This is a genomic window from Cupriavidus sp. SW-Y-13 (assembly GCF_009793345.1).
In the GTDB taxonomy this organism is placed as follows: domain Bacteria; phylum Pseudomonadota; class Gammaproteobacteria; order Burkholderiales; family Burkholderiaceae; genus Cupriavidus.
Genome location: NZ_WHLX01000002.1, coordinates 402,314 through 459,984 on the forward strand (window position 1 = coordinate 402,314; position 57,671 = coordinate 459,984).

50 protein-coding genes (2 of these 50 running past the window's edge) are annotated in these 57,671 nt (G+C 63.7%); 31 read left to right on the forward strand and 19 right to left on the reverse strand.

Going from position 1 to position 57,671, the window contains the following annotated elements; genetic code table 11:
- Together GA566_RS17660 and GA566_RS33250 are read left to right on the forward strand one after the other, a co-directional pair.
- A protein-coding gene (locus GA566_RS17660; RefSeq protein ID WP_160473529.1) for a hypothetical protein crosses the window boundary here: on the forward strand, positions 1-506 show its 3' portion. It extends 91 nt beyond the left edge of the window; only the last 506 of its 597 coding nucleotides appear in the window; its start codon lies off the left edge, out of view; its stop codon occupies positions 504-506.
- A gap of 892 nt (positions 507-1,398) precedes the next feature.
- Entirely contained in the window at positions 1,399-5,724 is a 4,326-nt protein-coding gene (locus GA566_RS33250) for a calcium-binding protein (RefSeq protein WP_160473530.1), read from the forward strand.
- 106 nt (positions 5,725-5,830) lie between these two features.
- Here GA566_RS33250 and GA566_RS17670 read toward each other — a convergent pair whose 3' ends face one another.
- The 5 genes from GA566_RS17670 to GA566_RS17690 all read right to left on the reverse strand — a co-directional run bounded on the left by GA566_RS17670 (position 5,831) and on the right by GA566_RS17690 (position 11,218).
- On the reverse strand, positions 5,831-6,547 hold the full coding sequence (locus GA566_RS17670) for an SOS response-associated peptidase (RefSeq protein WP_137927312.1): 717 nt from the start codon (positions 6,545-6,547) through the stop codon (positions 5,831-5,833).
- A 102-nt stretch (positions 6,548-6,649) separates the two neighbouring features.
- Entirely contained in the window at positions 6,650-7,612 is a 963-nt protein-coding gene (locus tag GA566_RS17675; protein ID WP_237380455.1) for a spore coat U domain-containing protein, read from the reverse strand.
- Positions 7,609-9,951 carry a fimbria/pilus outer membrane usher protein gene (locus GA566_RS17680; RefSeq protein WP_160473531.1) on the reverse strand — a complete coding sequence of 781 codons (2,343 nt, stop codon included), beginning with the start codon at positions 9,949-9,951 and terminating at the stop codon, positions 7,609-7,611. The genes GA566_RS17675 and GA566_RS17680 overlap by 4 nt, the downstream gene beginning before the upstream one ends.
- Positions 9,948-10,712 carry a molecular chaperone gene (locus GA566_RS17685; protein ID WP_160473532.1) on the reverse strand — a complete coding sequence of 255 codons (765 nt, stop codon included), beginning with the start codon at positions 10,710-10,712 and terminating at the stop codon, positions 9,948-9,950. Before GA566_RS17685 ends, GA566_RS17680 begins: the two co-directional genes overlap by 4 nt.
- Positions 10,712-11,218 (reverse strand): spore coat U domain-containing protein, encoded by a 507-nt coding sequence (locus GA566_RS17690; RefSeq protein ID WP_137927309.1) that lies wholly within the window; start codon positions 11,216-11,218, stop codon positions 10,712-10,714. The genes GA566_RS17685 and GA566_RS17690 overlap by 1 nt, the downstream gene beginning before the upstream one ends.
- A gap of 416 nt (positions 11,219-11,634) precedes the next feature.
- On the opposite strand from GA566_RS17690, the gene GA566_RS17695 reads away from it, so the two are divergent.
- Together GA566_RS17695 and GA566_RS17700 are read left to right on the forward strand one after the other, a co-directional pair.
- The gene (locus tag GA566_RS17695; protein WP_137927308.1) at positions 11,635-12,366 is read left to right on the forward strand and encodes a BON domain-containing protein; all 732 of its coding nucleotides are present in this window, start codon (positions 11,635-11,637) and stop codon (positions 12,364-12,366) included.
- A gap of 116 nt (positions 12,367-12,482) precedes the next feature.
- A complete protein-coding gene (locus tag GA566_RS17700; protein ID WP_160473534.1) occupies positions 12,483-13,733 on the forward strand; it encodes a M20/M25/M40 family metallo-hydrolase in 1,251 nt (416 codons plus the stop codon).
- Between the two features lie 101 nt (positions 13,734-13,834).
- Here GA566_RS17700 and GA566_RS17705 read toward each other — a convergent pair whose 3' ends face one another.
- A complete protein-coding gene (locus tag GA566_RS17705) occupies positions 13,835-14,764 on the reverse strand; it encodes a LysR family transcriptional regulator (protein WP_160473535.1) in 930 nt (309 codons plus the stop codon).
- Between the two features lie 366 nt (positions 14,765-15,130).
- Between GA566_RS17705 and GA566_RS17710 the strand changes: the two genes are divergently transcribed.
- The 8 genes from GA566_RS17710 (at position 15,131) to GA566_RS17745 (ending at position 24,509) form a co-directional block, all read left to right on the forward strand.
- Complete coding sequence (locus GA566_RS17710; protein ID WP_137927305.1) at positions 15,131-16,006, forward strand: alpha/beta hydrolase; 876 nt, start codon at positions 15,131-15,133, stop codon at positions 16,004-16,006.
- A 225-nt stretch (positions 16,007-16,231) separates the two neighbouring features.
- A complete protein-coding gene (locus GA566_RS17715; RefSeq protein WP_160473536.1) occupies positions 16,232-17,470 on the forward strand; it encodes an efflux RND transporter periplasmic adaptor subunit in 1,239 nt (412 codons plus the stop codon).
- Between the two features lie 109 nt (positions 17,471-17,579).
- Positions 17,580-20,771: an efflux RND transporter permease subunit gene (locus GA566_RS17720; RefSeq protein WP_160473537.1), complete on the forward strand. Its 3,192-nt coding sequence runs from the start codon at positions 17,580-17,582 to the stop codon at positions 20,769-20,771.
- An 11-nt stretch (positions 20,772-20,782) separates the two neighbouring features.
- Complete coding sequence (locus GA566_RS17725; RefSeq protein WP_304523634.1) at positions 20,783-22,273, forward strand: efflux transporter outer membrane subunit; 1,491 nt, start codon at positions 20,783-20,785, stop codon at positions 22,271-22,273.
- A 275-nt stretch (positions 22,274-22,548) separates the two neighbouring features.
- Positions 22,549-22,932, forward strand: coding sequence for a hypothetical protein (locus tag GA566_RS17730; RefSeq protein ID WP_160473538.1), 384 nt, complete (start codon positions 22,549-22,551; stop codon positions 22,930-22,932).
- 41 nt (positions 22,933-22,973) lie between these two features.
- Positions 22,974-23,435 carry a DUF2127 domain-containing protein gene (locus GA566_RS17735; protein WP_137928571.1) on the forward strand — a complete coding sequence of 154 codons (462 nt, stop codon included), beginning with the start codon at positions 22,974-22,976 and terminating at the stop codon, positions 23,433-23,435.
- A 95-nt stretch (positions 23,436-23,530) separates the two neighbouring features.
- Positions 23,531-23,821, forward strand: coding sequence for an antibiotic biosynthesis monooxygenase (locus GA566_RS17740; RefSeq protein WP_137928570.1), 291 nt, complete (start codon positions 23,531-23,533; stop codon positions 23,819-23,821).
- A 49-nt stretch (positions 23,822-23,870) separates the two neighbouring features.
- Positions 23,871-24,509, forward strand: a complete 639-nt coding sequence (locus tag GA566_RS17745; protein ID WP_160473539.1) for a phosphatidylcholine/phosphatidylserine synthase — start codon at positions 23,871-23,873, stop codon at positions 24,507-24,509.
- A gap of 55 nt (positions 24,510-24,564) precedes the next feature.
- Here the strand turns inward: GA566_RS17745 and GA566_RS17750 are convergent, their stop codons facing one another.
- A complete protein-coding gene (locus GA566_RS17750) occupies positions 24,565-25,032 on the reverse strand; it encodes a hypothetical protein (RefSeq protein ID WP_160473540.1) in 468 nt (155 codons plus the stop codon).
- 10 nt (positions 25,033-25,042) lie between these two features.
- Complete coding sequence (locus tag GA566_RS17755; protein WP_137928567.1) at positions 25,043-26,161, reverse strand: hypothetical protein; 1,119 nt, start codon at positions 26,159-26,161, stop codon at positions 25,043-25,045.
- A 242-nt stretch (positions 26,162-26,403) separates the two neighbouring features.
- Here GA566_RS17755 and GA566_RS17760 point away from each other — a divergent pair, with 242 nt between their 5' ends.
- The 3 genes from GA566_RS17760 (at position 26,404) to GA566_RS32960 (ending at position 29,692) form a co-directional block, all read left to right on the forward strand.
- The gene (locus GA566_RS17760; protein ID WP_346811302.1) at positions 26,404-27,924 is read left to right on the forward strand and encodes a DUF1254 domain-containing protein; all 1,521 of its coding nucleotides are present in this window, start codon (positions 26,404-26,406) and stop codon (positions 27,922-27,924) included.
- A gap of 128 nt (positions 27,925-28,052) precedes the next feature.
- A complete protein-coding gene (locus GA566_RS17765; RefSeq protein WP_137928565.1) occupies positions 28,053-29,168 on the forward strand; it encodes an NADH:flavin oxidoreductase/NADH oxidase in 1,116 nt (371 codons plus the stop codon).
- A gap of 356 nt (positions 29,169-29,524) precedes the next feature.
- Positions 29,525-29,692, forward strand: coding sequence for a hypothetical protein (locus GA566_RS32960; RefSeq protein WP_171020470.1), 168 nt, complete (start codon positions 29,525-29,527; stop codon positions 29,690-29,692).
- 27 nt (positions 29,693-29,719) lie between these two features.
- On the opposite strand, the gene GA566_RS17770 is transcribed toward GA566_RS32960, so the two are convergent.
- Both GA566_RS17770 and GA566_RS17775 read right to left on the reverse strand, forming a co-directional pair.
- Positions 29,720-31,507: a hybrid sensor histidine kinase/response regulator gene (locus GA566_RS17770; protein ID WP_160473542.1), complete on the reverse strand. Its 1,788-nt coding sequence runs from the start codon at positions 31,505-31,507 to the stop codon at positions 29,720-29,722.
- Positions 31,508-31,519: 12 nt separating this feature from the next.
- Positions 31,520-32,149, reverse strand: a complete 630-nt coding sequence (locus tag GA566_RS17775; RefSeq protein ID WP_137926909.1) for a response regulator transcription factor — start codon at positions 32,147-32,149, stop codon at positions 31,520-31,522.
- 458 nt (positions 32,150-32,607) lie between these two features.
- On the opposite strand from GA566_RS17775, the gene GA566_RS17780 reads away from it, so the two are divergent.
- A complete protein-coding gene (locus tag GA566_RS17780; RefSeq protein ID WP_137926908.1) occupies positions 32,608-33,207 on the forward strand; it encodes a tetratricopeptide repeat protein in 600 nt (199 codons plus the stop codon).
- Positions 33,208-33,335: 128 nt separating this feature from the next.
- Positions 33,336-34,169 (forward strand): hypothetical protein, encoded by an 834-nt coding sequence (locus tag GA566_RS17785; RefSeq protein WP_160473543.1) that lies wholly within the window; start codon positions 33,336-33,338, stop codon positions 34,167-34,169.
- 101 nt (positions 34,170-34,270) lie between these two features.
- On the opposite strand, the gene GA566_RS17790 is transcribed toward GA566_RS17785, so the two are convergent.
- The 7 genes from GA566_RS17790 to GA566_RS17820 form a co-directional block, all read right to left on the reverse strand.
- Complete coding sequence (locus GA566_RS17790; RefSeq protein ID WP_160473544.1) at positions 34,271-35,155, reverse strand: phosphodiesterase; 885 nt, start codon at positions 35,153-35,155, stop codon at positions 34,271-34,273.
- Positions 35,152-36,210, reverse strand: a complete 1,059-nt coding sequence (locus GA566_RS17795) for an ABC transporter ATP-binding protein (RefSeq protein WP_137926905.1) — start codon at positions 36,208-36,210, stop codon at positions 35,152-35,154. The genes GA566_RS17790 and GA566_RS17795 overlap by 4 nt, the downstream gene beginning before the upstream one ends.
- On the reverse strand, positions 36,203-37,105 hold the full coding sequence (locus tag GA566_RS17800) for an ABC transporter permease (RefSeq protein WP_160473545.1): 903 nt from the start codon (positions 37,103-37,105) through the stop codon (positions 36,203-36,205). The genes GA566_RS17795 and GA566_RS17800 overlap by 8 nt, the downstream gene beginning before the upstream one ends.
- A gap of 12 nt (positions 37,106-37,117) precedes the next feature.
- Positions 37,118-37,936 carry an ABC transporter permease gene (locus GA566_RS17805; RefSeq protein ID WP_160473546.1) on the reverse strand — a complete coding sequence of 273 codons (819 nt, stop codon included), beginning with the start codon at positions 37,934-37,936 and terminating at the stop codon, positions 37,118-37,120.
- 23 nt (positions 37,937-37,959) lie between these two features.
- A complete protein-coding gene (locus GA566_RS17810; protein ID WP_137926902.1) occupies positions 37,960-38,994 on the reverse strand; it encodes an ABC transporter substrate-binding protein in 1,035 nt (344 codons plus the stop codon).
- A 77-nt stretch (positions 38,995-39,071) separates the two neighbouring features.
- The gene (locus GA566_RS17815; protein WP_137926901.1) at positions 39,072-40,193 is read right to left on the reverse strand and encodes a substrate-binding domain-containing protein; all 1,122 of its coding nucleotides are present in this window, start codon (positions 40,191-40,193) and stop codon (positions 39,072-39,074) included.
- Positions 40,194-40,387: 194 nt separating this feature from the next.
- The gene (locus tag GA566_RS17820; RefSeq protein ID WP_160473547.1) at positions 40,388-40,771 is read right to left on the reverse strand and encodes a nuclear transport factor 2 family protein; all 384 of its coding nucleotides are present in this window, start codon (positions 40,769-40,771) and stop codon (positions 40,388-40,390) included.
- Between the two features lie 225 nt (positions 40,772-40,996).
- On the opposite strand from GA566_RS17820, the gene GA566_RS17825 reads away from it, so the two are divergent.
- Positions 40,997-41,788, forward strand: coding sequence for an EAL domain-containing protein (locus GA566_RS17825; RefSeq protein ID WP_237380457.1), 792 nt, complete (start codon positions 40,997-40,999; stop codon positions 41,786-41,788).
- A 42-nt stretch (positions 41,789-41,830) separates the two neighbouring features.
- On the opposite strand, the gene GA566_RS17830 is transcribed toward GA566_RS17825, so the two are convergent.
- Positions 41,831-44,221 (reverse strand): penicillin-binding protein 1A, encoded by a 2,391-nt coding sequence (locus GA566_RS17830; RefSeq protein ID WP_160474644.1) that lies wholly within the window; start codon positions 44,219-44,221, stop codon positions 41,831-41,833.
- A gap of 311 nt (positions 44,222-44,532) precedes the next feature.
- Between GA566_RS17830 and GA566_RS17835 the strand changes: the two genes are divergently transcribed.
- A complete protein-coding gene (locus GA566_RS17835) occupies positions 44,533-45,615 on the forward strand; it encodes a porin (RefSeq protein WP_160473548.1) in 1,083 nt (360 codons plus the stop codon).
- Positions 45,616-45,729: 114 nt separating this feature from the next.
- Here GA566_RS17835 and GA566_RS17840 read toward each other — a convergent pair whose 3' ends face one another.
- Positions 45,730-46,035: a hypothetical protein gene (locus GA566_RS17840; RefSeq protein ID WP_137926898.1), complete on the reverse strand. Its 306-nt coding sequence runs from the start codon at positions 46,033-46,035 to the stop codon at positions 45,730-45,732.
- Between the two features lie 807 nt (positions 46,036-46,842).
- Between GA566_RS17840 and GA566_RS17845 the strand changes: the two genes are divergently transcribed.
- From GA566_RS17845 to GA566_RS17900, 12 genes are all read left to right on the forward strand, one after another.
- The gene (locus tag GA566_RS17845; RefSeq protein ID WP_160473549.1) at positions 46,843-47,685 is read left to right on the forward strand and encodes a CPBP family intramembrane glutamic endopeptidase; all 843 of its coding nucleotides are present in this window, start codon (positions 46,843-46,845) and stop codon (positions 47,683-47,685) included.
- A gap of 97 nt (positions 47,686-47,782) precedes the next feature.
- Positions 47,783-48,406, forward strand: coding sequence for a DUF4255 domain-containing protein (locus GA566_RS17850; RefSeq protein WP_255459407.1), 624 nt, complete (start codon positions 47,783-47,785; stop codon positions 48,404-48,406).
- Between the two features lie 12 nt (positions 48,407-48,418).
- Positions 48,419-49,126, forward strand: coding sequence for a hypothetical protein (locus GA566_RS17855; RefSeq protein ID WP_160473551.1), 708 nt, complete (start codon positions 48,419-48,421; stop codon positions 49,124-49,126).
- Positions 49,127-49,147: 21 nt separating this feature from the next.
- On the forward strand, positions 49,148-50,704 hold the full coding sequence (locus tag GA566_RS17860) for a phage tail sheath C-terminal domain-containing protein (RefSeq protein WP_160473552.1): 1,557 nt from the start codon (positions 49,148-49,150) through the stop codon (positions 50,702-50,704).
- 41 nt (positions 50,705-50,745) lie between these two features.
- Positions 50,746-51,204 carry a phage tail protein gene (locus tag GA566_RS17865; RefSeq protein WP_160473553.1) on the forward strand — a complete coding sequence of 153 codons (459 nt, stop codon included), beginning with the start codon at positions 50,746-50,748 and terminating at the stop codon, positions 51,202-51,204.
- A 1-nt stretch (position 51,205) separates the two neighbouring features.
- Positions 51,206-51,682 (forward strand): phage tail protein, encoded by a 477-nt coding sequence (locus GA566_RS17870; RefSeq protein ID WP_160473554.1) that lies wholly within the window; start codon positions 51,206-51,208, stop codon positions 51,680-51,682.
- Positions 51,683-51,685: 3 nt separating this feature from the next.
- Positions 51,686-51,913: a hypothetical protein gene (locus GA566_RS17875; RefSeq protein ID WP_160473555.1), complete on the forward strand. Its 228-nt coding sequence runs from the start codon at positions 51,686-51,688 to the stop codon at positions 51,911-51,913.
- The gene (locus GA566_RS17880; protein ID WP_160473556.1) at positions 51,914-52,615 is read left to right on the forward strand and encodes a peptidoglycan-binding protein; all 702 of its coding nucleotides are present in this window, start codon (positions 51,914-51,916) and stop codon (positions 52,613-52,615) included. It begins immediately after the preceding gene.
- A 2-nt stretch (positions 52,616-52,617) separates the two neighbouring features.
- Entirely contained in the window at positions 52,618-54,405 is a 1,788-nt protein-coding gene (gene vgrG, locus GA566_RS17885) for a type VI secretion system tip protein VgrG (protein WP_160473557.1), read from the forward strand.
- 9 nt (positions 54,406-54,414) lie between these two features.
- Positions 54,415-54,714 carry a PAAR domain-containing protein gene (locus GA566_RS17890; RefSeq protein ID WP_160473558.1) on the forward strand — a complete coding sequence of 100 codons (300 nt, stop codon included), beginning with the start codon at positions 54,415-54,417 and terminating at the stop codon, positions 54,712-54,714.
- 2 nt (positions 54,715-54,716) lie between these two features.
- On the forward strand, positions 54,717-55,127 hold the full coding sequence (locus tag GA566_RS17895) for a GPW/gp25 family protein (RefSeq protein ID WP_160473559.1): 411 nt from the start codon (positions 54,717-54,719) through the stop codon (positions 55,125-55,127).
- Between the two features lie 6 nt (positions 55,128-55,133).
- On the forward strand, positions 55,134-57,671 hold the 5' portion of the coding sequence (locus GA566_RS17900; protein ID WP_160473560.1) for a hypothetical protein. The gene runs 1,581 nt beyond the window's last position; only the first 2,538 of its 4,119 coding nucleotides appear in the window; it begins with the start codon at positions 55,134-55,136; its stop codon lies beyond the right edge, outside the window.

A 57,671-nucleotide genomic window follows, 5' to 3' on the forward strand; every position in this document is an offset into this window, starting at 1 on the left:
CATATCTGATTTTGGCAGCTATTGCCATCTTCTGGCCTGCTGACTCCGCATTTCTCGGCGTTGATTTCAGAGATGGCTGGGTTACCAACGCGGTGCCATCTATTTCGGGTTATGTCGCTCAATCAGCGTTCCCTGCGGCAACCGCGGCCTATTTTGTGTTGTCCGGATTATTGTCCTTGCCCTATCTAGTTATGGGGTTACGTGATCCTGTTGCTGTGATGAGTTTCGGTTCATATCAGAAAGTCGAAGAAGGGAAGAGAAAATATAACTCGCGGATTATGCCGGTGCGTCTGCTTTCCTTTGTTTTCTGCATCTTCGCAATCTGGGTTATGTGGGCGCAGCCTGGATATCAGTTTGATTCTATTCCGGTTCATGAAAACCGGTGGGCCTTGGCATTGGGCGGAGTGTTGCTCAGTTTTTTCCCCGTGGCCTGCATATTTATAAACTCTGCTGGACTTTGCGTGCGGTACCTGATGAACCTAACTCTTTCGGATGAGTGTCGGTAATTGAATATGCATAGTGCGATCCTAATGAGTTTCTCAATTGTCTTGGCGATATCAGCTCATTCAACTCTAATGCATTTTTACGCAGATGATGAGGTGGTTATTCCTCTTTGGAGATTAATTTTTCCTTCTCCTTCAAGAGGGAAAATTGTTTCGATACTGTGCGCAGTATTGAGTGGGTTTTTCCTGTATGGGGCGATTATTTTATTGGATAACCCTATGAGTTGGAAGTGGCAGGCTTGGAGAATGTTTCTTGTCATGGGGGGCGCGCCACTTGCGTTATATGCAACGTATTTGATTCGACGAGTCAAGCGGGATCCGCTGGGAAATCTCGTTTTTGTTCCATCCTATGCCACGAGTTCCGAGTGGAAGGGACCAATTCTGTTTTCTGCAGTAGTTTCCATCATTTCTATGATTGTTTAAGGAGATTGTTATGTCAATTGCGGTTGCAATCGGTTCAAATTGGTCGAGACTTGCATCGAAAGGATTTGACGCGTTCGGAAATTTTCAAACGGGATGGGAACTAGGAAGTTCGAAAAATGCTCATGAGGCATTTACCAATCTGCTGAACTTTGCAGGACAGGTTGCGCCAACGTTGGGTCCTTTAGGGGCAGCGCTGGGGGTCGGTCTCAATAAGGCTGCGACGGTAAACAACACCGTATTAGCTATTGACAAATTCAATAAGGGTAAGCTTGAAACATCTGATTTGCTTCAAGTAACGGGATCCATCCTCGGAGGCCTGGCTGCAGTTGCGGTCGTTCTTGGGGGATCAGTCCCTCTCAGTGTAGTAGCAACTATCGCTTTGATTGGCCTGGCGGCTGGCCCGTCAGCTAGGGACGCTGTCAATGATGCGGTAAATGAACTCGGCAGGCGCGTACTAGGCGGTGGCACGGACATGCCTATCGACGACATCCGCGATATCGTCGGGCGAGCGGCAGTAACGCGCAGCCCAATCATTCTCGATCTTGATGGTGATGGCGTGGAAACGCTTGGCATGGGCTCGGGCGTTTACTTTGATCACGACGGCAACCGTTTCGCCGAAAGATCCGGCTGGGTCGGCAAGGATGATGGCCTCCTTGTCTGGGACCGCAATGCCAATGGTGCGATCGATGATGGCTCGGAGCTGTTTGGCAATTACAGCGGGCTGTCGAATGGTCAAAAAGCGGCCAACGGATTCCGTGCGCTGGCAGACCTCGATGGCAACAAGGACGGAAAGATCAACGCGTCTGATGCAGACTTCGCGAATCTGCGTGTCTGGCGCGACGGCAACAGTGATGGCGTGGTGCAGGATGGTGAACTCCTGACGCTCACCGAGGCAGGGGTAAAGAGCCTTAACGTCGGCTATAGGGAATCCGGTTCAGGCGCAGGCGGGATGGACGCCAATGGTAATGACCACCGCCAGGTGGGTAGCTACGAACGCACCGACGGCACAGACTCGACGATGTCCGATGTCTGGTTCAAGGTTGACAACGCCAAAACTCGAGAACGCGATGTTCTCAAGGTAGATAGCAGCATTGCAGCGTTGCCGGAACTGAAGGCAGCCGGCAACGTCCGCAGCTTGCATCAGGCAATGATGCGTGATGAATCGCGGCGTCTGAAAGAACTGGTCGTGCAATTTGGTGCTGAGGCGGATCGCACAACGCGCCAGTCGTTGATGAACGAGCTGATCTACCGCTGGGCGGGTGTGCAGGATGTCGACCCAAATAGTCGTGCGGCCACGCAGATATACGGCAATGCCATCGGCGATGCGCGGAAGCTGGCGTCGCTGGAAGCGTTCCTTGGCGACCCTTATTTGGGCACTTGGTGTTGGGGTACTCGTGATCCGAACCCCCACGGTTCCGCTGCCCCGATCCTACTGCAGGCGTATGACAAGCTTGTTGATTATGTGTACGGGCAGCTAATGCTCCAAACGCATTTCCGAGAAGTGATCGATGCAGTTCGCGTCTCGATCAGCGAGGAAGGCGTGGCTTCATTCGATGTTTCAGGAGCCGTTGCATTGCTGCGCAGCGCCTTCGACAAAGACGAAAAAACCGGGGTGGCGCTGATGAGCGAGTTCGGAGCCGCGATGAAGACTTCAGGTACGTATGGCTCCCAGTTGCTCGCCGCGGTGAGAGGCGCGGGAGACAGTTCCGCTTCGGGAGGTTTCGCGTTTCATCTCTCGAATCTGGGTTTCGCAGGTATCGTCGGCGATGCTGGGAGCAACACGCTCACTGGCACGGATGAGAAGGATGAGCGGCTGTTGGGAATGGGTGGAAACGATTATCTCTACGGCAAAGGTGGCGACGATCTGCTGGACGGAGGCACTGGCAACGACTCCCTCGATGGAGGCCAGGGCAATGACGTCCTGCTGGGCGGAGACGGCAACGATTCGCTCAGCGGCGGTGATGGGAATGACATCCTGGACGGTGGTGCTGGCAATGACCGGCTGTACGGAGGTGATGGAGCGGATGTATTCCGTTTCGGAGCGGGGCACGGATGGGACAGGATTGAAAGCGGCACCTCATATCCAGGCGTCCAGCGTGTCGATACGGCGGAGTTCACGGCCTATGCCAGTGCGGATGTGAGGTTCCGTCGGTATGGTGATTCGTTGGTGATGCGGCATGTCAATGGGAAGGAGGGGCTGGTAATCGACTACTTCTTTGCCGAGACTGGGACGGTCAGTACGGTGAAGGAGTTGGTGTTTGCCGACGGCGAGCGGCTGTCACTGAATGCTTTGCGGGATATGGTGCTGGTGGGTACGGACTGGCACGACACGATCTATGGTCACGACCGTGCGGATGTCATCCGGAGCCTGGCTGGCGACGACGTGGTCTACGCGTTGGGCGGCGACGATGATGTGGAAGGGGGTGCTGGCAACGACCGTCTGGACGGTGGTGACGGGAACGACAGGCTGGACGGAGGCACGGGCAACGACTCCCTCAATGGAGGCCGGGGCAATGACGTCCTGCTGGGCGGAGACGGCAACGATTCGCTCAGCGGCGGTGATGGGAATGACATCCTGGACGGTGGTGCTGGCAATGACCGGCTGTACGGAGGTGATGGAGCGGACGTATTCCGTTTCGGAGCGGGGCACGGATGGGACAGGATTGAAAGCGGCACCTCATATCCGGGCGTTCAGCGTGTCGATACGGCGGAGTTCACGGCCTATACCAGTGCAGATGTGAGGTTCCGCCGGTATGGTGATTCGTTGGTGATGCGGCATGTCAATGGGAAGGAGGGGCTGGTAATCGACTACTTCTTTGCCGAGACTGGGACGGTCAGTACGGTGAAGGAGTTGGTGTTTGCCGACGGCGAGCGGCTGTCACTGAATGCTTTGCGGGATATGGTGCTGGTGGGTACGGACTGGCACGACACGATCTATGGTCACGACCGTGCGGATGTCATCCGGAGCCTGGTTGGCGACGACGTGGTCTACGCGTTGGGCGGCGACGATGATGTGGAAGGGGGTGCTGGCAACGACCGTCTGGACGGTGGTGACGGGAACGACAGGCTGGACGGAGGCACGGGCAACGACTCCCTCAATGGAGGCCGGGGCAATGACGTCCTGCTGGGCGGAGACGGCAACGATTCGCTCAGCGGCGGTGATGGGAATGACATCCTGGACGGTGGTGCTGGCAATGACCGGCTGTACGGAGGTGATGGAGCGGATGTATTCCGTTTCGGAGCGGGGCACGGATGGGACAGGATTGAAAGCGGCACCTCATATCCAGGCGTCCAGCGTGTCGATACGGCGGAGTTCACGGCCTATGCCAGTGCGGATGTGAGGTTCCGTCGGTATGGTGATTCGTTGGTGATGCGGCATGTCAATGGGAAGGAGGGGCTGGTAATCGACTACTTCTTTGCCGAGACTGGGACGGTCAGTACGGTGAAGGAGTTGGTGTTTGCCGACGGCGAGCGGCTGTCACTGAATGCTTTGCGGGATATGGTGCTGGTGGGTACGGACTGGCACGACACGATCTATGGTCACGACCGTGCGGATGTCATCCGGAGCCTGGCTGGCGACGACGTGGTCTACGCGTTGGGCGGCGACGATGATGTGGAAGGGGGTGCTGGCAACGACCGTCTGGACGGTGGTGACGGGAACGACAGGCTGGACGGAGGCACGGGCAACGACTCCCTCAATGGAGGCCGGGGCAATGACGTCCTGCTGGGCGGAGACGGCAACGATTCGCTCAGCGGCGGTGATGGGAATGACATCCTGGACGGTGGTGCTGGCAATGACCGGCTGTACGGAGGTGATGGAGCGGACGTATTCCGTTTCGGAGCGGGGCACGGATGGGACAGGATTGAAAGCGGCACCTCATATCCGGGCGTTCAGCGTGTCGATACGGCGGAGTTCACGGCCTATACCAGTGCAGATGTGAGGTTCCGCCGGTATGGTGATTCGTTGGTGATGCGGCATGTCAATGGGAAGGAGGGGCTGGTAATCGACTACTTCTTTGCCGAGACTGGGACGGTCAGTACGGTGAAGGAGTTGGTGTTTGCCGACGGCGAGCGGCTGTCACTGAATGCTTTGCGGGATATGGTGCTGGTGGGTACGGACTGGCACGACACGATCTATGGTCACGACCGTGCGGATGTCATCCGGAGCCTGGTTGGCGACGACGTGGTCTACGCGTTGGGCGGCGACGACGATGTGGAAGGGGGCGCCGGTAACGACAGTGTGTACGGTGGTGACGGGAACGACAGGCTGGACGGGGGCACGGGCAACGACTGGCTCGAGGGTGGTTATGGCAATGATGTGCTGCTGGGCGGAGATGGCAGTGATTCGCTCATTGGCGGTGATGGCAACGACACCCTAACTGGAGGCAAAGGCAACGACCGGCTATACGGCGGTCAAGGCGCCGACACCTATCACTTCTCCCGCGGAGACGGTATCGACACCATTAGCGACTACGACACCACCGCCGGCGTGTCAGACACCCTTCAGTTCGGGAAAGGCATTTCCAGCAACCAACTCTGGTTCTCTCGTTCTGGTAACGATCTCGCTGTAAGCATCCTTGGTACGACCGACAAGGTGATAATTGACAGTTGGTTCTCGAGCAAGAGCTACCAGATCGAGAAGTTTGTTGCTGGGGATGGCAAAGCTGTGGAGAGCGGTGCCCTTTTGAATCTGGTCAATGCCATGGCTCAGTTTTCACCACCGGGTGCAGCTCAAACATCGATGCCTCTAAGTTTTGGGGAGCCGATGCAAGCTGCCATGATCGCTGCATGGAAGTAGTGAGGTAGAAAAGAGGGCGCCGGAGTGGGCGCCCTTTCCCATTTGACGCATCGGGAAGCCGTGGGGTGATGATCGAACGGCTTGCGATTGGCTTCGAACCTGCCGGTCAAAACAGGGAAGGCGTGCCCCTATCGTCGCCTTTCCTGTCATCGACCTTCGGCGCAGCCCCCTTCGCCCCTCTCACCACCGGCGCCGCCTCCGCCCGCATCCCTTCCGCCGGAAACAACTTCAAAAAACTCCGCGCCACCTCCGGATCACGCGTTTGCAGCCATGCATCCCATTCGGCGGGCGGGACGATGACGACCGAGCGTTTTTCGTCGCCGGGGCGATGCATGCGGTTCAGTACGGGATGCGATGCCGCGTTGACCGTGAGCATCGTGAACGAGAGCGACTGGTCGGGCCATGCGCGCCAGAGTCCAGCGATGCCGAAGGCGGGGGTATCGGGCAGCCAGATCTTCCAGCGCTCGGCTTTGCCCGGTCGCTCGGGCGTACCGTCTTCGGGATAGGCATATTCGTAGAACGCGCTCGCCGGTATCAGGCAGAGCTGGCCCTGCCGCCATGCCGGGGCAAAGGTGGGTTTCTGCCCGACGGTCTCGCTGCGTGCGTTGGTGGTGTCGTAGCGTTTGGCGCCGGGTGGGATGCGTGAGCGGGGCACCATGCCGAAGGTGGCGAGCGCCGCCTCGCGCGAACCCTCGACCCCGGCTCGCACTATGGGGGCGGTGTAGTCCGGCCACGTTTCCTCGGGATACACGCCCGGGGGCGGTTCCACGCCGAAGATCTCGCGCAGGATGCGCAACTGCACGGGGGCATAGTTGGTACACATGACGGGGCATCCCAAGGGCCTGCGATGCTTCCATGGTCGGTGTGCGGGCGGGGCGGGTCAAGCGGGATCACCACCAACTGCCGGGTGTTTCACGCTTGGCGCTCAGTACGTCACCGTGACCGTCACGGTATCGGTATAGCTGCCCGGCTGGGGTGTGATTTGCGGTGGCACGCGGCCATAGACGGTGATCGTTGCCGCCGCGCCGGTGCCCGTGCCGCCGACAGTGGTGGTGCCGCCCGTGCCGTCGCCCCATGGAATCGTGTGGTTGCTATCGGTGAACAGTTGATAGCCGACGGTCTGCGTGCCTCCGGTGCGTGTCATGCGACGCGCCGCCACACTTGCGCCGCTGCCTCCTCCGGCATTGAGCGCGATGGAGTAAGGCGCGTTCTTCGTGCACTGAACGGTCAACTGGCTTGTGGCATCGTGGTTGGCGGTGAGCAGGCCCATCGAGCCGAAGTCGAGCGTGGTGGCCGAGATATTGCAATCGGCCACCACGGTTGCGGTGGCCGTGAATGTGATAGGAATGCTGTTGCCGGTGATCTGGCTGCAGTCGGGTGGCAGCAGCAGGTATTCGATATACGTGACCTGGGCATTCAATCCAGTGAACAGCGAGGAATAGGGACCGATGCCAGCGCCGGTCTGGTTGGCCAATATCCGGCCGTAGTAGTTGGCGGTACCCGAGCCATTGCCGAGCAGCGCGCCGAAATCGAGCATCACGGGTGGCGCCGAGGCGCCCGTGGTGCGCGATCCCCAGACCTGGCTGCGATCGCTGTTCGAGTAGATGTTGAAGTTCAGCGTCTGCGTGCCGTTGGCCATCACGCGCGGCACGACTGAAGTCCCGGCTGCGCCCGTGCCGATGTTGATGCACGCCCGCACGCGCACCGACACTGCCAGCCCCGTGCATGACACCGTGATTGTGCCCTGCACATCGGCCACGTTGCCGCTGACGGGGCTGTAGTTGCCAAACGCCATCGATGGCGCCGTGGCCGTGCAGACGGCCCACGCGCCCGGTGCGCACAGCAGCAGCGCCACGGCGAGCACGGCACGAACGAGCGCGCGCATCATGGGGTGCCTGCCTCGCAGGGCACCGGGCCGAGACGCGGCAGGGCATCGTCAGTGGCTGTGTAATGCAGCCGTGCCGTGCAGATGCCGTCCGGTGTTTCCGCGTGGAAGGTGTTGTCATCGTTGAGCGACTCAAAGAACGCGAGTCCGTCATAGCCCACCATCGTGCGCACGCCGCTTTCCAGATGGATGACAGGCGTGCCTGCCGGCAGGGGTTGCCCCAGCGCATCCGTCAGCACCACCTGACCGCCGCGATACGACTCGATCGAGAACGTGGCCAGCGCGCCGGACTGCAGCGCGGGTGCGATCGATAGCCGCGTGGAACTGAGCCGCGTGTTGACGGGCAAGGCCAGCGCATCGATCTCGATGCGGTTGGCGTCGTATGGCAGCAGGTTCGGCACGAGGATGTGGCCACTGCCGTTGGTGTTGCCGATGCGGCGGTTCTCCACCAGCACGGGCAGGTCAGCCACGCCACCGGTGGACACCAGTGCGAAGCTCTGGTCGATGCGGCGCCCGGCCAGCACGGTCCCGTCCATCGCCACCAGCGATCCGCTGGCCCCGAACTGCGTGCTCACACGGCCCTGCAAGTCCTGCACCGCGCCGTAGGCATCGCCATAGCGGCCCCGGAAGTTCGCCTGGGCGAAGCCGCGATACGTTCCCGCACCCTTCTGCCCGCCCACTTGCCAGCCCCATCCGCCCTCGTAGGGCGTGGCGTGGCTGACGGTGCCGATCATGGTCGGCTTGCCATCGTCGCGTCCCACGGTGGCGGATGCCGTGGTGCTGTTGTCGATCAGGAACGTGAGCGTAACCGATGCGCCGTACGAAGACCCTGCCGCGAAATCGCGATAGGCGCTCGCCGTGAACGAGAGGCGCCGGCTCCATTGCGCCGTCCACGCCAGCGATCCGATGCGCGCCGCACCGTAGACGGGGTCGGAGAGATCGATGTAGCTCGCGGCGATATTGCCGTTGCGTCGCACGGGCATCGAGACCGTGGCGCGATAGAGTGCATTGGGCATCGGCGCGCCGGAGCGCGCGGCTAGGTCTGTGTAGTGGCCGAATGTGCGCGTACCCTGCAGGTCGATGCTGAAGCGCGGCGTGCGCCACTGGTAGCCGAGCCCGAGCTGGTTGCCGCCCGCCGCACTGACACTACCAGACAGGTTCAGTACGCCCGTGGCCGGCAGCTTGAACAGCACGCCGCCGCCTGCGATGCCCACGCCGCGCGAGGCCTCGGCATGGCCCTCGACGGTCAGCGTATCGTTCACGCCGTAGCGCATGGACCCATTTGCAGCGGGTGCCGAGTCATAGCGAAACGAATCGACACCGTACTGGTCGCGCAGGAAGCCGACCTCGACCGAATAGTCGAACAGGCCGGTGGCGAGCAGCCGGGAATCGACGTAGAGCGGCACCGTGGTGCTGACGTCACGGCCCAATGCATCGCGCACGACAATGGTCGCCTGGCCGGCACCGCTCAGCGCGGGCGCGTTGTTGATGACGAACGGCCCGGTCGGTACCTGCCCCGAATACTGGCGCACGTTGTTGATGTAAAGATCGACAGCGCCGGGCACGGCGGCAGAGCCGGCCAGTGCGGGCAGTGGATAGGTGATCAGGTCCGGGCGCAGCCCGAAGTTGCGGCGCCACTGGAAGCCGCCGAGCCGCACCGGACGCGACCACGGCAGCGCGCCCGTGATCATGTCGCCGATCAGCACGGATTGCATGCCGCTGGGGTCCGCATGGGTCCAGTTCGAATCGAGCCGGACGTAGCGGCTGTCCCGCCCGTAGAACGATGCCACGCCGGTATTGCTGAACACGCCGCCGGGATGGAAGAAGCGCTGTTCGCTGTAGAGGCCGAGGTCCTGCCCCGAGTCTGGTTGCGCATAGGCTTCGTAGTTCAGCACGAAGCCGCGTCCCGGTGTCACGGGCGGCCGCGCCCGGTTGCGTGCGCCAAGCTGGGTGGGCATTCGCTGCGCGTCGTCGACGGTCAGGTACACGCGCTGCATGGCGGGTTCATAGCGATAGGCCACGCCGGGCAGGCGGTCCAGCGGCACCATGCCCTGGGGGTCGGCCAGCGTTGGGTCCGCGCGCAACCCCAGGTCGTGCAACTCGTCGATGGGCGTTAGCAGTTTGCCGTCGCGGTCTGCGAAGCGGGCGACGCTTCCGGTCGATTCGCCGTTGACCATGACCTCCAGGTAGGCGGTGTGGCCGGGCACCTTGTCGATTGCCTGCGCATGGAGCGCGCTGGTCCCCAGTGCGGCGGTCAGCATGCACGCGGCGGCGGCGATGCGGCGCATCACGATGCGCTGCGGGCAGCGCGACGTTGGCGATGGCGCGGGCGTGCATGTCATGAGCCCGGGTCTGGCCGGCCCGGCAGAACGGGCAGCGATTGCGGCTCGCCATTGATGGCGGTCTCCAGACGCAGGTTCGCGACTGGCATGAAGTTGGGCGGTACGCGGATCTTCCACGTGCGCAGCGCACCCGGCAGCGCGTAGCCGAGCAGGCCCGCCGTGAGCGTCACGCGCTGGCTGCCGTTGACCAGTGCGGCATCGCTCACGCGTGCGTGGCGTGCGCCGCTGTTGCGCATGCCGAGCCACCAGTCGCCCTGGTCGCGCCACAGCGACAGCGCCAGCCGGGGCATCGGGGCATCGACAGGCGTGCCCGCGAACACCGGCACCGAGTAACGCAACTGCACGCGCACGCCCGACTGATTGGCGGGGGCGTTGCGTTGGGGCAGTTCGTCGATCAGCAGCCGGTAGGCCGATTCACCCGGTGTTGCCGTGTTGCCGGGCCGCACCACGCGGATCATCTGCTCGGCCTGGCCGCCGATGCGTACGATGGGCGGGCTGGCCACGACATCGTCGGCAGCCGTCAGTACATCGGCACCGTCAGCCTGTGTCCAGCGGAAGACGCGTACCTGTGCGTGAATGGGCGTGTCGGCCGTATTGCGCAACGTGAGCGCAGCAGCGCCGGCACCGGCAGGAAGGTCCACCCGTACCGGCGAGATCTGCAGCGAGGTAGCGGATGCCGGCAGGCAATAGCACGCCACGGCCAGCAGTGCTGCCGTCCATGCCTGCCTTGCCCGGCGCCGCCATGAGGCGACGCGCGGCATCAGAAGTTGATCGTGGCGGTGACCGTGCTCGTGTAGGTGCCTGCGGCGGGTGTGGCCTGCGGCGGCACGCGGCCGTACATGGTGAGCGTTTGCGCGGCGCCGCTGCCCGTGCCGTCCAGGGTATCGGTGCCCGGCGTGTTGCCCCATACCTGCGTGCGATTGCTGTCGCGATAGATCTGGTACTGCACGGTGGCGGCGCCAGCGTTTGTCAGGAGCCGGTTGGCAATGGTGCTGCCGGCGGTGTTGCCGCCATCGAGCCCCACCTGGTATGGCGCGTTGTTGCTGCAGGTGACGGAGAGCGTCGAAGCCTGGTCGACATTGGCGGCCAGCACGCCCTGCGAGCCGAAGTCGAGGTCGCTGGCGGCAATCGTGCAGTCGGCGGTCAGCGTGAGCCGCACGGTGAACGTGGTGGTCTTGATGGCTGCGCTGAGCCAGCCGGGCGAGGTCGACAGTACCGCGAACAGCGCGAGGGAAAATCCTGTGCGAAAGCGGCGAGACGGTGCCATTCCGATCTCCATAGCAGCAGATGCTGCGATGGTAGCGACCACTGCATCACTCGGCACCCGTTCTTACGATGTTCAACGGTGTTTAATCCATACAGGTGTGTGACATAAGGCGCGCTGAATACGATCCAACTGCCCAGAAGCCGCACCAGCCAAGGGATAGCGGCGGATTTCCGGCGGAATGTGGGGGATGGCGGGGGCCATTTGGCGGATTTCCGGAGGGGTCGCCGTGACCGTGACGGTCGTTTGAAACACCTTTCGCAAACGCTGCGGGGTCGTCCCGGTGCGTGCGGCGACGTTGTTCGCACGGTTCCTATAATGCCTTGGCGGGGCGGTGAAAAGCCGTGCCGCGCCATGCGTGCTTGCAGGCAGGGGCGCGCTTCCCAACCATCTCCACACCCAATGGGGAGACAACCATCATGATGAGTAGCGAAGCGGTGCTGACACAGGCACGAGCCGCGTTGGCGCGTGTGCCATACCAGGGCCATCAACTCCATCCCACGATCCACCTCCGCCTGTCTGACGGTGCGCTGATTCTTGAGGGCGAAGTGGCCGACATTGTCGACAAGACCCGGGCCGTAGCCCATCTGCGCCGCGTGGACGGCGTGACCACCGTGATCGATCATCTGCGTATTGCCAACGGGGGCCCCGTCGTGGGCGATGGCGACCTGCGCGCCGCGGTCTGCGAGCGGCTGCTCAATGCCATCGATTTCCGCAACTGCAAGATCTGCGCGAAGGTGAAGGGACAGTTGGAGCCCGTGCGCGAGGCCGTGGGCGAGCGCGCGGGGTGGATCGAGGTCTCCGTCCATGACGGAGCGGTGATGCTCAGTGGGCAGGTCATCAGCCTCTCGCATATGCGGCTGGCCGGCGTGCTGGCATGGTGGTCGCGTGGCTGCCGCTGCGTGGTCAACGACATCGTCGTGGCCCCGGCCGAGGCCGACAGCGACGAGGAACTGTGCGAGGCCCTGCGGCTGGTGCTGGAGACGGACCCGTTTGTCGACGCCTCGCGGATCCGTATCCGTGCGGACCACCGCGTGGTGGTGCTGGATGGCTACGCATCGAGCGACGGGGCGCGCAAGCAGGTGGAGCGCGACGCATGGTACGTCCATGGCGTGGAGGATGTCATCAACCACATCGCACTGAGTAGTTGAGGGGTGGGGGTGTCTCCTGTGGTGGGTCCCGACTTTCCTTGCTGTTGCGCGCGCCCAACTTCCCCCGGAATGGCGCAGGCGCTACATTGGAGGTCCAAAAAAACACAGGAGACACCATGCCGTTCTTCCTCCGCCGCCTGGCGATTGCCGCCGCTGCGACCCTGACCTGCGGCGCCGCGCTGGCTGCCGGCCCCGATGCCGCGCTGCTCGATGCGGCGCGCGCTGCGCAACCCGCTGTGGTGCAATCGCTCAAGGACATGGTGCTGATCGAATCTGGCAGCGCCAATATCGCGGGGCTGAACCGCATGGCGGATTACACCGCAAAGCGCTTGCAGGCAGCGGGCGGCCAGGTAGAGCGGCTGCAGACGACGAGCGGCGCGCCCATGGTCAAGGCCACGTTCAAGGGCACCGGCAAGCGCCGCTTCATGCTGATCGGCCACCTCGATACGGTGTATGCGGAAGGCATTCTCGCCACGCAGCCGATCCGCGAGGAGGGCAACCGGCTCTACGGACCGGGCATTGCCGACGACAAGGGTGGCATTGCCGTGGTCCTGCATTCGCTGGATATCCTGAAGGCGCAGGGGTGGAAGGACTACGCGCAGATCACGGTGCTATTCAACCCGGACGAGGAAATCGGCTCGGGCGGCTCGGGCGAGATGATCGCCAAGCTGGCAGAGCAGCACGACTATGTACTCTCGTGCGAGCCGAACGTGGCCAAATCCATCGCCAAATCCGAATCATTGCTGCTGGCGGCAGCCGGCACGGCTACAGCCACGATGCAGGTCAAGGGCCGTTCCTCGCATGCTGGCGCCGCGCCGGAACTGGGCCGCAATGCGCTGATCGAACTGGCCTATCAGATGGAGCAGACGCGCGACGTGGCCAAGTCCGTGCCAGGCTCGCAGATGAACTGGACCCGCGCCAAGGCCGATGGCCCGTTGAACCAGATTCCGGAGACCGCCAGCGCGCAGGGAGACGTGCGCATCACCGCCAGCGGCGCCGCGCAGAAACTGCAGACAGCGCTGCAGGAGAAGATCGGCAGCAGCCGTCTGGTGCCGGAGACGCAGACCACGCTGACGATGGAAGAGGGCCGCCCCGCCTATGTTGCCGACGCCCGTTCGAAGGAGTTGGCCGCGCAGGCTCAACGTATCTACGCGGAGCTCGACGGCCGCTCGCTGATCTTGATTCCGGGCACGGGTGGCGGGACTGACGCGGGATTTGCGGGGCGCTCGGGCAAGCCGGTGGTGCTGGAGAGCTTCGGCCTGTCCGGCTTTGGGTATCACGCGCGGGATGAGTACGTGGAACTGGACTCGATCGTGCCGCGGTTGTATCTGATGACGCGGTTGTTGCAGGAGGTGGGGAAGAAGTAGCGGTTTGAACTACCGTAGTCAGGCTCCCCTCTCCCGCAAGCGGGAGAGGGGAGAAAGGAATAGCGGGAGAGGGGAGCACCCCACCAGCAAGAATCAATCGCTCAAGCCGCCAACTGTTGCACCGGCGCCGCCCCAAAGTGCGGATGCCTTGAAAAAATCTCCGCAGCCCAGTTCACGAACACGCGCACCTTCGCAGACAGGTGCCGGTTCTGGGGATACATCGCCGATATCGGCAACTCTTCCGTGTGCCAGTCCGTCATGACTTCCACCAGACGTCCGCTGTGGATGTAGGGCTCCGCCATGGCGCGCGAGATGCGGGCGATGCCGTGGCCTTCCACTGCGCAGCCCAGGTACACGTCGGCGTCGTTGGTGGAGATCGCGGAGGGCAGCAGGATCTCGCTGTTCTCGCCGCCACGGCTCAATGTCCAGGGCATTTCCCGGCCGGTACGGTTCGACAGGAAGTTGACGGCCTTGTGCTGCGCCAGCTCGGTCAGGTCATTGGGTGCGCCAAAACGTCGCAGGTAGATCGGCGACGCATAGAAGGCCAGCTTCACCTGGCCGATGCGGCGCGCCACCATGGCTTCGTCGAGCGTGCCTACCCGCAACACCACATCCACGCCTTCCTTGAGCAGATCGATCGGCTTGCCGTTGATCGTCAATTCGAGTTTCAGCTCGGGGTAGGCGTTGAAGAAGTCCTGAAGGTGAGGCATCAACACGAGTTGTGCCAGCCCGCTGGTGGTATCCACGGCAAGCGTGCCGCGCGGTGAGTTGTTGTGGCGTGTGAGCGACTGTTCCGCTTCCTCCACGTCGGCCAGGATGCGGACGCAGCGTTCGTAATAGGCGGCGCCATCGGTGGTCACGCTGATGCGGCGCGTGGTCCGGTGCAGCAGCTTGACGCCCAGATGCGTCTCCAGGTTTTGAATCAGGCGGGTAAGCGTGGCCTTGGGGAGGTCGAGCGACTCCGCCGCGCGCGCAAAGCTGCCGACATCCACCACCCGAGTGAATGCCTGCATTGAGACTAGACGATCCATGATGTTGCTTTCGAAAGGAGTGAGAGCAGGCTACGTTCCGAAGGATGGTCTGGCGAGAGTGGTCCGCTGCATGTCAAGTGCGCGGCCTGGATTTGCTGCCGGCGGTCCGCCAGTGGCGGCCGGAGCGGGGACGGGTGGAGGGTGGGGCGTCGGCGTTTGCGCTGTTTCCCCAAGTGCGCAGATGCCGAAGGACCGGAGTGAATCACATTTCCTATATCCATTTCAAGCGGTGTGGGTACGCTTTGTCGATTATTCCAGCGCAGAAACAGTGCATTGGCAATAGGTTGCTTTATCCCATCATAGTCAATCACCATAATTCGCTGCATCGCAACACAGTATCGACGGCCATTGTCCGCCGCGACCGCCATGACCAAAACCCCGATTTCCCGTAGTTCCGCCGCGCAACCGGCCGTAGAACAGGGCGAGGCGTATGTGGTCCAGCATGTGGTGCCCGTGGGCGACCACGAGATCCGGGTCTGCGTGTGTTACCCCGCAGGTTATTGGCCGGCGGCCGGCAATACGGCATTGTTGCCATGGCTGGTGTACCTGCATGCAGGTGGTTTTGTCGATGGTGGGGTGGAAGCCGCCAAGGAACTGGCGCGGGATCTGGCGGAGTCCGTCCCGGCCGTGGTGGTGACGCCGGGCTACTCGCTGGCGCCGGAGAACCCGTTTCCGGCCGCGCCCGAGGACGCGGTCAGCACGGTGGCGTGGGTGTTGAAGCACGCGAAGAAGCTCAAGGTCGACAAGCTGCGCTTTGCGCTGGTGGGCGAGGAAGCCGGTGGCAACCTGGCCATCGCCACGGCACAGATGCTGCGCGATCGCGGCCTGCCGCAGCCGGCCGGGCAATGGCTGATCCGTCCCGTGACCGATCCTTGCCTGCAGCATGCTTCTTCCGGCGGCCAGGTGCCGATGGAAACGCTGCGCAAGCTGGCCTGCAACTATCGCGACTACCTGCCCACGCCGGCAGCAGCGGTTCACCCCTATGCCGCCCCGGCATTGGCCTCGCGCCTCGGTGGACTGCCAGACACGCTGGTGCAGGTAGCAGAAAAGGATGCACTGCGCGCGGAGGGCGAAGCCTTCGCCGCGAAGCTCGGAAAAGCCGGCGTACCGGCCCGGGCGTTGATCATGCCCGGCGTCTGTGGCGACGGGGTCGAACATTCCCATGAAGATTGTCAGGCATGGGTGAAAGAAGGTGCGCGGTTCCTGCGCGAGAAGTTCGCGAAGGCCGACGACGCCTCGTAATCCGGTCCGAACACCGGCCGATACCGGGCATGTCCTGACGGTATCGCTTCAACAGCCAGCGCCTTTTGAGGCTGGCCTTCAGTCAGTGGCTTTGCCTCGCCCACCCAGGGCGGGACACCCCTTTGTTGTTCCCGTTTTCCGGCCCATCGGGCTGGCGGGCGGCGTTCGGCCCAAATTTTTGCTTTTCCAGTTGAAGAAAACCCGACGTAAAACGGAGTGAAGAAGATGAATCACAAGTCTCGACGCACGCTGATCGCCTTTGCCATCGTGGCAATCCTTGGGGCAGGCGTGGCAACCTCGATACTGCGCCCCTGGCACGGCGGTGAGGCGCAGGCAAACACCCCGCCTCCGGCACCCGCAGTGGAAGTGGCATCGGCAGTAGGGCAGACCATCACGGAGTGGGATGAGTTCTCGGGCCGTATCGAAGCCGTGGATCGCGTGGAGATTCGACCGCGCGTCTCCGGCACCATCGAGACGGTGCATTTCCGCGAAGGCTCGATCGTGAAGAAGGGCGATCCGCTGTTCACGATCGATCCGCGTCCATACGCCGCGGAAGTGGCCAAGGCGGAAGCTGCCGTGGCCGCAGCGCAGGTGCGTGCCTCGCTGGCGCAAACCGAAAAGGCGCGCGCGCAACGGCTGCTGGACGACAACGCGATCTCCAAGCGTGAGTTCGACGAGCGCATCAACACGGCCAGCGTGAGTTCGGCCGACGTGCGTGGCGCACAGGCAGCGCTGGAAGTGGCGAAGCTGAACCTGAGCTATACGCGCATCGTGGCACCGGTGTCCGGCAAGGTCTCGCGTGCAGAGATCACGGTGGGCAACCTCGTGGCCGCAGGCGCATCGTCGCCCGCGCTGACCACGGTGGTGTCGGTGTCGCCGGTCTATGCCAGCTTTGACGTGGACGAGCAGAGTTATCTGCGCTACACGGCGCCGGGCGCGACGGGCGGCAAGAACGACCTGCCGGTGTTCCTCGGCCTGGCGAACGAAGATGGCAATCCGCACGAGGGCAAGATCCATTCGGTGGATAACCGCCTGGATACGCGCAGCGGCACGATCCGCGTGCGCGCCATCTTCGATAACGCCGATGGCCGGCTGCTGCCGGGTCTGTACGCCAAGGTGAAGCTCGGTGGCGGCACGCCGCATCCGGCGGTGCTGATCAACGATCGCGCCATCGGCACGGACCAGGGCAAGAAGTTCGTGCTCGTCGTCGACAAGGCCAACAAGCTGGCGTATCGCGAAGTGGATCTCGGACCGACGTTCGAAGGGCTGCGCGTGATCCGCAAGGGTCTGCAACCGGGCGAGAACATCGTGGTGAATGGTCTGATGCGTGTGCGTCCCGGTGACACCGTGGCGCCCAAGAGCGTGTCGATGGCCTATCGCAGCGAACTCGAACCGCGCGCGACCACGCCGGACCGCAAGCAGGCGGCAGACGACGCCAAGGCCGAAAAGCCCAAGGTGAGCTGACGCGCCCCGCGCACAGGCAGTACTGAACTAAAAATCGCCCCCAAGGCAGTTTTGACATGGCGTCCGCCACGTGCGGACGGCCAGGGGGACTGCTTTCGCCGAGACCAAGATGAATCTCTCGAAATTCTTTATCGATCGCCCGATCTTCGCGGGCGTGCTGTCGGTGCTGATCTTCCTGATCGGCGCCATCTCGATGTTCAAGTTACCGATCTCGGAGTACCCGGAAGTGGTGCCGCCGTCAGTGGTGGTGCGCGCGCAGTTCCCGGGCGCCAACCCGAAGGTGATCGCCGAGACCGTGGCCACGCCGCTGGAAGAACAGATCAACGGCGTCGAGGACATGCTCTACATGAACTCGCAGGCCAACAGCGACGGCACGCTGACGCTGACGGTAACGTTCAAGCTGGGCACGGACCCCGACAAGGCGCAGCAGCTCGTGCAGAACCGCGTCTCGCAAGCCGAGCCGCGCCTGCCGGAAGACGTGCGCCGCCTGGGTATCACCACGGTCAAGAGCTCGCCCGACCTGACGATGGTGGTCCACCTCGTCTCGCCGAACAACCGCTACGACATGACGTACCTGCGCAACTACGCGCTGATCAACGTGAAGGACCGCCTCGCGCGTATCCAGGGCGTGGGCCAGGTGCAGATGTTCGGTTCGGGTGACTACTCGATGCGCGTGTGGCTCAACCCCGAGAAGATCGCCGAGCGTCAGCTTGCCGCGTCTGACGTGGTGCGTGCCATCCGCGAGCAGAACGTGCAGGTGGCTGCCGGTGTGATCGGCCAGTCGCCGTCGCTGCCGGGTACGGACCTGCAACTGTCCGTGAACGCGCAGGGCCGCTTGCAGTCCGTGGAGGAATTTGGCGACATCATCGTCAAGACCTCGCCGGATGGTGTAGTGACGTATCTGAAGGACATCGCGCGTATCGAACTGGGTGCATCGGAATACGCGCTGCGCTCGCTGCTGGACAACAAGTCCGCCGTGGCGCTGCCGATCTTCCAGGCGCCGGGTTCCAACGCCATCCAGATCTCGGATGACGTGCGCAAGACCATGGCCGAACTGAAGCAGAACATGCCCGAGGGCGTGGACTACAGCATCGTCTATGACCCCACGCAGTTCGTGCGCCACAGTATCGAAGCCGTGACGCATACGCTGTTCGAAGCCATCGCGCTGGTGGTGCTGGTGGTGATCCTGTTCCTGCAGACGTGGCGCGCATCGATCATCCCGCTGCTGGCAGTGCCGGTGTCGATCGTCGGTACGTTCGGGCTGATGCACGCGTTTGGTTTCTCGATCAATGCACTGAGTCTGTTCGGGCTGGTGCTGGCAATCGGTATCGTCGTGGACGATGCGATTGTGGTGGTGGAGAACGTCGAACGGAACATCGAGGAAGGACTGACGCCGAAGGAAGCCACGTACAAGGCCATGCGCGAAGTCAGCGGCCCGATCATCGCCATCGCGCTGACCCTGATCGCCGTGTTCGTGCCGCTGGCTTTCATGTCCGGCCTGACCGGCCAGTTCTACAAGCAGTTCGCGCTGACGATCTCGATCTCGACGATCATCTCGGCGTTCAACTCGCTGACGCTGTCGCCGGCCCTGTCCGCGCTGCTGCTCAAGGGCCACGATGCGCCCAAGGACTGGCTGACGCGCGGTATGGACAAGGTGTTCGGCAAGTTCTTCGCGCGCTTCAACCGCTTCTTTGGCCGCAGCTCGGATAGCTATGGCCGTGGCGTGACCGGTGTGATTCGCCGCAAGGGTTCGGTGTTCGGCGTGTATGCCGTGATGCTGGTGGCCACGTGGGGCGTGTTCCAGATGGTGCCGAAGGGCTTCGTGCCCGCGCAGGACAAGCAGTATCTGGTGAGCTTTGCCAAGCTGCCCGATGGCGCCACGCTGGACCGCACCGAGGACGTGATCCGTCGCATGTCGGAAATCGCGCTGAAGCATCCGGGCGTGGAATCGGCTGTGGCCTTCCCGGGTCTGTCGATCAACGGGTTCACGAACAGCCCCAGCGCTGGCATCGTGTTTGCCACGCTGAAGCCGTTCGACGAACGCAAGAGTGCAGAGCTGTCGGGTAACGCCATCGCGGCGGACCTGAACAAGCAGTACGGTGCGATCCAGGATGCGTTCATCGCCGTGTTCCCACCGCCGCCGGTTCAGGGCCTGGGCACCATCGGCGGGTTCAAGATGATGATCGAGGACCGCGCCGCGCTAGGCTATGACGCGCTGTTCGATGCGACCAATGCGTTCATGACCAAGGCGCGTGCCACGCCGGAACTGGCTGGCATCTTCAGCAACTATCAGGTGAACGTGCCGCAGCTCGACGTACAGCTCGACCGTACCAAGGCCAAGCAGTTGGGCGTGCCGGTGACTGATGTGTTCGAGACGCTGCAAACGTATCTCGGCTCGGCGTATGTGAACGACTTCAACAAGTTCGGTCGCACGTATCAGGTGAAGGTCCAGGCCGATGCGCAGTTCCGTCAGCACGCCGAAGACATCCTGCAACTGAAGGCGCGTAGCTCCACGGGCGAGATGGTGCCGCTATCGTCGTTGGTGAAGGTCAAGCAGAGCTTTGGTCCGGACAGCGTGATCCGCTACAACGGCTTCACGGCGGCTGACATGAACGGTGGCCCGGCCCCGGGCTTCTCGTCGGGTCAGGCGCAGGCTGCGGCAGAACGTATTGCTGCCGAGACGCTGCCGAAGGGTATCGGCTTCGAATGGACCGAGCTGACGTATCAGGACATCCTCGCCGGTAACGCAGGCATCTGGATTTTCCCGCTGTGCGTGCTGCTGGTGTTCCTGGTGCTGGCTGCGCAATATGAAAGCCTGACGTTGCCGCTGGCCGTGATCCTGATTGTGCCGATGAGCCTGCTGGCTGCCATGACCGGTGTCTGGCTGACGCGTGGCGACAACAACATCTTCACGCAGATCGGCTTCATTGTGCTTGTGGGGTTGTCAGCAAAGAACGCGATCCTGATCGTGGAGTTCGCACGGGAGCTGGAGCATCAGGGCCGCACTATCGTGCAGGCAGCCATCGAGGCTAGCCGTCTGCGTCTGCGCCCGATCCTGATGACGTCGTTCGCGTTCATCATGGGTGTGGTGCCGCTGGTGATCTCGACCGGAGCCGGTGCCGAAATGCGCCATGCGATGGGTGTGGCGGTGTTCGCCGGCATGCTGGGCGTGACGTTCTTCGGGCTGTTCCTGACGCCGGTGTTCTATGTGTCGCTGCGCCTGCTGGCCACGCGCCGCGAACGCCGCGAGGCGGTAGCCCGGGATGCATCGGCCTCGCACGCCGTGGCCTCCGCAGAGTAATGGTGAAAGACATGAAAGACGTCAACAACGTGATGAAGCACTACCTGCCGAAGCTCGCGACGCTGGCCGCCGCACTGGTGCTGGCCGGCTGCTCGCTGGCGCCGACGTACAAGGTGCCAGAGACGCCGACCGCCGCCACCTTCAAGGAGGCGGACGCCGCCGCGACGGAAGGCGCGCAGTGGAAGACGGCGGTGCCGTCCGAGGGCGAGCATCGCGGCGACTGGTGGAAGGTGTTCGGCGATGCCGACCTCGACCGCCTGATCGACGCGGCCAACAGCTACAACCAGGACCTGGCCGCTGCGGCGGCCCGCCTGAAGCAGGCGCGCGCCTTTACGGGTGCCACGGAGGCGGACTTGTATCCGCAACTGAGCGTCGGCTTCGATCCTACGCGTTCGCAACCTTCGGCAGCATCGCAAGGTTTGCCGGATGGCACGCGCGTTGCGGCGCAGACCGTGCTCAAGGCGCGCGCGTTTGCGAGCTACGAGCTGGACCTGTTCGGCCGCGTGGCCAGCAGCGTGAATGCGGCGCGTGCGGAAGAGAAGGGCGCCGAGGATCTGTATCGCTCGGTGCAACTGGCGCTGCAGGCGGATGTGGCTACGTCATTCTTCGCGCTGCGCACGCTCGACAGTGACCGTGAGTTGCTGAACGCAACGATCAAGCTGCGCGAGGATGCGCTGTCGCTGCTGCGCAAGCGCTACGAGGCTGGCGAGACTACCGATCTCGATCCGGCGCGCGCCGAAGCCGAACTCGGCACGGCGCGTGCGGATCTGGCCGGTATCGAGCGTCGCCGCGCGGCGCAGGAGCATGCGCTGGCGGTGCTGACCGGTGTGGCGCCCTCGCAGTTCGCGCTGACGGCGAAGACGTTCGACACCGTGCCGGTGGCGGTGCCTGCGGGGCTGCCATCCGAACTGCTCGAACGTCGCCCCGATATCGCGGCGGCGGAGCGGCAGATGGCGGCGGCCAATGCACGGATCGGCGTGGCCAAGGCCGCGTTCTTCCCGCGCATTTCGCTGACGGCGCTGTTCGGGTTCGAGTCGGGCGATTTGTCGAACCTGTTCAAGTGGTCATCGCGCACATGGCTGCTGGGTCCGCTGGTGGGAACCACTGTGGCGCAGACCGTGTTCGATGGCGGACGCAATAGCTCGAACCTTGCCGGCGCCCGCGCCTCGCATGAAGAGAGCGTGGCGCGCTATCGGCAAACGGTGCTGGTGGCGTTCCGCGAGGTTGAGGACAGTTTGTCCGACGTGCGTTGGCTGAGCCAGCAATCGACGGCACTGGACAGCGCCTTGGCAGGTGCCAAGCGCGCACAGCGCATTTCGCGTAGCCGCTATGACGCGGGTGCCGTGGACTACCTGACGGTCATCGACGCCGACCGCACCGTGCTGCAATCGCAGCGCGATGCGAATGCGGTGGCGGGTTTGCGTGCGGCGGCGACAGTGTCGCTGGTGCGCAGCCTTGGTGGCGGTTGGGGGCCGGTGCAGGAAAGTGTGGCGAAGAATTGAGGGTGGCTGCATAGAACCATCGCCCTTCGCTATGCGCTCCCCTCTCCCATGAAGTGGGAGAGGGGTGGGGGAGAGGGCGGGAGGTTCTGCTTGCCGACCACATCGCAATTTTCGCCGCCGGCCCTCTCCCCCTGCCCCTCTCCCGCCTTGCGGGAGAGGGGAGCAACCCGAGCGGGATTGGGAAGCATCCTACAGTGCCATCCCACAAAAACTGGCGCGATATCTCCAGCCTTCTACACTGGAGCTATCGCGCCATTTTTGTCTGGAGGGCCGCCATGCGAACGATTCTGGTGCTGATCATGGCGGCGCTGCCGCTTGTGGCCAGCGCCCAGCTTTCCACCAGCGGCTCCATCGCCGTGGGCGGCTCGGCGCACGTCAAGGGGCCGGTGACCGTGCTGGGCACGTTGAGTGTCGATGGCAATGTCTATGCCAAGGGGCCGATCACCGCCGCGTGGTTTGCCTCGCCGGGACGGGGATATCCCTCCGCGCCGCCCGGCCGATCTCTCCTCAAGGTGTTCAACGGGCCGCTCACCGTACAAGGGTCGATGGTGGTGCATGGCGACCTCGTCGTCGATGGCCCGATCACCGTGAATGGCCCGATCGAAGCGGGCGGCGGCCTCGATGCCGATGGACCGATGGTGGAGCGTCAGGCGCGCTGATGTAGCACAATGGCGACTTCGCTGACTGCCTCGATTTCGTCATGGCTCATGCTGCATCGCCGTTGGGACTCAGGAGCATCGCTCTGTTCGAAGCCGCCAAGGGCGCGCTGGTCATCCTCGCAGGGCTTGGACTCGTGGCGCTGCTGCACCGCGATGCGCAGGCGCTGGCCGAGATGATCGTCGCCCGGCTTCACATCAATCCTGCGAGCCACTATCCGAAAGTCTTTCTTGCCTTGCTGGCCGACCCCTCCAATGGGCGGCTCTGGGCCATCGGCGCGTCGGCGGCGGTGTATGCGCTCATGCGCTTTGCCGAGGCGTACGGACTCTGGCATGGCCGCGCGTGGGGTAACTGGCTGGGTGTGTGGTCGGGCGGCATCTATATTCCCGTGGAACTGTACGAAGCCATACGCCATCCCACGTGGCTGCACGTGGGGCTGGCCATTGCCAATGCGCTGATCGTCGTCTATCTCGTGCAGTCGCTGGCGCGGCACAAGGTGGCATAGTGCATCCAATCTGCTAAGGTAGACGCCCCCGCCGCGGTGCCTGGCGGCCGGCGTGTCAGACAGGCACCGATATCCGAGACATACAGAGACCCATCATGATTCACGAAATTGCACAGATCACGATCAAGCCCGGCATGGAAGCCCAGTTCGAAGCGAACGTGGCCAAGGCCAAGCCGCTGTTCCTGCGTTCGCGTGGGTGCCACGGCGTGAACCTGCAACGCTCCATCGAACAGCCGTCGCAGTACGCGCTCGTTGTGGCCTGGGAGACGGTGGAAGACCATATGGTCCACTTCCGCGAGTCCGATGAGTTCCAGGAGTGGCGCAAGCTCGTCACCGACTGCTTTGCGGCACCGCCCGCCGTGCATCACGTCAACACGGTGCTTTGAGCGGCCCATACGAACCTTGCGCCGGGATCGAAGCGAAAGGAGTCAGTCCATGAACACCCCTCCGCCGCGCCCCCGGCATTTCTCCATGCTCCGCGACCTGCAACTCGCGGATTTTTTCACGCTCGCCAACGCGGCGTGCGGCATGGGGTCCGTCTTCTACGCGATGTATTTCGTCGCGGACCCTTCGCTGCGGTATTTCTATATCGCCGCGGCCCTTGCGCCCGCCGCGTTCATCTTCGATGTGCTTGATGGTCGCATCGCGCGCTGGCGCCATGCCCATTCGGCGCTGGGCCGTGAACTGGATTCGCTCTCGGACATCATTTCATTCGGCGTAGGCCCCGCCACCCTGGCCTTTGCGGCCGGCATGCGCGGCGGCTGGGACCTGGCCGCGCTGATCTACTTCGTATGCTGCGGCGTGAGCCGGCTGGCGCGATTCAACGTCACCGCCGAAACCCTTGCGGAGGGCAGCACGGCAGGCAAGGTCAAGTACTTCGAAGGCACCCCGATTCCTACCAGCGTGGTGCTCACCGGCGTGCTGGCGTGGTGCGCATCGGCGGGCAAGCTCGGCGATGCGCTGCCCGGCGGCGCTTGGGCAATCGGCGGCGGCACCTTCCATCCGCTGGCGTTGCTGTTCGTGCTGAGCGGCAGCCTGATGATCAGCAAGACGCTGCGCATTCCGAAGTTTTGAGTGGCCGGCCCCCGCGCAAGGCAGAGGGCCGGATTCATACTGGCGGTGCCAGCGGCTACACGATATCCACGACGAGATTGCGCTGCGCCAGCAGCTCGAAATGCACGGGTTCATCCGTGGCGCCCAGGATGGTGCGAAGGTCCCGTTTGAGACTGTCGATGTTCTGCAACGTCACGGTACGCCCGTCCCAATTGTTCAGCATCCGCTGGAACAGCGGCCACGACGCCGTGCGAATGATGCCGAACCATTCGGTGGAGCCCACGGGCGGCAGACCTATTTCGTTGATGATGTAGTGCTTCAGCAGGGTGCCAAGCCCCGGATTCTGAAACGCGCCCGTGTGCATGATCGCGCCCACGCCGATGTCCGGGTTGTGCGTGGCATACGCATTGCGGATGCCCAACGCCCCATGGTTGCTGACCTGGTCGCCAAACTTGATGAAGTTGCCCTGCTTGCCATCGGCAAACTGCGTGTAGCTGTTGATCTCGCAGCCTGGGCTGATCACGAAGTAAGTGTAGTTCCACATGGTTGGCTCCTTATTTCCACTGTGCGCCGGAGGCGGTCGGCCACCAGCCGGTCAGTTCGATCTGCCCGCGGCCCATGAACCATGTGTTGAGCGGGTTCGAGACGCGCAGCACCTGGGTGGTGCCGGCGACGAAGTCCATGCGGATGTCCATGTTGGTGGCATCCAGCGGAATGTCGGTGATCTGGCCCGTCAGCCCGCCTGAAATGCGGGTCTTGCGTTCCTGGGGCTGTCCGCCGCTGGTATAGGTCACCGTTGCATTGACGATGTACGAGCCCGTGTTGTGCAGCGACAGGTTCAGCGCCGAGATGTCGGCGATATAGCGCGGAATCACGATCGTCTCGCCCGCGAACGACGAGAACTCGTAGGCGTACGCCACCGGGTCGTTCTGCTCGACGATATTCGCCTTGCTCGGGAAGATGCGCTTCTCGACGTTGTCCACCGTGCTGGTGCTCTTGTACGAGCCCTTGAGCGAGGCGGACTGGTCGCTGCCGGTCATGGCCGAGACGCCGTCGACCGAACCCGTGATGCTGAACTCGCTCTTGTCCTGCCGCGAGCCCAGGTTCACGCAGCCGTCGGTCAGCCACACCTTGGTGATCATGCCGAAGCCCTGCACGATGTTCGCGCCATTGGTCTTGTGGACGCTCTTGGCAACGTCGTAGATCTCCTGGTAGTTGTCGAGCATGTACTGCGCGGCGTTCTCGACATAGGCCACCCCATAGGCGGAACCCTGCGACGTCAGCGATCCCTTGCTGCCGAATTCCCATTTGCTCTGCAGGCCGATGGTGACTTCGGTACCCGTCGTGGGATCGAGATAGGGCACGTCGAACTGCACGCCGGCGGTGGTCTGCCTGACGTGGCCCTGTTCCAGGTGCCAGTCCACGGAGGCACGTTGTTCCGTGGGCGTGAGGTCCATCTGGTGGTGTGCCAGCTGGACATGGGTATCGCTGGGATCGAACCAGCCCAGGGCCCCTACCTGGATCTCGGGGTCGAGTGTCCAGTTGCCCCACGCGTAGCGCTCGGTGTTGCGCAACAGGTGGGTCAGCTGGACGTTCCATTCTGTGCCTTCGGTGCCGTTGATGTTGCTCGGCTCCGCAATGATCTCGTAGCCGGTTGGCTCGTTGTGAGACATGGATGATTTTCCTTTCATAAGATGGGTCAGCGGGTACAGCCGGACGCAGTAGAGACCGGAACCCGATCATCCATCCATGGATCAGGATTTGTGTCCGTGTCTGACAGGGACGAGACCCAGCGGTGTGGCATTGCGTAGCCATCGAAACTATTTAATTCGAGCGACAAAATCCTGAAATCGACGCGCGGTAATCCATGCGCTATGGTCGGCCACGAACCGAACCCCTGCCTGGAGCCGCTGTCGTGCCGATTTCCACCCTGACCCGGATCACCTTTTCGTCCTTGCTCATAGCAGGCGTCTCTGCCTGCAGTACGTCGCAGAGCCCGTCATCGCCCTACAAGATGACCACGTCCACGCCGCCGGAAATCACTACGCCTGCGGTGGTGGAGACGCGCATCGGCAAGCTCGAATTCTTCGACGGTGTGCCGACTGCCGAGACCGCGCAGAAGGCCTACGACAACATCGATTTCGCACGCGGCGTGGAAGTGTTCCTGAACGGCATTCCCGGCGCATCGCTCGTGGCCATCCGCACCGGACTGCGCGAGGTGGGCGCGGTCAACAATACCGTCGGCATTTTCGAGACGCTGATGGATTCCTCGTCGCTGTTCCTGACGCCGAATACGGAGTCGGTGTACTTCTGGAACTGGCTTGACCTCAAGGATGGTCCGATGGTCGTCGAGACGCCGCCGAACATCCTCGGCGTGGTCGATGATTTCTGGTTCCGTTTTGTGGCGGACCTTGGCAACGCGGGACAGGACAAGGGCAAGGGCGGCAAGTACCTGTTTGTGCCGCCGGGCTACAACGGCCCGCTGCCATCGAGCGGTTACTTCATCGTGAGATCGCAGACCTACGGCAACCTGCTGTTCGGACGCGGTTTCATGCAGCATGGCGACCCCAAGCCCGCCGTGGCCAACATCAAGTCCGGACTCAAGGTGTACAGGCTGTCGGAGGCCCGCAACCCGCCGCAGATGAAGTTCGTCAATATGTCTGGCCGCGTCATGAATACGGTGCACGCCAACAACTTCAAGTTTTTCGAGGAGGTCAATCAGATCATCCAGGAAGAACCCGCCGGCGCGTATGGGCCCGATATGACCGGGCTGTTCATGGCGATCGGGATGGAGAAGGGCAAGCCGTTCGCGCCGGATGCGCGCATGAAGCGCATCCTGACTGACTCGGTGGCGGTGGGCAACGCCACGGCGCGTGCGATTGATTTCCGTAACCGCAGCCAGGAAGCGCTGATCTACCCGGGCCGCCACTGGACCACGCCGTTCATCGGCGGCAGCTATGAATGGCTCAAGAACGGCGCGCGCAATTTCGACGCCCGCACGCTGTTCTTCTATGCAGCCACGATCGATACACCAGCCATGGCCATGGCAATGCCCGGCATCGGCTCGCAATACGCGGCGTCGAACCTGGATGCCGCCGGCAAGCCGTTCGATGGCGGAAAGACCTACCGCATGCGCGTGCCTGCGAATGTGCCTGCCAAGGATTTCTGGTCAGTCGTGGCGTATGACACGCAGACGCGCTCGATGCTGCAGACGGACCAGCAGTTCCCTAGTCTGTCCAGCGAGAAGTCGATGCAGAAGAACGCCGACGGCACCGTGGACGTCTATTTCGGGCCCAAGGCACCGGCTGGCAATCCGGCTAACTGGATCCAGACGATTCCCGGCAAGAGCTGGTTCACGATCTTCCGTCTCTACGGTCCGCTGCAGCCGTGGTTCGACAAGACGTGGAAACTCGAGGACATCGCGGAAGTGTCCTGAACGTCGATGTCAGGAGGATTTCCGGTTGGGGCGGGGGCGTCTGCAGAGTTTGTCCGCGAGGACTAGAATCCTTGCAGTCTCTCCCGCAAGCACGCCAACAAGGCGGCACTCCCAAAAGGAAACCCTCCATGTCTCATCTCTTCGATCCGTACAAGATCGGCGGCCTCGCGCTGGCCAACCGCATCGCCATCGCGCCGATGTGCCAGTACTCGGCAGAGGAAGGATCGGCCACGGACTGGCACATGATCCACCTTGGCAATATGGCGCTGTCCGGTGCCGGATTGCTCATCATCGAAGCCACTGCCGTGTCAGCGGAAGGGCGCATCTCGCCGGCCGATCTCGGCCTCTACAACGATGCGAACGAAGCGGCCCTGGCCCGGGTGCTCGGTGCCGTGCGCAAGCACTCCCCGATTGCCGTGGCCATGCAACTGGGCCATGCCGGCCGCAAGGCGTCGAGCCAGGCGCCATGGGATGGGGGCGCGCAGATTCGCCCCGACCAGCCCACTGGCTGGCAGACGGTGGCGCCGTCCAACGTGCCTCACAGCCCCGACGAAGCGCCCCCGGTGGCGCTTGACAAGGATGGTCTCAAAAAGGTGCGCGACGATTTTGTGGCGGCCGCCAAACGCGCGGCGCGTCTGGGCATCGACGGTATCGAGGTGCATGGCGCGCATGGGTATCTGCTGCACCAGTTCCTTTCGCCCATTGCCAACCATCGCACTGATGAATACGGCGGCAGCCTGGAGAATCGCATGCGCTTTCCGCTCGAAGTGTTCGACGCGGTGCGTGAGGCGTTCCCGGCGGACAAACCGGTCTGGATGCGCGTGTCGGCCACGGACTGGGTGCCGAATGGCTGGGATATCGACGGCACCATCGCGCTCTCTCATGCACTGAAGGCGCGCGGCTGCGCGGCGATTCATGTGAGCACAGGCGGTGTCTCGCCACAGCAGGCCATCAAGATCGGACCGGGATACCAGGTGCCCTACGCGCAGCGCGTGAAAGCGGAAGTGGGCCTGCCCACGATGGCGGTGGGGCTCATCACAGAACCCGAGCAGGCAGAGGCCATCGTCGCCAACAACGAAGCCGACGTGATCTCGATTGCGCGCGCGATGCTGTATGACCCGCGCTGGCCGTGGCACGCCGCGGCGAAGCTCGGCGCGCAGGTGTCTGCCCCCAGGCAGTACTGGCGCTCCCAGCCGCGCGGGCTGGAGCATTTGTTTTTCGATATGAAGCACGGGCAGCGGTAAGCGTCAGCGTTCGTTCTCCCGATTGTTTGCTCCCCTCTCCCGCCTTGCGGGAGAGGGGCGGGGGAGAGGGCAAGCCGATCAAATCTCGACATGGTCGGCAAGCAGAACCTCCAGCCCTCTCCCCCAACCCCTCTCCCACTTGCGCGGGAGAGGGGAGCCCATCACATCCCCCGCATTCCCCCCGCACCGCACCATCCCTCAAACGCCCATAACGAAGGGATAACCATGATTGCCGCGCCCTGACGATGGCGCGACCATCGGCCTCAATAGATTGCAGCGGCATTACAAAATGCGGGTGCCCCACGAGCGGCCCGCGCGTCACAGAAGTAGTCGTAGAACGAACTCTGGGAGACACCATGCAAGTCTATGACAGCCTCGTCTATATCTGCGCCATGTTGCTGCTGTGCATGTATGCCTATCTGGGCGTGCAGTCGCAGAGCCTGGCGTTCAAGTACGTCTCGCCGGCCATCGTCGGCGTGCTCGTCTTTGCCTATTCGCTGATGCCGATGCGCCCTATTGGCTGATGCCCGCAGGGCGTTCTCGCATCGTGTTCATGCGCCTGCGCGAAGCAGGCCGCTGATGGCCGCGTGAAGTTCGCCGGGCACTACGGGCTTGTGCAGCAGCGCGGTGCCGCCAGCGTGGACATTGCGCAGGCGATCGGCGGCGGTATCGCCGGTGATGATGATGGTGGGAATCTGGCGGCCCGCGCGTTCGCGGATAGCCGCCGTTGCCTCGTGGCCGGTACGCTGACCGCGAAGGCGATAGTCCGCCAGGATCAGGTCGGGCACGAAGCCGCTGTCGACCACGGCGAGCGCGTCTTCTTCGGTTTCGGCGGTGCGGCTCGGACAGTTCCAGACAGAGAGCAGTCCGGCCATCGCCTCGCGGATGGCGGCGTCGTCGTCAATTACAAGGACGCGCAGGCCGTCGAGCCGCACGGCGATGTCGGGATGCGCAGTTTCCTCGGGCGCCGTCCAGGCCAGCGGCAAGCGCAGCCGGAAGACCGATCCCCGGCCGGGGGCGGACGCCACCGTCACGCGCGTCTGCATCGTGCGCGCAAGTCCTTCGACAATCGCGAGCCCCAGCCCCAGTCCCTTGCGCTGGTCGCGCTCCGGATTGCCGAGCTGGTGGAATTCCCGAAAGATCTCGACGTGCTGCGCAGCGGGAATGCCGATGCCGGTATCCCAGACTTCCACCGACACATGAAAGCGCCGGATCCGGCAACCCACGAGCAGCCCGCCGCTGTGTGTGTAGCGGATAGCGTTGGCAATCAGGTTGCGCAGGATGAGTTCGATCAGCGTGGGGTCACCGAACAGCGTGGCCGTGGTGTCGCGCGTGCGGTAGACCAGGCCGCGTTCGTTGGCTTGCGGCGCGAACTCGTTTTCCAGCTTGTGCAGGATCGGCTGCAGCCGGAAGGGTTTGGGGCGCGGCGTCACCACGCCGGCATCGAGCTTTGAGAAGTCGAGCAGCGTGTTCAGCATCTCGCGTGCTGCGCCAGACGATGCCTCGATGTGGTCAAGCAACTGGCGCTGATGAGGGTCGAGCGACGTGCGGCCCAGCGAGACCAGGAACAGGCCAAGTGCATGCAGTGGCTGGCGCAGGTCGTGGCTGGCCGATGCCAGGAATACAGACTTGGCGCGATTCGCTTCTTCGGCGGCGCGCTGCGCATGGCCCGCGCGTGCGGTCTGGTTGCGCAACTGTGAAATCAGCTCCACGTTCTCGAAGCGCAGCGCAATGGCATGCGCAGCTACGCGCGAGTAGTTGCGCGCAAACACGATCAGCACAAACAGGTAGAGCGGCGTGCCGAGGAACATCGGCAGGTAGGCCACATCGTGCGTGTTCAGGAAGACGATCCACACCGGCACGATGGCAGGCACGAAGAAGCCCACGGCCACGGGCAGGCAGGCCGAGAAGACTGCCAGCGCGGCGGCGCTCATACCGGCGATCAGCGACAGCACGCAGATCACCACCGCCGGCGAGCGGATATCGAGATAGAGCCATGCGGCCAGGCCCCACAAGCTGCCGATCAGCACCAGCATGGCGGTCATGGCGCGGGCGTAGCGGCCCGACCCGGATTCGGTCAGCCGGCCCGGCAGGGCGAAGCGGCCAAAATGCGCGAGGGCGCAGAGCGCCACCGTCGCGGTGGCCCACGGCAGGCCGCCCGGGTGTCCATCGGTCAGCGCCAGCCCTAACCCCAGGATCAGCGCGGCCAGTGAGCAGCCGAGCATGGCCATGCCGAAGCTCTGGTCGATCAGCTCCATCTGCCCTGTGAGCAGGCGCGGCTCGGCGTAACGGGGAAGCAGGGGCAGGCGGCGCAGCAGGGGCGGGAGCGACAGGGCCATGGTTGCGCGGAATCAGCGCTGGGCCTGCACGAGGCCGCGCCGCTGCGCTTCCAGAATGGCCTCCACGCGGCTGACCACGCCCAGGTGATCGAGGATCGCCGCCACATGAACCCGCACCGTGTTTTCGGACAAGCCCAGGTGATAGGCAATGACCTTGTTCGAGCGGCCCAGGTTGAGCTGGTTCAGCACTTCCAGCTGGCGCGGTGTGAGCTGGCTCGGCTGGTACGCGGATGTGGCCAGGGTGCGGTGTTCCTCCGCGGGAAAATGCGTGCCGCCCGCCAGGCAACCCGCAATGGCTTGCTCGATCTCGTGCGCATCGGCGGACTTCGGCAGGAACCCGGCAATCTCGCGGCGCGCTTCGGCCGGGATCGCCTCGATGCCGGAGGTGCCCGAGACGATCACGATGCGCGCGGCCGGAAAGTGCCGCCGCAGCACCCGTATGCCCTCGATCCCGTTCAGGCCAGGCATCTGGATATCGAGCAGCACGATATCCACGGGCTGGGTGCCATGCTGCTCCACGGCCTGCATCACGGCGCCAGCCTCGATGATCGACGCCACGCTGGGGCTGTCGGCCAGCAGCAGCTTCAGGCCGGTGCGAAACAGGGTGTGATCGTCGATAAGCAGCAGGCGGGCGCGCGACATGGGGGCAGGACGCAAGTGGCGGAAACGGCAGGTTCCTGATTGGACTGGATTCGACGCGGCTTGTCCATGCCCGCACGGCCTCGATCGATAGAAGTAGTCCGGAAAGATTATTGGCAGCGTAGTAGGCCGGTGACAGAGTCGGCCATGGACAAATTCCGCGACTTGTCCATACCACTTCTCATACCCGCTACCTCCCGGCTGCGGGTATTTTTTTTCTGGCGATTGAGGACGTCAGGCGGCCTTGCCTCGGCCTTTGACTTCCTGAAGTGACCTATGACAATCACGGATAAGTGGCGCGGAAGTCCCCCACTCACCGTACCCCTCACGCAACAAACGCCCGATACCCCTCTTTTCATGTATTGCAAACGGTACATGCAATGCTGTTACAATCGACACGTTTGCTTACAAAAAGTGATTTTTGTAGCAGAAAAAATAAATATATCGGGGTGGAGTCTGCTATGAAGGTTGTCGTTCCCTTCCTGTTTTCCGCATTGGTTGTCGTTGCCGGGTGTGCACAAAGCCCGGAGTCGCAGTTGGCGCCGCGTTCGCAGACGGTGCGTCTGTGCAATGGCAATAGCTGCACGGATCAGGACCGCCGTATCTCGACGTTCCAGGGCGCCCCGGTGGATGCCGAGGCCGAGCGGCGCTTCAACGCGCTGGTGCAGGTGGCCGAGCGCAATCCGAACGCGGCCTATGACCTGGGTTTGCGCCTGCTGCGTGGCGATGGCGTGGAGCGCAACAGCTACCAGGCAATCGAATGGCTGCGCAAGGCTGGCGACAACGGCCACGTGCAGGCCCAGTTGGCGCTGGGGCGTCTCTACCTGATGGGTTTCGAGGAAATGGGCTCGGACCCCGCCGAGGCGGAAGCCTGGCTGACCCGTGCGGCGGCCAAAGGCAACAAGGAAGCCGCCGAACTGATTCCGCAAGCGCAGGCCGCCAAGAAGGACGAGCAGGCCCTGTATCGCGTGCGCGAAGCCTATCGCAAGTCCTGGATCGGTTGGTACAGCGGTTATCCGTACTACTACGTCTGGGGCAATTCCGGCTGGTACCTGCGTTAGGCATGGGTTGAGGCCTGCGGCAGGTTTGCCACGCAGGCCACTTCCGCCCCCGCTCGCGCCGGAACACTTCCCGCGTGGGCATCGCTCCCTGAATCTCTTATCTATCCGTCTACAGGAACGCGTTTCTCATGCAGAAGAAGACATCTTTGCGCCTGGCCACCCTGGCCGCTTCCCTGGTTCTGGCAGGTTGCGCCGGCATGCCCGGTGGCGGCGGTTCGATCACCACCGGCAACGCGCCGACGGCCGCCACGGGCGCTGCGGGCGGCGCCACCAGCGTGAATGCCAATCCGACGCTGGAACGTTGCGACAAGCCGCTTGGCACGCTGGCGGTGGACGATGGCCGGGGCAAGGAGTGGTATGCAAGCTTTGGCGCCACCACCAAGATCACGACCATCGAGCCGCTGATCCGCCTGGCCGTGCAGCAGTCGAACTGCTTCGTGATCACGTCGGTGGGTAACAACCGCACCGAGAGCAAGCTCACCGCGATCACGGACAAGCAACGCAACTCGGGCGAGTTCCGCGCCGGTTCGAAGCAGCAGAAGGGTCAGCGCGTGGCCGCCGACTACTACATGGAACCGGCCATCATCATCGACAACGATCCCACGGGCCAGTTGGCCGCGGGCGTGGGCAGCCTGTTCGGCAGCGTGGGTGCGCTGGTGGGCGGCGCCATGTCGAGCAAGGTCTCGGTCGTGACGCTGACCATGATGGACATCCGCTCGGGCGTACAACTGTCGATCTCGGAAGGCAATGCGACCGCCACCAATTTCGGTGCGGCGCTGGGCGCGTTCGGCGGCGGTGCCGCTGGCGGCCTGGGCGGTTTCTCGCGCACGCCGGAAGGCAAGGCCACCGTGGCGGCGTTCATGGACGCCTACAACAACATGGTTGTCTCGCTGCGCAACTACAAGGCCCAGGAAGTCAAGGGCGGCCTGGGTCGCGGCGGTCAACTGAAGGTCGGTTCGTAATCTGCCTCGCTGATCTCCTGGCCCGCCCCGGCGGCGGGCGGGAGATCGACCCGCCTCGTCCTGAGGCGGTTTCTTTCCAGCTTGATGTTTGGGTCGACGTTCTAGTCGATCAGCCTGCCGTCCGCATCGAAGAACGGATGCAGCGGGCCGTGGTCGCCGCTGGCGGCCAGATGCGTGACCAGTCCGTGCGACGGGTGCCACCAGTGCAGCAGGTAGCCAGGCGGCTCCATGCGAAAGCGCGACGCGGCTTGCGGATCGAGGTCGAGCGCCACCTGATGGGCCGGTCCCGGCGCGGTCATCGCAATCGTGCCGCCGAAGCGTCGCGTGATGTGCCGATGCAAATGGCCGCAGATCACGCGTTCCACCTGCGGATGGCGGGCGATAACCGCTTCCAGCGCGGCGGCGTTGTCGAGCCCCTGCACGTCCATGTGTCCGATCCCGGTATGAAAGGGCGGATGGTGCAGCATGACCAGCGTCGGGCGCACGGGAGCGGCATTCAGCGTGGCGTCGAGCCAGGCCAGGCCATCGGGTTGCACGCGGCCGCCGGGCTGACCGGGCTGCGTGCAGTCGAAGCCGATGAGCCGCAGCGGTCCGGCATCGATGGCGTAGTGCATCGGTGCCTCGCCATCTCCGGCTTCGAACAGGTAGTCGTGATCGGGAAAAACGCGCCGCAGCGACGTGCGGTGATCGTGATTACCGGGGAGCAGTTTCACCGGCATCGGCAGGCGCTGCAGGATATCGCGCAGGAAGCGGTATTCGTGCTCGTCGCCGAAGTCGACCAGATCGCCGGTGACCACCACGATGTCGGCCAGTTGCGGTGCGGCCAGGATGGTGTCGATCAACGCGTGCAGTGCACCGGCGGTGTCCACGCGGCGATAAGACAGCTTGCCGCCCGCCTTGATATGCAGGTCGGTGATCTGGGCGACGAGATAGGGTTTGCCGAGCGCGTCAGGCGTGTTGGGCGTGTTGGGCGTGGCTACGGTCATGCGGCTTGTGGAAGGGTGATCAGGTGATTGGTGTCGATGCGCAGGCCCACGCGCTGGCCGGTCTGCCAGGCGTCGCGCCGTGCCGTATCGACGATGAGCGGTGCACCGGCGCCGACATCCACCAGCAGACGTGTGTGATCGCCGAGGAATAGCGCGGTCACGATCGCGCCTTCCACATGCGCATGATCGGCCTCGACCAGCGTGACGTCCTCGGGGCGGAACATCAATCGCACCGATGCGGACACCGGCATCTCCTGTGGCGGGCCCATCGGCACGGTGCCGCCCGGCACACGCCAGCGGCCGGCTTCGGCTTGCCCTGTCAGATGGTTCATCGTGCCGATGAAGTCCGCCACGAAGGCATTGGCTGGCTGGCGGTAGATATCCTGCGGTGTGCCGGATTGCGCAATGCGGCCACGGTCCATGACGATGATGCGGTCGCCCAGCGCCATGGCTTCGGCCTGGTCATGGGTGACATACACCGCCGTGATACGCAGGCTGCGCAGCAACTGGTTGATATCGGCGCGCAGGGTGTCGCGCAGCTTGGCGTCCAGCGCGGTGAGCGGTTCATCGAGCAGTAGCACGCGCGGCTGCACGGCGATGGCGCGGGCCAGTGCCACACGTTGACGCTGGCCGCCCGATAGCTGATCGATGCGCCGGTCCGCGAGCGGTTCCAGATGCATCATCGCCAGCATTTCATCCACGCGGCGGCGACGCGTGGCGGCATCGGTGCGGCGCACACGCAGGCCGTAGCCGATGTTCTCGGCCACGGTCATGTTCGGAAACAGCGCGTAGTTCTGGAACACCATGCCCACGCCGCGTCGCTCGATGGGTTGGTCCGTCACACGCGTATCGCCGAACCAGATCTCGCCGCCGGCATCGGCCTGCTCCAAACCGGCGATGATGCGCAACGTGGTGGTCTTGCCGCAGCCCGAGGGGCCGAGCAGCACGACCGTTTCGCCAGCGCCGATGTCCAGGTCGAGCGGTTGCAGCGCGACGGTGCCATCGGCAAAGGTCTTGGCGCACTGGCGCACGCGGATCGAAGTCGGTTCATGCATGGCGGGTCTCGGCGGCAGGGCGCGTGGTCGTTTGGGGGGAGGTAGCGAGCGGGGCAATGGGCTCGGCAACGGCATCCGGCGTGTGGCGGCGTGCGCGAGCACCCAGCGCACTCATCCACTGCATGAAGACCAGCAGCGGAATGATCATCACGAAGAAGACGATGGTGTAGGCGGAGCCGATTTCCAGCCGCATCGACGCGTAGCTGTCGGCCAGTCCTACGGGCAGTGTCTGCGTGGTGGGGGTATGCAGCATCCACGTCAGGTTGAATTCGCCCATCGACAGCGTGACCACCATCAACGCGCCGGCCAGGATGCCCTGCCGGCAATTGGGCAGCACCACGGTGAAGAAGCGTTGCATGCGCGTGGCGCCCAGGCTGGCGGCGGCGTCTTCGAGCGTGCGGATGTCGATGGCCGAGAGAATCGCCAGCACCGATCGCACCATGAACGGCAGCGTGAACAGCACGTGGCCGATCAGGATGAACACCCAGCTTGTGCGCAGGCCCTGCAAGCTGCCGTAGAGCAGGATCAGCCCCAGCGCGGTAGCCAGACCCGGCACCGCCACGGGCAGCATCAGCAGTTCCTCGATCAGCCGCGTCACGCGATTGCGGCGCAGTGCCATGTAGTACGCGGCAGGCACGCCGATTACCAGCGTGCAGGCCAGGCAGGCCAGCGCGATGCCCACCGACAGAAAGATGGTGTTGCGATACAGCGACCAGACTTCGACGAGCCAGCGCGTGGTCAGCCCGCTCGACAATCCGACAAAGATGTTGTTGGTGAGACCGGCCAGCACGGACAGCACCACGGGTACGGTCATGAATGCGCAGACGGCCAGCGTGAGTGCGAGTTGCAGCCAGTATCCGGTGCGGCGGGGTTGGGACGTGACAGATGTTTTCATCGATGAAGTCCCTCAGGCCGTGGCGGCAACGGCGTCGCCGGAGTACCAGCGCGCCAGCGCCAGCAGGGCCCAGGTGACTACGCCAAGCAGGATCGACAGCGCGGCGGCCATGCCGAAGTTGGCGTAGTTGGTGAACTCGTTGTAGATGGTCAGCGGCAGCACGTCGAGTTGCGTGGCCAGCGTAAAGGCGGTGCCAAACGCGCCCATGCTCGTGGCAAAGCAGATGGCACCGCTCGACAGCATGGCCGGCATCAGCGCAGGCAGCATCACGTCGCGCACCACGCGCCACGGGCTGGCGCCCAGCGAGCGGGCCGCTTCTTCCAGCGAGGTATCGAGCTTTTCCACGGCGGCCATCACGGTCAGGATCACGCGCGGAATCGAAAAATAGAGGTAGCCGACGAACAGGCCGGTCAGCCCATAGGCAAAGGTCCAGCGCTCGCCAACGAGTGCATCGCCGATGTTCGCCAGCAGGCCATTGCGTCCGCCGAGCATGATGACCATGAAGCCGATCACCACGCCGGGGAACGCCAGCGGAAACGTCAGCATGGCCACCAGCATGGGCTTGCCCGGCACGGTGTGGCGCTGCAAAAACGTGCCCGAAATGCCGGCGATCACCAGCGTTGCAAACGTGACGAGCGCGGACAGCACCACGGTGACCAGCAGGCTGTGCAGATACCGTGGGCTCGACAGCACGATCCAGTACACACCCGCGCCCTGCTTGCCCGTCAGGCTGACCTCGATCAGCCGTGCCATCGGCAGGCAGAAGAACGCCAGGAATACCACGAGCGCTGGCAGCGCGAACAGGAAGAGGGCGGGGGAGCGTTGGGTCATGATCGAGGGTGGGCTGCGCGGACTTAGCGCACTTCCTTCAGGTACTGGTCGCTGAATGCCTTCTGCACCTGGGCCATCTTGCCGAAGTCCACGGGCTTGGCGCGTGCGTAGTCAGCGGCCGGCAAGAAGCGCGACTGCACCTCTGCTGGCATCGGCACGTTGCGCACCGGACGCAGGTAGGCGTTGGCCCACAGCGCCTGGCCTTGGTCGGACAGCACGAAATCCAGCACCTTGCGGCCGTTGTCGGCATGCGGCGCGTTGTTGACCAGGCTCATCACATACGGCACCACCAGTGAGCCTTCCTTCGGAATCACGAAGGCCACGTTGGCGCGGTCCTTGTACTTGGCGCGATAGGCGTTGAAGTCGTAGTCCAGCAGGATGGGGATTTCACCGGAGAGCACGCGCGCATAGGCGGTCTGCTTCGGCACGATGGGCTGGTTCTTCTGCAGGTCGCGGAAGAACTTGAAGGCCGGGCCGAAGTTGTCGAGCGTGCCGCCCAGGGCCTGGTTCACGGCCACGGCGCCCACATAGCCGACGAACGCGCTGGCCGGGTCGAGATAGCCGATCAGGCCCTTGTATTCGGGCTTGAGCAGGTCAGCCCACGACTGCGGCACGGGTTTGCCGCGCAGCGCATCCACGTTGACCATGAAGCCGAGCGTGCCCGAGTGGATGGCGAACCAGTTGCCCTGCGGGTCCTTGAGACCGTCGGGGATGTCGTTGAAGTGCGCGGGCTTGTACGGCTGCGTCACGCCATCGGCCTTGGCCTGGATGCCGAAGGTCACGCCGAGGTAGGTCACGTCGGCCACGGGGGCGGCCTTCTCGGCCACGAGTTGCGCGAGCGACTGGCCCGAGTTCTTGTTGTCGTGCGGCACGGTGACGCCGGTCTTTTCCTTGATCGCGCGGATCTGCGCGGCCCAGTCGGCCCATTCCGGCGGGCAGTTGTAGCAGATGGCGGTCTGCGCGGCGGCGCCCTGGCTGAACGTGGCGGCAAGCGTGGCGGCGGATGCGGTGATGGCCAGCCAGCGCAGCGGGCGGCGCCAGAAGGATTGCGTCGACATGTAAGGCTCCCTGGTGAAGTATCGGATAACGGGGTGAGTCTGACGAAGGTGCGGCAACAGCGAACAAAAACTCGAAGTCAGGCGGGCGGACCGACGGTGCCATCGATACGCAGCGCATGCGGCAGCAGCAACGCGCTGTCATCGGCGCCGTTCTGGGTCATCTCTTCGATCCTGGCACCGGCGCCCTGATGGCCCAGGCGGCGCAGCAGGCGCGCAATGGCCTGGGCGCCGATATCGGCGTTGGGCTGCACGACGGTGGCCAATGGCGGCTCGACGAGCGCCCCGAGCGCGATGCCGTCGTAGCCGAGCACCGACACATCGCGCGGCACACGTAGGCCCAGGCGTTTCAGGTCGGAGATCACGCCGATGGCGAGCAGGTCGTTGGTGCAGAAGAATGCGGTAGGCGCGGAGGTGGTCCCCATCAGCGCGCGAATCTGGTCGGCGTTGCTGGCGGTGTGCGAAGGCAGGTTGACCGGTTCCAGCACCGGCAGGCCGTTGGCCTGCATCGCATCCTCGTAGCCGGCAAAGCGCTGCCGTGCACGGTCCGATGCGGTGAAGGCGCCTGACACGACAGCGATGCGCTGGTGCCCGGCGGCGATCAATGCCCGGACGCCTTCGGCGGCGCTGGTGCGGTTATCGACGGAGACGGAATGGCGCGGCTGCCCATTGGGTTGCCCATTCGCACGCATGGTCACCTGGTTGTAGGCCAGCACGTATGGCACGGCTTCCTGGTCGAGCTGATCGAGCACGTTGCTGTCGCAGGCATCGGCCACGGTCAGGACCATGCCATCGACGCGATGCCGCAACAGATATTCCACCCGCTCGCGCTCGCGTGCCGGATCGTAGTTGCTCGTCACCAGCATCAGGGAGTAGCCTGCGGACATTGCCGCTTCTTCGATGCCGCGCCAGCATTCGGCAAATACGGCGTTGTCGAGGGTGGGCAGCATCACGCCGATGATGCGCGTCTGCTGGGCGCGCAGCTTGGCGCCGAGCAGGTTGGGGCGGAAAGACAGGCGCCGTGCGGCGTCATGCACGCGCTGGGCGGTGGCCTCGCGCACCAGTTGCGGATGGCTGAAGACGCGCGAGGCGGTGGCCAACGATACCTTGGCGGCCAATGCCACATCGGCCAGGGTCACGCCATGGCCGGGTTCGGCCGAAGCAAGGCGGGGCGTGAGTGCGGCACGACGGGATGGCGGCATGGTTCCTCTCGGATCGATCGCTCGAACACTCAATGAAAACGTTTTCATTGAAGCGCCGAAAAATCAGGCGTCAAGGAATATCTGCGCTGCACTGCCGCAATTTGGTCAGTGCAGGCTCCCGCGCCTGTCATTGCCGCGCATTGTCACGGGCAGGTGTGACGGGACGATGACAGGCGGGAATTGGCGCGCCGCCGTTACTTCGTCCTGGGTGCCGCGCTGAACGTTTTGTTGGCGATCTTCCACACCCCGTCGATCTGCAGCAAATTCATGTAGTCAGTAAAGACCACTTCCGGATAATCGAGCACGATCTTGGCCGTGGCCGCATTGCCCACCACGTCGAAGCTCGCGATATGGCGGCGGCGCTGCGCCTCGTCCGGCTGCGGCTCACCCTGGAAGCGCTTCGAGAATTCCTCGACGGTCAGCGAGTGCAGGGCGCCGTCGCGGAAGGAAATGATGCGGGCGTCGGCGTGGAAAGCCGCGAAGATAAACTCGGCCCGGCCTGTGCGATGGGCTTCCAGGTATTGCTCCAGCGGGGCAAGGGCGGGAATGTGCTGCGAGGTGGCGGCGGGGTTGGTCATGCTTGTCTCCGGTTTGTCTGGGGTGGAACGGCCGATCATTGTATCCGTAAATTGTATGCAAAATAGTGGGTGCGTCGACGGATGCGGGCTGGGCCACCCTCCCAAAGCAGTAGGCGGCAACACTCAAGTCGGGCTGGCGCATGCCGATAGATCAGCAGTGGGAGTGGCATCTGCCCACAGCTGATTCGTACAAGAACGATACCTAGCCTGTTTGAGCGCAAAGCCTTGTCACGACCTCTGACGCCCTCCATTGCCGATTGCCTCGAACACAAATTGCTGCGGCCGGTATTCCAGCCGATCGGCTCGCTCGTCACGGGCGATGTATTTGGTTACGAGGCACTGATCCGCGGCCCGGCAGGCTCGCCGCTGGAGAGCCCTATCGCGTTGTTCGCCGAAGCGGCGCGCGTGGGCAAACACGTTGCGCTGGAGCGGCTGGCCGCGCGTATCTCGATCCGCACGTTCATGGACCTGGGCCTGCCCGGCAAGCTGTTCCTGAACTACAGCGCGGATTCCCTCCGCGACATCGAAGATACGCGTGACGAGGTACGCGTCTTCCTGCAGGGGCAGGGGCTGCCGTCGGACCGCATCGTGCTGGAACTGACCGAACAGGCGCCGCTGGGGCCGATGGAAACACTGGCCAAGGCCGTGTTCTCGATCCGTAGCCGGGGCGCGCAGTTCGCGCTGGACGACTATGGCACCGGCCACGCCAGCCTGGGGCAGTGGATCGCCTTGAAACCGGACTACGTGAAGATTGCCCGCGTGATCATCGACGGCGTGGCATCGTCGCCGTTTCAGCGCGAGGCACTGCAGGCGCTATGCAAGCTGGCGCGGACATCGGGCACGCAATTGATTGCCGAAGGGATCGAACGAGAGGACGACCTCGTGGTCTGCCGCGATCTGGGCATCGACCTGGCGCAAGGTTACCTGCTGGCGAGACCCTCGCCGGAACCGCCGCTGACGTTGTCGGACGCGTCGCTGCGGGCGCTGCATCGGGGACGGTTGCGGTTGGCGAAGTAATAAGTAGCGGGAGAGGGGAGCAAACCGAGAGGCGAAGCAAACCTACAACGCCGCAGGCGCCGAAGCCGCGGCCCCGCTCGCTGGCACCATCTCCACCGGCGCCTCCACCTCCGAAGCCGGCACCGCCTCCACCACCTCACCCGGGTCCAGCGCCATGCCGTTGTCGGTGGCAACCGATGGCGACGAAGCCGGTGGCAACGCCTCCGCCTCGGTAGTCGGCAGCACAGGCCGCCGTGGCGTAGGTCTCGGCGCTGACACCGCTTCTTCAGCCTTCTTCGACGCGAACAGCTTCTGATACCAGCCGCGCACCGTATCGGTCAGTCCCGAATACCAGGTCCGCTGATCGACTTCCGCAAAGCGGGCGCGACCATCCACCACCCGTGCACGGATGGCGCGCTGATAGAAATCACCGACGATGGGTAGCGCGCTGTGGGCGCCCTGGCCCCAGTAGTCGCTGCGCAGCGTCACGCGGCTGTCGTTGAAGCCCACCCAGGCACCGGCCACGAGCTGCGGATGCATCAGGATGAACCAGCCGTCGGCGCTGTCCTGCGTGGTGCCGGTCTTGCCGGCCACGTCGGCGCGGATGCCGTAACGGCTGCGGATGGCCGTAGCCGTGCCCCGGTCCACCACGTCACGCATCACGTCGAGTAACGTATCGTTGGCCGTGGCCGACAGCGCGCGCTCTGGCGAGGCAGGCCGGAACTGCGCCAGCAGGTTGCCTTCGCGATCCTCGATGCGCGTCAGCATCGACGGGGCGATGTACTGCCCGCCATTGGCGATGGTGCCGTAGGCCGACACCATTTCCCTGAGCGTGACCGGACTCGTTCCCAGCGCCAGTGACGGTACTTCTTCCAGCTTGCTGTCGCGCACGCCCATGGCGCGTGCCAACCGCGCCACGCGCTCGGGCCCGATGGTCTGCACGAGCTGCGCGGTGATGGTGTTCTTCGAATAGACCAGTCCGTCGCGCAGACTCATGGCGCGTCCCGTTGGCGGGGATTCGTCGGCAGGGCGCCAGATTTCGCCGCCGGCGAGTTTCATTTCCACGGGCTGGTCGATGAACGTTTCGTCGGGGCTTTCGCCGCGAGCGAACGCGGCGCCGTAGACAAACGGCTTGAACGTGGAACCGGGCTGGCGGCGCGCCTGTGCCACGTGGTCGAACGCGTCGACGCTGAAGTCGCGGCTGCCTACCCAGGCGCGGATCTCGCCCGTGGCTGGGTCCAGCGCCATGAAGCCCGCCTGCACGCGGGTCTTGGTCTGACGCAGTGTCTGCATGAATACGTTGTCGCGCATCAGGTGCTGCAGCACCTCGTCCTCGGGTTGCCCGGCCGCCACGGCGTTGCGGAACTCGGGGGTCTCGCGCACGAATGCCTGCACCAGTGCGCGGCTCTCCCCCCATCCTGCACGTGGTGCCCATGCGGCATTGGCAATCGATTGAAGCTGGTTGCCCTGACGTGCCACGGCCTGGTTGGCTGCCGCCTGGAGCCGCGAATCGATCGTCGTGCGGATGACCAGTCCGTCCGTATAGAGGTTGTAGTCGTGGCGGTCTGCCCACGCGATCAGCCATTTGCGCAGTTGCTGGGCAAAGTGGGCGGCCGGGCCCGGCTCCTCCACCTGGCGCTCGAAATCGATCCGCAGTGGCCGCTTGACGAGGATCGCGTAGCGTCCGGCGTCCAGCTTGCCGCGCTTGACCATCTGCCCGAGTACGACATTCCGGCGCTCCAGCGCGCGCTGGGGGTTCTGCACCGGGTTGTAGTAGCTGTTGCCCTTGAGCATGCCGATCAGCGTGGCGGCTTCAAGCACGTCGAGCTTGCGGGCGGACTTGTCGAAGTACGTGCGCGCGGCCATCTCGATGCCGAACGCGTTGTACAGGAACGGCACCGTGTTCAGGTACGTCTCCAGGATTTCTTCCTTGGAGTACAGCGCCTCGATCTTGAACGCGGTGATGGCTTCCTTGAGCTTGCGCGTCATGGTGGGCGCCCGGCCGATATCGTCCGGATACCGGTTGCGCGCCAGCTGCTGCGTGATGGTGGACCCGCCCTGACGGTCGCCCGAGAACGTGTGCAGCGCGGCGGAGGCCGTGCGGCGCCAGTCCAGCCCATGGTGCTGATAGAAGCGATGGTCCTCGGTGGCGATCAATGCATCGACCACGTTGGGCGAGATATCGGCCAGGGTCACCCAGTCGCGATTCGCCCAGCGGTAAACCGCCAGTTCCTTGCCGTCGGCCGAGAGGACCTGGGCGGGCTGTTCGGACTTGGCCTTGCGGATATCGCTGATGCCCGGCGTGAACGGGATCAGGACGATGACATAAAGCAGGAATAGCGCCGGGATGGCAGCGACAGCCAGCAACGCGGTGCGCCGGGTAGGGCGGTGCAGGTGCTGGCGCAGCGGTGCGAGCCGTGGGGCGATATGGGTCTTGTAGAAATCCGGGCGCATCGAGGCAGGCAGGGCGGACGCGGGCAAAACGCCACGAAACCGTCAAATGCCTTTCACAGAAAGGCTGCATCGTACCAAACCGCGGATCGGGAAAACCCGTATGTTTTGGTGCGAAAAAACAACGAGACGCGGCTTTTCGATGTACTCGCACCAAAGTGCGGCCAGACCGTCACATGAATTTCACATTCGATTGAAACAATTCGCCTGCCCCCAACGGTCATCGTTTCGGAAAGTGACAGAAATGTAAGGTTCACACAGCCGGGACGAGGCGGGGAAGCATCTCAATGTCTTAACAAAACGAGAAACTCACAGTGAAGAAAGCTCTATTTGCGCTGGCAGCTGCAGGCGCCTGCACCCTCTCCGGCGTGGCGTCGGCCCAGTCGGCTTCCAACGTGACGCTGTACGGTATCGTCGATGCTGGCGTCGAATTCGGCAACCACGTGACCCAGTCCAACGGCGCTGGCCAACCGGCCACCGTGGGCAATTCGGTCCGCATGAGCTCCGGCAACCTGTCGGGTTCGCGTTGGGGCCTGCGTGGTGCGGAAGACCTCGGCAACGGCCTGAAGGCGATCTTCACGCTGGAATCGGGTTTCGACATCGACACCGGTACGTCGGGCCAGGGCAGCCGCCTGTTCGGCCGCCAGGCTTTCGTCGGCCTGCAAGGCACGTTCGGCGCCGTGACCCTGGGTCGCCAGCAGAACTCGCTGTACGACCTGTTCGGCGCCTACGACCCGATGGCTGTCGGCCCGAAGTTCTCGCTGAATTCGGTTGACTCGGCCTTCAACGGCCGCGCCGACAACGCGCTGAAGTACACGGGCAAGTTCGGTGGCCTGACCACCACGGCCTTCTACAGCACGGGCCGCGACAACAACGGCGAAGTGCCGGGCGACTACAAGGCTGGCCGCAACTTCGGCGCCGGTGTGGCCTACGCCGCTGGTGGCTTCTCGGTGGGCACCGCCTACGACCAGTACCAGGGCGCCACGACGGCTGTCTCGGACAAGGCCGTCAAGCGCTGGGCCCTGGGTACGTCGTACGACTTCCAGGTAGCCAAGGTGTTCGCCGGCTATCGCTGGATGCGCGATGACGGCATCGCCAGCGCCGCGACTGCCGCCACGCGCAACAACGTGTACTGGGTGGGCGGTCTGTACCGCGTGACGCCGGCCCTGTCGCTGACGGGTGCCGCGTACTACCAGGACACCAACAACAGCGACAACGATCCGTGGATGTTTGTGCTGTCGGCCGACTACGCGTTCTCGAAGCGTACCGACGCATACCTGAACATCGGCTACACGAAGAACAAGGGCAACGCCGCCCTGAGCATGAGCAGCTCGATCCCGGTTCAGGCAGGTTCGAACCAGACCGGCGCCGTGGTCGGCATCCGTCACCGCTTCTAAGCAGGAGACACCGGCAGACGGGGCCTTTCCCCCCGCCCCTGCCGGATAACAAACGCCCCTCACCCGACTTGGCGGGAGGAGGGGCGTTCTGTTTTGGGGGGCGCGTTCGCAGGGTCAGTTGGGCACGGCACCGTTGTCCGAGGCGCGCAGCCGCTCCAGCGAGCGCGTGAGCATTGCACCCTCCTCGGCATCCACCGTAGCGTGAAGCGTCTCTATGGCATGGTGCAGCCGGTCACGGTCAGGGCGCGACAGGTGGCGCGCGGTCTCCATCGCTTCCAGTTCCTTGTCCACACGCTTGGTCAGCTTGCGCACGAACTCGGGATCGAGCTGGCCCTGGCTCGCACCATGGGCGATGTGATAGATCAAGGCGGCCAGACCGTCGGCGGTGGTTTCCGTGCTGGCAGGAGGATTGCGTTTCATGGCGACTCCGTTTTGCTGGGCTGTTTCATTCTAGAAAGTCCACCGATGGAAAGACGTTGCGATGTGTTTCCGAAGTGGGGCGAATGTGATGCCTGAGCCGCTACGCTTTCTTATTGCCGAAATATTTCATCACCAGAATGTCACGCAGCCGGTTCCGCAGTACAAGTCGGGAACCTCGGATGCGACCGCAGTCGCCTCGGACCGGCGTGGATGCCTTGTCGTTAAGCCACGGAAGCTCACGGTTGCAGACAGAAGCGCCGGGCATGGCGAGGACCTTTGTGTAGAGCGGGGAATCGGGCCGTCTTCAGGACGGCTCTTTTTATTTGGGGCACTGCAACAGCCTCGGGACGTTCCAGCGGGATCGACGAATGTAGTTGTTCCCGGACATGGTGCATTCGCTGAAGCCGTCAAAGACAACATCCACGCCTTGGCCACTAGAGAGTTGAATAGCTTCCGCCGCGAAGTGTCAATCCGGGTCGGCGCACGCCTCGAGAGCGCGGCGGTATTCCCTTTCCTCATGCCTGGTATGTTATTAGACGTCGTTCCATAACAGTTATATTCCATTCACGGGACTGGATTAGCGGTTATTCATTCGCAGCGCACACCTTTCGTCTTCCTGTTCAGTAACGAAACAGGGAGCGTCTTCATGTCATTCTCGCCACCACGGTGCTGATGACCCTCAATACGGGTGCATTGCTTCTGCTCGCTGGCGTGATGGCACTCGCTATCGAAAGACAGGGAGGGAGGCTGATCTCCACGCGTACCCTGACCCGAACCCGCCTCGAATACACCCACTAGTTTTGCAATATGGCTTACATACCCTGGTCCGCAATTTTTCTGGCGATACCGACAACATTCGTCCCCGGATTACGCCGGCTCGGTTTTGTCCTGCTGTTGTGGGGATATCTCACGGCCTTCTATATCGGACAGCTAGACCGCTTCGCAGTGGACTCGCTTGTTGGGCTTCTTCTTTGCGGCTATGCAATTACCCAAAGCAAGGCCTATGTTCGATGCGCCGGACATTTACTTTTCGTCCTTCTGGCTTTCGGACTCAGCCTGCATTGGTTACCAGGGTTTCATAACGTAAAGGCTCTGGGGCCGATTCGCTTCACCCCGGACGCCGTGCCTTTCACCATGTATCTCAATCTGGACAAGCCGCTGATTGGTGTCTGGGTACTCGCTGTCGTGCCGTGGTTGAGGCTCTCGACATCCTTTTGGAAGACTATTCTCGCGGCGCTGGGAGGTTTGATGGCCACGGCGTTGGTTTGCCTGGGAGCCGCACTGATCTTGGGGACGGTAGCCTGGGCGCCAAAATTGCCGGCTAGCTCTGGAATCTGGCTGATTAACAACCTGCTCCTGGTCACGTTCGCTGAGGAAGCCTTGTTCCGGGGGTACTTGCAGGGCGGCCTTCAACGCCTGCTCCAAGGCTGGCGTTGGCAAAGTGCAATCGCGATTGGAACGACTGCGATTCTCTTCGGTGCGTCCCACGCTGCCGGTGGCTGGCAGTGGATGGCTCTAGGCACCCTCGCCGGAATCGGCTACGGCATCACTTATCGCTTCGGTGGGTTGTCTGCAGCCATCGCGGCTCACTTTGGCCTGAACGTTCTGCACTTCTTCCTGTTCACCTATCCAATGCTGCAGCCTGGATAGGTCATATTCCTAGGAAATTCCGAAGCGAATTTCAGCAATCTCCTGATGGCCTCAAATGACGTACGCGGCGCAATATCGTCCACGTCGCAGGTCGCTGATGTCAGGAGTGAGCGGTGAATGTCGTCTCCAACTACCCGAGTCGCTTGTGCTAGATAGCGCGCTCGGCCTTCTCTGCACGCAGTTGAACCAGCACCTTCGCCGGCGTCTTGCCACTGCGGAGGATATGGTCGTGGTGTCCAACCTCCAGGAGCCTGGCGGTGGGGCGGTCACGCTCGTGAGCAACAAGCTGGTGTTGTTCCTGGCCTGTGTGGAGCGGGATACCGCGGCCCATCGCGTGTCGCCCGGTGGCGCCGTGCAGACCAGCACGGTGCGCGGCGCGGAACCGTTGTTCCTCAATCTTCTGGTGATGTGCGCGGCCACCTTCAGTGGCCAGGCCTATCCCGAGGCGCTGCGCCTGCTGTCCGAAGCCATTACGTTCTTTCAGGGTTCGCCGGTGTTCGATCACCAGAACGCACCCGGACTCGATGACCGCATCGACCGCCTCGTGGTCAATATCGAAAACCTGAGCCGGAGCGACCTGCACAGTCTTTGGGGCGTGCATGGCAACCATTACCTGCCATCGGTGCTGTACCGGGTGCGGCTGATCTGCCTGGACCCCGCCACCGTTCGCCGTCGGGAGCCCGTGATCACCCAGCCCGATGTGGGCGCGCGGCCCCAGTGAGCACGGACCATCATGGACACCTATCGCATCGTCAGCCGTCTCAGCGTGCGCCATCCCTATTTCGAGGCGGGTTGGCCGGCAGGACTGCAACTGCGGCCAGAGTCGGACAGTGCCGCGTTGATGACCCGCTTCGGCCTGCTGCTGCGCGGCGATGCACAGCGCTATGTCGTGCTGGCGAGCGATGCGCGGCGCGAGGCGCTGTGGCGGGAGCGGACGTCGTGGCCGGAAGGCGGCCTGGTGTTCACGCTGGCGTCCTCAGATCCGCTGTGGGCGTACTACACCGATGTGCGTGCGCTCGGCACGCCGGTTCGCGTGGTGATGCCGCTGGCGGTGCCCGATTGCGCGAACCAGGACGCCTGGCTGCAGGCGGCGCCGGTCGAGCAGACCCTGGCATTGCCGGTCAGGCAGACGATCTGGAAGTACCTGCTGCTGGGTGCGTGGGGTGACGAACTGGCGGTGGTGGATGCGGCGGATGGCGTCTCGTTCACCGGTCCGGAGAAAGAGACCTTGCCGAATGGCGATACCGCCGTGGTGTTCCGCGCGTGTGCGCCGCTTGCGCTCGCAGAGCGGCCGGGACACCGGTTTCAGTTGCGGCGCGGCACGGGACCGGCCGGGCGCCTGCTGGTGCCACGCCTGCCGCTGGCCGCGCCAGCGGGTCTGCGTCGGGAAGTCGTCGATGGTGTGCTCCGCGATGTATCGGAGATCTTTGTCAATCGCTAACCTTTTCATCGGGAGTTTTACATGGGTGCAATGAAGACGCCTGGCGTCTATATCGTAGAAAAGAACGCCTTCCCCAACTCCGTGGTGGAGGTGGCAACCGCGGTACCGGCATTCGTGGGCCATACGCAGATTGCCGACAATCGAAACAAGCCGCTCGCCATGAAGCCGTGGCGCATCAGCTCGATGGCCGAGTACCACCAGTACTTCGGCTATGCGCCGTTTCCGCGCTTCGCCATTGCCGAGAAGACGGACCCGTCGGCACTCGCGGCGTTCCGCGTGGCCGGCAAGGACTACGTGCTGGCCATGCCGGAAGGCAAGGATGGCGGCGGCTACCTGCTGTACTCCGCGCTGCGCCACTTCTTCCAGAACGGCGGCGGCCCGTGCTACATCGTGTCGGTCGGCGGCTATGACGAGGACCTCGACCCCGACAAGTTCAAGGCGGGTGTGGAGGAACTGCTGAAGGAGCAGGAGCCGACCATGCTCGTGATTCCCGAGGCCATCAAGTTCAAGAAGGACGTCTGCATCGATCTGCAGCAAGCCATGCTGGCCCATTGCGGCGACAAGATGCGCAACCGGGTGGCGATCCTGGACATCTGGGGTGGCGACAAGCCGCGTACTGACCCGGCCGGCGATCCGGTGGCGGAGTTCCGCAACGCGCTTGGCATCAACTTCCTCGACTTCGCGGCGGCCTACTACCCGTGGCTCAATACCACCGTCACCGGCGACAAGGACATCAGCTACGAGAACATCGCCAACCCGGACGTACTGGCGCAGTTGCTGCGCGCGGACCTTGGCCTGCCGGATAACCTCCCCGACGACGCGCCGCCCAAGGTGCGCGATCAGTCCGGCGCGATTGCCGATATCTCGAAGGACTGGAGCACGGCCACGCCGCCGCTGTCCGACGATGCGATCCTGACGCACAAGGTGCTGCTGAACAAGACGCTGCAGTCGATCAGCCCGCTGTTCAACACCATCCTCGGCGAAGTCAAGTACCAGCTCAACCTGCTGCCGCCGAGTTCGGCCATGGCTGGCATCTACACGATGGTGGACAACACGCGTGGCGTCTGGAAGGCGCCTGCCAATGTGAGCCTGGCGGGGGTGGTGTCGCCGTCTGTGTCGATCTCGTCCGCCGACCAGGAAGAACTCAACGTTACGACGCAGGGCAAGTCGATCAACGCGATCCGCAGCTTTATCGGCGAGGGCGTGCTGGTCTGGGGAGCGCGCACGCTCGACGGCAACAGCCTGGACTGGCGCTACATCAACGTGCGCCGCACCATGATCATGCTTGAGGAATCGTGCCGGCTGGCCGCCAAGGCGCTGGTGTTCGAGCCCAACGTGGCGAATACGTGGGTCACCATCCGAAGCATGATCCAGAACTTCCTGACCAGTATCTGGCGCCGCGGCGGATTGGCCGGTGCCGTACCCGAGGACGCCTTCAGCGTGCACGTGGGACTGGGCGAGACGATGACCCCCGACGACATCCTGGAGGGCATCCTGCGCGTGACGGTGCTGGTGGCCATGGTGCGGCCCGCCGAGTTCATCGAGATCACGTTCCAGCAGCAGATGCAGAAATCCTGACGGACTTTCCATTTTTGACGGCGTAACTAGGGAGAAGTGTCATGGCAGATGACGGTTCCGCACAATCGAAGGAAGTTTGGCCGCTTCCGAAGTTTCATTTCCAGGTCAAGTGGGATTCCACGGTGATGTCGTTCGAGGAGGTTTCGGGCCTCGATATGGAAGCCCAGCAGATCGAATACCGCCAGGGCGACAGCCCGGTGTTCTCCACGGTCAAGATGCCGGGGCTGAAGAAGTTCGGCAACGTGACCATGAAGAAGGGCGTGTTCAAGGCCGACAACAAGTTCTGGGACTGGTTCAACCAGATCAAGATGAACACCATCAAGCGGGTGCCGGTGATCATCAGCCTGCTCGACGAGTCCGGTAGCCCCACCATGGTCTGGACGCTCAACAACGCGTGGCCGGCCAAGATCACCGGCACGGACCTGAAGGCGCAGGGCAATGAAGTGGCCGTCGAGACCATCGAGATCGCGCACGAAGGGCTGACCATCGCCAACAGCTAGCATGGAATTCGAGAAATCGCGCGATGGCACCAGCATCTTCATGCCGGTGTCGTTCTCGTTCCAGGTGGAATTCACGCGTTTCGGCCAGGGCGCCGACTGCTCGTTCCAGGAGGTCTCCGGCATGGGCGTGACCATGGAGACCGAGGACGTGCAGGCGGGTGGCCAGAACGCGTTTGTCTACAAGCTGCCCAAGGGCGTGCGCCAGGAGAAGCTGGTCATGAAGCGCGGCGTGGCCAACGACAAGTCGCCATTGGTGGGCTGGTGCAAGGACACCCTGGAAAACGGCATGACCCAGCCCATCGAGATCCAGGACGTGAAGGTGTACCTGCTGGATGAGACCGGCGTGAAGATTCGCGGCTGGACCTTCGCGTCAGCGTACCCGGTGCGCTGGAGCGTGGATGACCTCAATTCCACCAGGAACGAGGTGACGATCGAAACCATCGAATTCGCCTATCTCAACTGCGTGCGGGAGATGTGAGACATGACGCTAGAGATCCGACAAATGGTGATCCGCTCCGAACTGAGCGGCAACGCCGGTACTTCCGCGCAATCGGCCAGCGCCGGTGGCAACACCAACTCCGACACCGACAACTCGGACGAGGGCGACAACTGCTGTGCGGCGGATGAGAACGCCAGCAACAAGCATCGCGAGGCGCGCAATCTGCTGCGCACGCTACGCGTGCAGATGGCCTCGCTGCGGGAGCGCTAGATGACGGATGCATCGGCCGCGCTTACGCCACTCAAGATCGTCGCCTGCACCGAGGCCGATGACGGCACCATCTCGCAACAGGATGGGCCCGGCACGTCGATCTCGCTGCTCATCAATCCGTCGCAGATGAAGCACGAGCGCCGCACCTGCTTCGTGCAGCGCAAACCGATGGGCGATACGGGATCGGGACGCAAGTTCAGCCATATGCAGCCGGGCAAGCTGTCGTTTTCGCCGGTGTTCGACGGGTCGGGCGTGGTACCGCGCCCCAAGGACAGCACGATGCCGGTCGAAGTGGAGGATCAGCTCCAGTCGCTGAGCAAGGTGATCTACGCGTACAAGGGAGTCGTTCATGAGCCCAGCATCGTACAGATCATCTGGGGCAAGCTGCTGTTCCAGGGACGCCTCACGAGCTTCAGCGTCGACTACACGCTGTTCCGCCCGAGCGGCTCGCCGCTGCGCGCCACGGCGGCGCTCGCGTTCGATTCGTACACCAGCAACAAGCAGGCCGAACTCGAGGCCGGAACAAGTTCGCCCGACCTCAGTCACCTCGTACTTGTGCGCGATGGCGATACGCTGCCGCTGTTGTGCGAGAAGATCTACGGCGACGGCCGCTACTACACGGCGGTGGCCCGCTACAACGGGCTGCGCCAGTTCCGTTCGCTGACACCGGGTATGGAACTCCATTTCCCGCCGCTGGAGTAACCATGGCTGACTACCCGACGATCGATGCCGAGGGTGTGCTGCGCGTGACGGTGAAGGCCGACGGCACCAAGTACCAGAACCTGCCGCTACTCGGCATTACGGTGCGGCATGCATTCAACCGCATTCCGTGGGCCGAGGTGGTGATCCGCGACGGCGACATGCCCACCGGCAAGTTCAAGCGCGCGGACCAGTCGGTCTTTATCCCCGGCGCCAAGATCGCCATCAGCGCGGGCTATGGCGACGACGAGACGCAGATCTTCAGCGGCATCGTGGTGCGCTTTGGCGTCAAGATAGACGGCCAGAACGATTCGCGCCTGACCATCGAGTGCCGGGACGTGGCCACAAGGATGACGAGCGGCCGCCGCAACGCCAACTATGTCGACCAGACCGATAGCGACGTGATGGCCACGCTGCTGTCGTCGCACGGACTCGATGCCACGGTCACATCCACCAGCGTCAGCTACGGCGAACTTGTGCAGTACTACAGCAGCGATTGGGATTTCCTGCTCGCGCGCGCCGAATTCAACGGCATGCTGGTGAATGTGGAGGACGGCGCGGTCACGGTGGCGCCGCCCGATGCCAGTGGCGAGCCGGTGTTCGGCATCAAGTGGGGACGCGATCTCTACGAGTTCAGCGCCGACATCGACGCGCGCATGCAGTACACCGAGGCGCTGGCCACCGCGTGGGATCCGTCGCAGCAGAAGGTCGTGCAGGGTAGCGCGGCCAAGCCCGGTGCACTGAGCGGACAAGGCAACCTGACGGGTGCCACGCTGGCCGCCGTGGCAAGCCCCGCCACGTTCGGGTTGCAATCGTCGACCACACAGGTGGCGGATTCCCTGACCACGTGGGCCAAGGCAACACAGACCAAGGCGGAACTCGCGCGGATTCGCGGCCATCTGCGCTGCATGGGGACGGCGCTGGCCAAGCCTGGCGCGATCGTCGCGGTCTCGGGCGTGGGCACGCGGTTCGCGGGCAAAGTGTTTGTGACCGCCGTGGAGCACGCGCTGGTGAGCGGCTTCTGGCATTCCGACGTGGAATTCGGCATGGAGCCGCAGTGGCACGCCCGCCGCGACGATGTGGAGGCGCCGCGGGCGTCGGGCCTGCTGCCTGGCGTATCGGGGCTGCAGATCGGCGTGGTGGTCAAGCTCGATGGCGATCCGCTCGATGCGCAGCGCATCCAGATCAAGCTGCCGGTCATGCAGGCCGAGACCGAGCCGGTATGGGCGCGCCTGATCCAGGGCTATGCGTCGAACGGCTTCGGCGCCTTCTTCCTGCCGGAGGTGGACGACGAGGTGATCGTCGGCTACCTCAACGACGATCCGTGCCACCCGGTGGTGCTGGGAGCGGTCTATAGCGGCAGCCACAAGCCGCCCTACGCCATCGAGGCGGCCAACAATACCAAGGCGATCGTCACGCGCGCAAAGCATGTGATCGAGTTCGACGAGGAAAACAAGATCATCACGGTCACCACGCCAGGCCACAACAAGGTGGTGCTGGACGATACCGCCAAGTCGATCCTGATCCAGGACCAGCACAACAACAGCATCAAGCTGTCGGAAAGCGGTATTGCCTGCGATAGCCCGTACGACATCACGCTCAATGCGCAAGGCAATATCAAGATGACCGCGAGCCTGGCAATCGAGATGACCGCGCAGGCGGACGTCAAGGCGTCTGGCCTGAACATCAACTGCGAAGCCCAGGTGGGCTTTGTCGGCAAGGGCGCCGCTACTGCGGAGCTGTCCGCTGCAGGGCAGACTACGGTGCAGGGCGCCCTGGTCATGATCAACTGAGGGAACGAGATGCCACCCGCCGCACGCCTGACGGACTTGCACACCTGCCCGATGCAGACCCCGGGCCTGCCGCCCATTCCGCATGTGGGCGGTCCGGTCATCGGGCCCGGCGTGCCCACCGTGCTGATCGGCAAGCTCCCTGCCGCCGTGGTCGGCGACAACGCGGTGTGCGTGGGTCCGCCGGACGTGATCGTCCAGGGCTCGGCCACGGTACTGATCGGTGGCCGGCCCGCCGCGCGCATCGGCGACGCGACGGCGCATGGCGGCGCTATCGTGCTGGGCCTGCCCACCGTGCTGATCGGAGGCTGACGATGAGTCCGTTTCTGGGCCGGGGCTGGCAGTTTCCATTGCAGTTCGATCCGCGCACGCGCCAGGTGGGCATGGTGGCGGGTGTGGACGATATCGAAGAGAGCCTGCGCATTCTGCTGCGGACCCATCCGGGCGAGCGCGTGATGCAGCCCACCTACGGCTGTGCGGTGCGTCGCGCGGTGTTCGAGACGCTCAACGAGAGCACGCTGACCGAGCTCAAGGAGATGATCCGCAAGGCCATCCTGTTCTTCGAGCCACGCATCCTGCTGGACCGTATCGACACGACGTTGCTGACGCTGGAAGGGCGGGTCGATTTCCGTCTGCATTACATCGTGCGGACAACCAATACGCGGCACAACCTCGTCTATCCGCTGTATCTCGACCAGGCGACATCGCCGGTTGCCACCTACTGAGCCTGCATGTCCAACGGGACCCGACAAGACGAGCGGCTGGCCGATACGCTGCGCCCCGACCATGTGCTGCCGGACGAGATCGGCCTGGCCGAACGCGTGCGCATCACGCTCGCGCAGGCCGCCAGCCTGAGGTTCGGTGCCGGTGCTGACCGCTGGGACACCGCGCTGCGCCAGGACGAGAGCGTGGTGCTGGCCGAAGTGGCGACATTTCCGCTACCACGGCTTGAGCAGGAATTTGTCGCGGCCCTGGATCGCGAGGGCGAGGCCGCGCTGTGGGCGCGCATCTGGCGCCTGGTGCGTACCTACGATGGGTGGTGCTGGTGGCTGGCCGGACGAGAGGGTGTAGCCGGATCCGCGCTGGGCGAGGCGTTGCTCGCGCAGATCGAGCAGGGACTCGCGGGAGTGGTCACCGCGGGGCGCGCGGCATTCGGTTTGCCTGGCGGCGGTGCTGACGATGCGCCACTGCATCCGGTGTGGTTGCGCCCCGACAGCGCTGCGCGCGTGACGCCGCTGACGGGTGCGCCTGCGCCGGACGACCGGCGCGCACGCCGGCAATGGCTGCGCCGTGCCTGGCTGGCACTGACGCTGGCGATTCAACGGTTGCAGCCGCAGGCGCAGGCCCTGTTCGAGCGCAGCCTGGGTGGCGGCCGTCATGAGCCGGCCATGGGCCTGCTGCTGGCCACGCTTCAGTTGTTCCAGTACAGCCGTGCGCCACTCAACCGCTTTCCGGAGCGGCTGATCGATTTCTACTATCGCGATGTCCTGCGACTGGCGCCGCGCCCCGGTTTGCCCGAGCATGTGCATCTGTTGCTGGAGCGGGAGCCGCGTCACAAGGGGATCGTACCGATCGCGGCGGGCACGCGGTTCGTGGGCGGCAAGGACGCGCAGGGCCAGGTGCTGACCTTTGCTGCCGACGGACCGTTGGCACTGACCGGTACGCGCGTGGTGGCGCTCTGCACGCAACGGGTGGAGCGCGATCCGCTGATTTCTCCCGAACGAGAGTTCGATTTTGCTACCCGGCTCAAGGTCGAGCAGTTGCCGCTGCAGGCGCCGGACGCCGCCTATGTGGATCGTCCCGCGTGGTGGCCCTTGCTCGGCGGGACGGTACGCGGCTCCGCGTCGCTGGCGCAGGACGCCTTGCTGGGCTTCGCGCTGGCCTCGCCGCTGTTGCGGTTGAAGGAGGGTACGCGCGAAATCCGTATCCGCCTGCAGTTTGCGCACCCGGCGGCCAACGACGAGTCGCTGGTGCGCGCACTGCGTACGTCGCGCGCGCAACGTGACGTTGCATGGCTCACGGAAGCCTTCCGTGCCTATGCTGCCTATGAGACGCAGCATTTTCCCGGGCGGCCACGGCCGGGCGGGGCGGCCCCTGCGCTCGACCCCGAGACGCTTGCACAGGCGGCATGGAAGCGCGCGCCCGCATTCGAGGCCGATGTGCAACTCGCCTTTCTGGTGGCAGCGTGCCTGGCTTGCGACGATGCCGCCGTGTTTGCCGAACGTCTCGGCCGACTCTTCGCGGTATGGATGGTGGCCGGCGACGAGCAGTTGCGGCTGGTGGACCTGCTGGCGTTGCGCGCGCATGCGGCTGCGCTGCGCGGCCAGGATGGTGCCGGCGAGGGCACGGCCGATATCCGTGACGAGCCGCGGGTCGAGATCGACGATCCGCTGATCCTGATCTATCCGCCGCTCAATCCCGGCGCGGAGGCCGCGCTGCCCGAACGTGACCTGATCTTCGAGCGCGTCTTCGCCAGCGTATGGCAGGCCCGGCTGAGCACGGCCACCGGATGGCTGACGGTCGACAAGGTATTCACGCATCGGCGCGCGCCGGCTTCCGATACCTGGGGCGGTGGGATGGAGCTCGTGCTTCGCCTTGGCGCCGACCAGCCTCCGGTCGTGCCGTGCATATCGACGGTACACGGTGGGCAATGGCCGGCGCAGGCCATGCTGCAAATGGCGGTGCAGACGCGCGGCAGGCTGTACGCGTTCAGCCTGCTCGGCCAATACGCGCTGAGCGAGATCAACCTCACGGTCAACGTGGATGACCTGCGTGACGTGGTGCTCTACAACCAGCTTGGACGGCTCGATCCGTCCAAGCCGTTCCTGCCTTTCGGACCGACGCCCACGCCCGGCAGCTATCTGCTCTTTGGAAGCCAGGAACTCGCATGCAAGCCCTTGCAACTGCTGCATCTCTCCTTCAACTGGGCCAACCTGCCGGACCTTCCCGGCGGTTTTCCCGAGCATTACGCGCGCTATCCGGGTGACTGGCGGGCAAGCGGTTTCCGGCTCGGCACGGCGGTGCTGACGGACGGTCAGTGGCGTAACGGCAACGAGGCGTTGTTGCCGATGTTCTCCACCGTGCATGGACGCGAGCGCCTGCTGCGCGAGCACCGCCTGGTGTTTCCGGGCGCCGCGCTGCGCCGGCTCCATCGCGCCACGCCACCGCGGCCGGCGGCACAGCCGTTCCTGTACGGACTGGGCAGCCGCAACGGATTCTTCCGGCTCGATCTGGCCGAGCCGCCCACGGCCTTCGGCCATGGACTCTAC

Coding starts and splice junctions, on each gene's coding strand:
- GA566_RS17850 (WP_255459407.1), top strand. CDS start 47,783: ATGTCAGGAGTGAGCGGTGAATGTCGTCTCCAACTACCCGAGTCGCTT.
- GA566_RS17800 (WP_160473545.1), bottom strand. CDS start 37,105: ATGAAAACATCTGTCACGTCCCAACCCCGCCGCACCGGATACTGGCTG.
- GA566_RS17745 (WP_160473539.1), top strand. CDS start 23,871: ATGAACACCCCTCCGCCGCGCCCCCGGCATTTCTCCATGCTCCGCGAC.
- GA566_RS17700 (WP_160473534.1), top strand. CDS start 12,483: ATGCCGTTCTTCCTCCGCCGCCTGGCGATTGCCGCCGCTGCGACCCTG.
- GA566_RS17860 (WP_160473552.1), top strand. CDS start 49,148: ATGGGTGCAATGAAGACGCCTGGCGTCTATATCGTAGAAAAGAACGCC.
- GA566_RS17810 (WP_137926902.1), bottom strand. CDS start 38,994: ATGTCGACGCAATCCTTCTGGCGCCGCCCGCTGCGCTGGCTGGCCATC.
- GA566_RS17855 (WP_160473551.1), top strand. CDS start 48,419: ATGGACACCTATCGCATCGTCAGCCGTCTCAGCGTGCGCCATCCCTAT.
- GA566_RS17755 (WP_137928567.1), bottom strand. CDS start 26,161: ATGTCTCACAACGAGCCAACCGGCTACGAGATCATTGCGGAGCCGAGC.
- GA566_RS17795 (WP_137926905.1), bottom strand. CDS start 36,210: ATGCATGAACCGACTTCGATCCGCGTGCGCCAGTGCGCCAAGACCTTT.
- GA566_RS17790 (WP_160473544.1), bottom strand. CDS start 35,155: ATGACCGTAGCCACGCCCAACACGCCCAACACGCCTGACGCGCTCGGC.
- GA566_RS17765 (WP_137928565.1), top strand. CDS start 28,053: ATGTCTCATCTCTTCGATCCGTACAAGATCGGCGGCCTCGCGCTGGCC.
- GA566_RS17820 (WP_160473547.1), bottom strand. CDS start 40,771: ATGACCAACCCCGCCGCCACCTCGCAGCACATTCCCGCCCTTGCCCCG.
- GA566_RS17725 (WP_304523634.1), top strand. CDS start 20,783: ATGAAAGACGTCAACAACGTGATGAAGCACTACCTGCCGAAGCTCGCG.
- GA566_RS17845 (WP_160473549.1), top strand. CDS start 46,843: ATGGCTTACATACCCTGGTCCGCAATTTTTCTGGCGATACCGACAACA.
- vgrG (WP_160473557.1), top strand. CDS start 52,618: ATGGCTGACTACCCGACGATCGATGCCGAGGGTGTGCTGCGCGTGACG.
- GA566_RS17730 (WP_160473538.1), top strand. CDS start 22,549: ATGCGAACGATTCTGGTGCTGATCATGGCGGCGCTGCCGCTTGTGGCC.
- GA566_RS33250 (WP_160473530.1), top strand. CDS start 1,399: ATGCCTATCGACGACATCCGCGATATCGTCGGGCGAGCGGCAGTAACG.
- GA566_RS17680 (WP_160473531.1), bottom strand. CDS start 9,951: ATGACATGCACGCCCGCGCCATCGCCAACGTCGCGCTGCCCGCAGCGC.
- GA566_RS17685 (WP_160473532.1), bottom strand. CDS start 10,712: ATGCCGCGCGTCGCCTCATGGCGGCGCCGGGCAAGGCAGGCATGGACG.
- GA566_RS32960 (WP_171020470.1), top strand. CDS start 29,525: ATGCAAGTCTATGACAGCCTCGTCTATATCTGCGCCATGTTGCTGCTG.
- GA566_RS17815 (WP_137926901.1), bottom strand. CDS start 40,193: ATGCCGCCATCCCGTCGTGCCGCACTCACGCCCCGCCTTGCTTCGGCC.
- GA566_RS17670 (WP_137927312.1), bottom strand. CDS start 6,547: ATGTGTACCAACTATGCCCCCGTGCAGTTGCGCATCCTGCGCGAGATC.
- GA566_RS17740 (WP_137928570.1), top strand. CDS start 23,531: ATGATTCACGAAATTGCACAGATCACGATCAAGCCCGGCATGGAAGCC.
- GA566_RS17780 (WP_137926908.1), top strand. CDS start 32,608: ATGAAGGTTGTCGTTCCCTTCCTGTTTTCCGCATTGGTTGTCGTTGCC.
- GA566_RS17830 (WP_160474644.1), bottom strand. CDS start 44,221: ATGCGCCCGGATTTCTACAAGACCCATATCGCCCCACGGCTCGCACCG.
- GA566_RS17890 (WP_160473558.1), top strand. CDS start 54,415: ATGCCACCCGCCGCACGCCTGACGGACTTGCACACCTGCCCGATGCAG.
- GA566_RS17895 (WP_160473559.1), top strand. CDS start 54,717: ATGAGTCCGTTTCTGGGCCGGGGCTGGCAGTTTCCATTGCAGTTCGAT.
- GA566_RS17865 (WP_160473553.1), top strand. CDS start 50,746: ATGGCAGATGACGGTTCCGCACAATCGAAGGAAGTTTGGCCGCTTCCG.
- GA566_RS17710 (WP_137927305.1), top strand. CDS start 15,131: ATGACCAAAACCCCGATTTCCCGTAGTTCCGCCGCGCAACCGGCCGTA.
- GA566_RS17720 (WP_160473537.1), top strand. CDS start 17,580: ATGAATCTCTCGAAATTCTTTATCGATCGCCCGATCTTCGCGGGCGTG.
- GA566_RS17690 (WP_137927309.1), bottom strand. CDS start 11,218: ATGGCACCGTCTCGCCGCTTTCGCACAGGATTTTCCCTCGCGCTGTTC.
- GA566_RS17675 (WP_237380455.1), bottom strand. CDS start 7,612: ATGATGCGCGCGCTCGTTCGTGCCGTGCTCGCCGTGGCGCTGCTGCTG.
- GA566_RS17775 (WP_137926909.1), bottom strand. CDS start 32,149: ATGTCGCGCGCCCGCCTGCTGCTTATCGACGATCACACCCTGTTTCGC.
- GA566_RS17785 (WP_160473543.1), top strand. CDS start 33,336: ATGCAGAAGAAGACATCTTTGCGCCTGGCCACCCTGGCCGCTTCCCTG.
- GA566_RS17750 (WP_160473540.1), bottom strand. CDS start 25,032: ATGTGGAACTACACTTACTTCGTGATCAGCCCAGGCTGCGAGATCAAC.
- GA566_RS17805 (WP_160473546.1), bottom strand. CDS start 37,936: ATGACCCAACGCTCCCCCGCCCTCTTCCTGTTCGCGCTGCCAGCGCTC.
- GA566_RS17870 (WP_160473554.1), top strand. CDS start 51,206: ATGGAATTCGAGAAATCGCGCGATGGCACCAGCATCTTCATGCCGGTG.
- GA566_RS17770 (WP_160473542.1), bottom strand. CDS start 31,507: ATGGCCCTGTCGCTCCCGCCCCTGCTGCGCCGCCTGCCCCTGCTTCCC.
- GA566_RS17705 (WP_160473535.1), bottom strand. CDS start 14,764: ATGGATCGTCTAGTCTCAATGCAGGCATTCACTCGGGTGGTGGATGTC.
- GA566_RS17875 (WP_160473555.1), top strand. CDS start 51,686: ATGACGCTAGAGATCCGACAAATGGTGATCCGCTCCGAACTGAGCGGC.
- GA566_RS17840 (WP_137926898.1), bottom strand. CDS start 46,035: ATGAAACGCAATCCTCCTGCCAGCACGGAAACCACCGCCGACGGTCTG.
- GA566_RS17880 (WP_160473556.1), top strand. CDS start 51,914: ATGACGGATGCATCGGCCGCGCTTACGCCACTCAAGATCGTCGCCTGC.
- GA566_RS17735 (WP_137928571.1), top strand. CDS start 22,974: ATGGCTCATGCTGCATCGCCGTTGGGACTCAGGAGCATCGCTCTGTTC.
- GA566_RS17715 (WP_160473536.1), top strand. CDS start 16,232: ATGAATCACAAGTCTCGACGCACGCTGATCGCCTTTGCCATCGTGGCA.
- GA566_RS17695 (WP_137927308.1), top strand. CDS start 11,635: ATGATGAGTAGCGAAGCGGTGCTGACACAGGCACGAGCCGCGTTGGCG.